The organism is Collinsella sp. LCP19S3_H3 (genome assembly GCF_052119145.1).
Lineage (GTDB): Bacteria > Actinomycetota > Coriobacteriia > Coriobacteriales > Coriobacteriaceae > Collinsella.
This window is the reverse complement of sequence record NZ_JBQKFW010000007.1, coordinates 55,804-111,315: the sequence shown is the minus strand read 5'-3', so window position 1 is coordinate 111,315 and position 55,512 is coordinate 55,804. Positions and strand designations below refer to the sequence as shown.

The 55,512-nt window shown below is 60.4% G+C and carries 47 protein-coding genes, 1 tRNA gene and 1 rRNA gene (1 of these 49 only partly in view); 38 read left to right on the top strand and 11 right to left on the bottom strand.

What is annotated here, in order from left to right; translation table 11 throughout:
• The 7 genes from rrf to tsaD all read left to right on the top strand — a co-directional run.
• Positions 1-91, top strand: a 5S ribosomal RNA gene (gene rrf, locus ACTQZF_RS05460); the annotation flags it as partial.
• 175 nt (positions 92-266) lie between these two features.
• Entirely contained in the window at positions 267-806 is a 540-nt protein-coding gene (gene acpS, locus ACTQZF_RS05455; RefSeq protein WP_427728961.1) for a holo-ACP synthase, read from the top strand.
• A complete protein-coding gene (locus tag ACTQZF_RS05450) occupies positions 807-2,423 on the top strand; it encodes an NAD(P)H-hydrate dehydratase (protein ID WP_441554737.1) in 1,617 nt (538 codons plus the stop codon). It begins immediately after the preceding gene.
• A gap of 2 nt (positions 2,424-2,425) precedes the next feature.
• Positions 2,426-3,571, top strand: a complete 1,146-nt coding sequence (alr, locus tag ACTQZF_RS05445) for an alanine racemase (RefSeq protein ID WP_154515162.1) — start codon at positions 2,426-2,428, stop codon at positions 3,569-3,571.
• An 8-nt stretch (positions 3,572-3,579) separates the two neighbouring features.
• A complete protein-coding gene (locus ACTQZF_RS05440) occupies positions 3,580-4,200 on the top strand; it encodes a uracil-DNA glycosylase (RefSeq protein WP_427794390.1) in 621 nt (206 codons plus the stop codon).
• 12 nt (positions 4,201-4,212) lie between these two features.
• On the top strand, positions 4,213-4,719 hold the full coding sequence (tsaE, locus tag ACTQZF_RS05435; RefSeq protein WP_154515158.1) for a tRNA (adenosine(37)-N6)-threonylcarbamoyltransferase complex ATPase subunit type 1 TsaE: 507 nt from the start codon (positions 4,213-4,215) through the stop codon (positions 4,717-4,719).
• A complete protein-coding gene (gene tsaD, locus ACTQZF_RS05430) occupies positions 4,706-7,090 on the top strand; it encodes a tRNA (adenosine(37)-N6)-threonylcarbamoyltransferase complex transferase subunit TsaD (protein WP_427728954.1) in 2,385 nt (794 codons plus the stop codon). Before tsaE ends, tsaD begins: the two co-directional genes overlap by 14 nt.
• Before the next feature lie 249 nt (positions 7,091-7,339).
• Here tsaD and ACTQZF_RS05425 read toward each other — a convergent pair whose 3' ends face one another.
• Positions 7,340-7,654: a type II toxin-antitoxin system RelE/ParE family toxin gene (locus ACTQZF_RS05425; RefSeq protein WP_441064486.1), complete on the bottom strand. Its 315-nt coding sequence runs from the start codon at positions 7,652-7,654 to the stop codon at positions 7,340-7,342.
• Complete coding sequence (locus ACTQZF_RS05420) at positions 7,638-7,913, bottom strand: type II toxin-antitoxin system prevent-host-death family antitoxin (protein WP_370450553.1); 276 nt, start codon at positions 7,911-7,913, stop codon at positions 7,638-7,640. Before ACTQZF_RS05420 ends, ACTQZF_RS05425 begins: the two co-directional genes overlap by 17 nt.
• Before the next feature lie 594 nt (positions 7,914-8,507).
• On the opposite strand from ACTQZF_RS05420, the gene ACTQZF_RS05415 reads away from it, so the two are divergent.
• Positions 8,508-10,397 (top strand): carbon starvation CstA family protein, encoded by a 1,890-nt coding sequence (locus ACTQZF_RS05415; RefSeq protein WP_441554736.1) that lies wholly within the window; start codon positions 8,508-8,510, stop codon positions 10,395-10,397.
• A 182-nt stretch (positions 10,398-10,579) separates the two neighbouring features.
• Positions 10,580-12,766, top strand: coding sequence for a hypothetical protein (locus ACTQZF_RS05410; protein WP_441554735.1), 2,187 nt, complete (start codon positions 10,580-10,582; stop codon positions 12,764-12,766).
• A gap of 707 nt (positions 12,767-13,473) precedes the next feature.
• Here the strand turns inward: ACTQZF_RS05410 and ACTQZF_RS05405 are convergent.
• The 4 genes from ACTQZF_RS05405 to ACTQZF_RS05390 all read right to left on the bottom strand — a co-directional run bounded on the left by ACTQZF_RS05405 (position 13,474) and on the right by ACTQZF_RS05390 (position 18,226).
• Positions 13,474-13,548 (bottom strand) — tRNA-Gln (locus tag ACTQZF_RS05405).
• A 38-nt stretch (positions 13,549-13,586) separates the two neighbouring features.
• Positions 13,587-14,492: a peptidoglycan-binding domain-containing protein gene (locus ACTQZF_RS05400; protein ID WP_441038911.1), complete on the bottom strand. Its 906-nt coding sequence runs from the start codon at positions 14,490-14,492 to the stop codon at positions 13,587-13,589.
• Between the two features lie 138 nt (positions 14,493-14,630).
• On the bottom strand, positions 14,631-15,644 hold the full coding sequence (locus ACTQZF_RS05395) for a polyprenyl synthetase family protein (RefSeq protein WP_441554734.1): 1,014 nt from the start codon (positions 15,642-15,644) through the stop codon (positions 14,631-14,633).
• Positions 15,645-15,772: 128 nt separating this feature from the next.
• Positions 15,773-18,226, bottom strand: coding sequence for a PTS transporter subunit EIIC (locus ACTQZF_RS05390; protein ID WP_441554733.1), 2,454 nt, complete (start codon positions 18,224-18,226; stop codon positions 15,773-15,775).
• Positions 18,227-18,454: 228 nt separating this feature from the next.
• On the opposite strand from ACTQZF_RS05390, the gene ACTQZF_RS05385 reads away from it, so the two are divergent.
• From ACTQZF_RS05385 to ACTQZF_RS05365, 5 genes are all read left to right on the top strand, one after another.
• Complete coding sequence (locus ACTQZF_RS05385) at positions 18,455-19,174, top strand: GntR family transcriptional regulator (RefSeq protein WP_441042438.1); 720 nt, start codon at positions 18,455-18,457, stop codon at positions 19,172-19,174.
• Positions 19,175-19,450: 276 nt separating this feature from the next.
• Entirely contained in the window at positions 19,451-20,767 is a 1,317-nt protein-coding gene (locus ACTQZF_RS05380) for an ABC transporter substrate-binding protein (RefSeq protein WP_154515142.1), read from the top strand.
• A gap of 87 nt (positions 20,768-20,854) precedes the next feature.
• Positions 20,855-21,709, top strand: coding sequence for a carbohydrate ABC transporter permease (locus tag ACTQZF_RS05375; protein ID WP_152073297.1), 855 nt, complete (start codon positions 20,855-20,857; stop codon positions 21,707-21,709).
• On the top strand, positions 21,709-22,548 hold the full coding sequence (locus ACTQZF_RS05370; protein WP_154515140.1) for a carbohydrate ABC transporter permease: 840 nt from the start codon (positions 21,709-21,711) through the stop codon (positions 22,546-22,548). Before ACTQZF_RS05375 ends, ACTQZF_RS05370 begins: the two co-directional genes overlap by 1 nt.
• A gap of 68 nt (positions 22,549-22,616) precedes the next feature.
• Positions 22,617-23,816, top strand: coding sequence for an ABC transporter ATP-binding protein (locus ACTQZF_RS05365; protein WP_154515138.1), 1,200 nt, complete (start codon positions 22,617-22,619; stop codon positions 23,814-23,816).
• 374 nt (positions 23,817-24,190) lie between these two features.
• On the opposite strand, the gene ACTQZF_RS05360 is transcribed toward ACTQZF_RS05365, so the two are convergent.
• The 3 genes from ACTQZF_RS05360 to galE form a co-directional block, all read right to left on the bottom strand.
• Complete coding sequence (locus ACTQZF_RS05360; RefSeq protein WP_441554732.1) at positions 24,191-26,458, bottom strand: glycogen/starch/alpha-glucan phosphorylase; 2,268 nt, start codon at positions 26,456-26,458, stop codon at positions 24,191-24,193.
• Between the two features lie 128 nt (positions 26,459-26,586).
• Positions 26,587-28,104, bottom strand: a complete 1,518-nt coding sequence (gene malQ / locus ACTQZF_RS05355; RefSeq protein ID WP_441554731.1) for a 4-alpha-glucanotransferase — start codon at positions 28,102-28,104, stop codon at positions 26,587-26,589.
• A gap of 208 nt (positions 28,105-28,312) precedes the next feature.
• Positions 28,313-29,374, bottom strand: coding sequence for a UDP-glucose 4-epimerase GalE (gene galE / locus ACTQZF_RS05350; protein WP_154515134.1), 1,062 nt, complete (start codon positions 29,372-29,374; stop codon positions 28,313-28,315).
• A gap of 266 nt (positions 29,375-29,640) precedes the next feature.
• On the opposite strand from galE, the gene ACTQZF_RS05345 reads away from it, so the two are divergent.
• Positions 29,641-30,846 (top strand): PcsB-like coiled-coil domain-containing protein, encoded by a 1,206-nt coding sequence (locus ACTQZF_RS05345; protein WP_441538629.1) that lies wholly within the window; start codon positions 29,641-29,643, stop codon positions 30,844-30,846.
• Positions 30,847-31,064: 218 nt separating this feature from the next.
• On the opposite strand, the gene murB is transcribed toward ACTQZF_RS05345, so the two are convergent.
• Positions 31,065-32,027, bottom strand: a complete 963-nt coding sequence (murB, locus tag ACTQZF_RS05340) for a UDP-N-acetylmuramate dehydrogenase (RefSeq protein ID WP_441554739.1) — start codon at positions 32,025-32,027, stop codon at positions 31,065-31,067.
• A 183-nt stretch (positions 32,028-32,210) separates the two neighbouring features.
• Between murB and ACTQZF_RS05335 the strand changes: the two genes are divergently transcribed.
• The 21 genes from ACTQZF_RS05335 to hisE all read left to right on the top strand — a co-directional run bounded on the left by ACTQZF_RS05335 (position 32,211) and on the right by hisE (position 53,309).
• Complete coding sequence (locus tag ACTQZF_RS05335; RefSeq protein WP_441554730.1) at positions 32,211-33,239, top strand: LacI family DNA-binding transcriptional regulator; 1,029 nt, start codon at positions 32,211-32,213, stop codon at positions 33,237-33,239.
• A gap of 204 nt (positions 33,240-33,443) precedes the next feature.
• Positions 33,444-35,972, top strand: a complete 2,529-nt coding sequence (locus tag ACTQZF_RS05330) for a phosphoketolase family protein (RefSeq protein ID WP_441554729.1) — start codon at positions 33,444-33,446, stop codon at positions 35,970-35,972.
• 432 nt (positions 35,973-36,404) lie between these two features.
• Positions 36,405-36,896: a hypothetical protein gene (locus tag ACTQZF_RS05325; protein WP_441015930.1), complete on the top strand. Its 492-nt coding sequence runs from the start codon at positions 36,405-36,407 to the stop codon at positions 36,894-36,896.
• A gap of 35 nt (positions 36,897-36,931) precedes the next feature.
• On the top strand, positions 36,932-37,699 hold the full coding sequence (locus tag ACTQZF_RS05320; RefSeq protein ID WP_154515124.1) for a GntR family transcriptional regulator: 768 nt from the start codon (positions 36,932-36,934) through the stop codon (positions 37,697-37,699).
• Complete coding sequence (locus ACTQZF_RS05315; RefSeq protein ID WP_154515122.1) at positions 37,684-38,397, top strand: GntR family transcriptional regulator; 714 nt, start codon at positions 37,684-37,686, stop codon at positions 38,395-38,397. Before ACTQZF_RS05320 ends, ACTQZF_RS05315 begins: the two co-directional genes overlap by 16 nt.
• A 276-nt stretch (positions 38,398-38,673) precedes the next feature.
• Positions 38,674-39,735: an SIS domain-containing protein gene (locus tag ACTQZF_RS05310; protein WP_441554727.1), complete on the top strand. Its 1,062-nt coding sequence runs from the start codon at positions 38,674-38,676 to the stop codon at positions 39,733-39,735.
• A 21-nt stretch (positions 39,736-39,756) separates the two neighbouring features.
• A complete protein-coding gene (locus ACTQZF_RS05305) occupies positions 39,757-40,176 on the top strand; it encodes a PTS sugar transporter subunit IIA (protein WP_154515120.1) in 420 nt (139 codons plus the stop codon).
• Between the two features lie 57 nt (positions 40,177-40,233).
• The gene (locus ACTQZF_RS05300) at positions 40,234-40,716 is read left to right on the top strand and encodes a PTS sugar transporter subunit IIB (protein WP_441554728.1); all 483 of its coding nucleotides are present in this window, start codon (positions 40,234-40,236) and stop codon (positions 40,714-40,716) included.
• A gap of 293 nt (positions 40,717-41,009) precedes the next feature.
• On the top strand, positions 41,010-41,783 hold the full coding sequence (locus tag ACTQZF_RS05295; RefSeq protein ID WP_154515115.1) for a PTS mannose/fructose/sorbose/N-acetylgalactosamine transporter subunit IIC: 774 nt from the start codon (positions 41,010-41,012) through the stop codon (positions 41,781-41,783).
• Positions 41,764-42,597 carry a PTS system mannose/fructose/sorbose family transporter subunit IID gene (locus ACTQZF_RS05290; protein ID WP_154515113.1) on the top strand — a complete coding sequence of 278 codons (834 nt, stop codon included), beginning with the start codon at positions 41,764-41,766 and terminating at the stop codon, positions 42,595-42,597. Before ACTQZF_RS05295 ends, ACTQZF_RS05290 begins: the two co-directional genes overlap by 20 nt.
• 111 nt (positions 42,598-42,708) lie before the next feature.
• Entirely contained in the window at positions 42,709-43,554 is an 846-nt protein-coding gene (locus ACTQZF_RS05285; protein WP_441049359.1) for a sugar phosphate isomerase/epimerase family protein, read from the top strand.
• Between the two features lie 267 nt (positions 43,555-43,821).
• Positions 43,822-44,883 (top strand): SIS domain-containing protein, encoded by a 1,062-nt coding sequence (locus tag ACTQZF_RS05280; protein WP_441554727.1) that lies wholly within the window; start codon positions 43,822-43,824, stop codon positions 44,881-44,883.
• A 262-nt stretch (positions 44,884-45,145) separates the two neighbouring features.
• Positions 45,146-46,861, top strand: coding sequence for an ATP phosphoribosyltransferase (gene hisG / locus ACTQZF_RS05275; RefSeq protein WP_441554726.1), 1,716 nt, complete (start codon positions 45,146-45,148; stop codon positions 46,859-46,861).
• 105 nt (positions 46,862-46,966) lie between these two features.
• Positions 46,967-48,403 carry a histidinol dehydrogenase gene (gene hisD / locus ACTQZF_RS05270; RefSeq protein WP_152067999.1) on the top strand — a complete coding sequence of 479 codons (1,437 nt, stop codon included), beginning with the start codon at positions 46,967-46,969 and terminating at the stop codon, positions 48,401-48,403.
• A gap of 1 nt (position 48,404) precedes the next feature.
• A complete protein-coding gene (hisC, locus tag ACTQZF_RS05265; RefSeq protein ID WP_441554725.1) occupies positions 48,405-49,520 on the top strand; it encodes a histidinol-phosphate transaminase in 1,116 nt (371 codons plus the stop codon).
• Positions 49,521-50,108 (top strand): imidazoleglycerol-phosphate dehydratase HisB, encoded by a 588-nt coding sequence (gene hisB, locus ACTQZF_RS05260; protein ID WP_441554724.1) that lies wholly within the window; start codon positions 49,521-49,523, stop codon positions 50,106-50,108. It begins immediately after the preceding gene.
• Positions 50,109-50,245: 137 nt separating this feature from the next.
• A complete protein-coding gene (locus ACTQZF_RS05255; RefSeq protein ID WP_441554723.1) occupies positions 50,246-50,947 on the top strand; it encodes an imidazole glycerol phosphate synthase subunit HisH in 702 nt (233 codons plus the stop codon).
• Positions 50,944-51,687: a HisA/HisF-related TIM barrel protein gene (locus ACTQZF_RS05250; RefSeq protein WP_441554722.1), complete on the top strand. Its 744-nt coding sequence runs from the start codon at positions 50,944-50,946 to the stop codon at positions 51,685-51,687. The genes ACTQZF_RS05255 and ACTQZF_RS05250 overlap by 4 nt, the downstream gene beginning before the upstream one ends.
• A 3-nt stretch (positions 51,688-51,690) precedes the next feature.
• Entirely contained in the window at positions 51,691-52,473 is a 783-nt protein-coding gene (hisF, locus tag ACTQZF_RS05245; RefSeq protein ID WP_441554721.1) for an imidazole glycerol phosphate synthase subunit HisF, read from the top strand.
• 142 nt (positions 52,474-52,615) lie between these two features.
• Positions 52,616-52,945 (top strand): phosphoribosyl-AMP cyclohydrolase, encoded by a 330-nt coding sequence (gene hisI / locus ACTQZF_RS05240; RefSeq protein WP_441062952.1) that lies wholly within the window; start codon positions 52,616-52,618, stop codon positions 52,943-52,945.
• A gap of 46 nt (positions 52,946-52,991) precedes the next feature.
• A complete protein-coding gene (hisE, locus tag ACTQZF_RS05235) occupies positions 52,992-53,309 on the top strand; it encodes a phosphoribosyl-ATP diphosphatase (protein WP_006235893.1) in 318 nt (105 codons plus the stop codon).
• Positions 53,310-53,419: 110 nt separating this feature from the next.
• Here hisE and ACTQZF_RS05230 read toward each other — a convergent pair whose 3' ends face one another.
• Positions 53,420-54,331, bottom strand: a complete 912-nt coding sequence (locus tag ACTQZF_RS05230) for a PHP domain-containing protein (protein WP_441554720.1) — start codon at positions 54,329-54,331, stop codon at positions 53,420-53,422.
• A gap of 337 nt (positions 54,332-54,668) precedes the next feature.
• Between ACTQZF_RS05230 and larC the strand changes: the two genes are divergently transcribed.
• Together larC and yfcE are read left to right on the top strand one after the other, a co-directional pair.
• Positions 54,669-55,154 (top strand): nickel insertion protein, encoded by a 486-nt coding sequence (gene larC / locus ACTQZF_RS05225; protein WP_441054196.1) that lies wholly within the window; start codon positions 54,669-54,671, stop codon positions 55,152-55,154.
• A 59-nt stretch (positions 55,155-55,213) separates the two neighbouring features.
• Positions 55,214-55,512: the 5' portion of a phosphodiesterase gene (gene yfcE, locus ACTQZF_RS05220; RefSeq protein ID WP_154515089.1), read on the top strand. 250 nt of this gene lie beyond the right edge of the window; only the first 299 of its 549 coding nucleotides appear in the window; it begins with the start codon at positions 55,214-55,216; its stop codon lies off the right edge, out of view.

The following is a 55,512-nucleotide window of genomic DNA, read 5'->3' as shown; positions in this document are numbered from 1 at the left end:
CGCCCGGTCCCGTTCCGAACCCGGAAGCTAAGCCCCATCGCGCCGAGAGTACTGCGGGGCCAGCCCGTGGGAGGCCAGGGCGCCGCTGACCGGTGGACGGCACCGAGCCGTGCGCTTGGACTGAGAAGGGGGAGGCCTCGCGGCCTCCCCCTTTTTCGTTTCTTAGGCAATTTGTCTCACATAGTAGCTGTGTTTTATAACCCTCGTTTGTCGCATCTTCTTTGAACGGGCTACAATATCGTAGTCTGTGTAGCATGGAGGTGAACATGGCTGAAGCTGGTATCGGCGTTGATATCGTCGAGATTTCCCGAATGAAATCAATCCTTGAGAAGACGCCCTCGTTTGCCCGGCGCGTGTTTACCGATGAAGAGCGTGCGTATTGCGATGCGTCGTCTCGCCCTGCCGCTCATTATGCCAGCCGCTTTGCCTCTCGCGAAGCGGTACTTAAGGCACTTGGAACGGGGTTTAGTCAGGGCGTTGGACGTAAGGACGTTTCCGTAACACGCGATAGGCTCGGCAAGCCAAAGGCTCTGCTTTCTGGTCGCGCTCTCGAAATCGCCCAGGATTTGGGTGTTGTCGAGGTTGCTCTTTCTATTACCCTTACGGGTGACTTGGCTGTCGCTAATGCCATCGCGATCACCGAGGATGCTCGACCTAAGCCTAAGGAAGAAAAAATGAGCACCAAGGAGCGCGTTGCCCAGACATTTAAAGAGGCTCGTTCTGTATTGGATGAGCTTGAACAGCTGCAACAATCTGCTTTGTCGGAGCATTTGATCGATGATCCGCAAGATACGCAAGGAGCATAGATGAAACCGGTTTTGAGTACCGAGGAAGTCGTTCGCCTCGAGGATATCATCGAGCGCGAGGGCACCTCGAAGGCCGAGCTCATGGAGTTGGCAGGTGAATTTGCCGCCAACGAGATTTTAAAGCTCAACCCTGATCGCGTTCTTGTGCTGGTCGGCTTTGGCAATAACGGCGGTGATGGTTGGGTCGCTGCGGATATCCTGACCCATAAGGGCGTTGATGTTGATATCGTTTCTCCAGTTGAGCCGGATGAGATTCCTGCTGCCCTTGCTCGTCACGTTGCCCGTCGCACCGCCGGTCGCGACGTTCATGTGTGCGTTGGGCCTTCGCGAGACGAGCTAGAGGTTCTCATTAACAAAGCGGATGTCGTGGTCGATGCTATTTTTGGTACCGGTTTTCACGGCAACCTTCGTGCGCCGTTTTCTATTTGGATTCCTACGGTTAACGAGTGCGCCGATCACGTTGTTTCTATCGATGTTCCCTCGGGCCTGAATGCCGAGACGGGCGTTGTGGATGATGACTGCATCCGTGCCGAGCGTACCGTGACGATGATTGCCCCTAAGATCGGCCTCTACAGCGCTGACGGTCCGGAGTATGCAGGCGACCTGGTGTGTGGCGGTCTGTACGACCGCCTCGACGAAGTCATCGATGATGTCGATCATGCTGCCGAGATCGTTGAGCCCGGTGATCTGGTGGACTACTTTGCCCCGCTGCCCACGAATATCGATAAGTATTCGCGCGGCTCTGCGCTCATCGTTGCCGGGTCGGCACAATATCCTGGTGCCGCCATCATGGCCGCAAAGTCTGCCGCTCGTGCTGGTGCCGGTTATGTGGCCGTTGCGACGCCCGATGCGTGCGCCAACCTTATTCGTATGGCGCTCCCGTCGATTCCCGTTTTCGCCATTCCGTCTGATTCCCGTGGATCTTTTGGTGCCGCTGCGCGTATGACAGTGTGCGAGATTGCTAAGAAGTACAGCTGCGTTGTGTGCGGGCCTGGCATGACGACGTCTGCCGGATCGATGCAAGTCGTTTCGGGCCTGCTTGAGCTCGATGTGCCGCTTATCCTAGATGCAGATGCGCTCAACTGCCTTGCCAAGATTGCAATCGACGGCATCGACAGTAATCCCGAGATGTACCGTCGCGAGCAGCCGCTCGTTATGACGCCGCATTATCGCGAGCTTTCGCGTCTCGTTGCCGGCGACGAGGTCAATGATCTTGGCACTGCGATTGCCGCTGCTCAAAAGATTGTCTGGGCTGCCGGTTCCGATAATCTCGTTGTTATCGCTAAGGGCCCGACGACGGCCATTTGCGGCGTCGAGCGCGTGCTGCTGCCGCTTTCGGGCCCAGCGTCGTTGGCGACCGCTGGCTCGGGTGATGTCCTCGCAGGTATCCTTGCAGGAACGCTTGCGACCATGCGTGACGATATGGACCGTTGGGAGCTGCTGTACTCGTATGCCGTCGCACTCCACAGCTATGCCGGCTTTGCTGCGGCGACGGAGTATGGCGAGAAGAGCGTTATCGCGACCGATCTTATCGACTTGATCGGTCCCGCCATGGAATTGGCGGCAAAGGATGCGCTCGATGATCTGGGAATCATGGACGAAGGGTCGGATGACTAATCATGAATAAAGCCGATTTGACGCGTTGGTCCTGGGTCGAGATCGACCGCGGGGCGCTCCGCCGCAATACGAGGGCCTATAAGAACTTGCTAGATCCGCGTCAGCGCCTGTGCTGCGTGGTTAAAGCCGATGCTTATGGTCATGGAGCCGTCGAGTGCGCCAAGATCATGTATTCGGCCGGTGCCGACATGTTTGCCGTGGCGACGGTCAGCGAGGGTATTGAGTTGCGCCAGGGCGGAATCACCAAACCCATCCTGATTCTAAGCGAGCCTCCCATCGAGGCTATTCCTTCATTGCTCGAGTTCGATATCATGCCCTCGGTCTATACGTCCGATTTTGCTCTTGCGTATGGCGAATGTGCCGTCGCGGCGGGCAAGGTGGGCAAGTATCATCTTGCCATCGAGACGGGTATGAACCGCATCGGCGTTCACTACACGCAGGTGCTCGACTTTGTCCGCGGTATTAATTTCCATCGCGGTATTCAGTGCGACGGCGTATTTACGCACTTTGCCACGGCCGACGAACCATCGGGTTGGGACTACAAGCTGCAGTGCCAGCGCTTTACCGAGGCCGTTCAGGCCATTAAGGATGCGGGTTTTGAGTGCGGTATCGTGCACTGTGCCAACACGCCGTCCTCGATGCTCGACCCCTCGATGCATTTTGATATGATTCGCGCTGGCGTTGGCTTGTATGGCATGCAGCCGTGCGAGCTGAGCGGCCGCGTGATGCAGCTTGATCCCGTTATGAGCGTTCATGCGCGCGTGACGCGCGTGGCGCATCCTGCGATGGGCGAGGGCGTAGGCTACGGTTTTACCTACCGCGTACCGCGCACACGCGTTCAGATCTGCACGCTGCCGATCGGATATGCCGACGGCCTTTCGCGCACGCTTTCCAATCGTATGGACGTGCTGTATCGCGGTGAGCGCGTGCGTCAGGTCGGAAATATCTGCATGGATCAGTTTATGGTTGCCATTCAGTCCAACCCGGCTCACGAGATTCCCGAGGCCGAACATGGCGACGAGATGATAATTATCGGTCGCGATGGCGATGCCGAGATTACCATGGATGAGATGGCGCGCCTGCGCGGCACGATTAACTACGAGGTCGCCTGCGGCTTTGGCATGCGTCTCGACAAGGTCTACGTGTAGGAGCCGCTATGGGCGTTATGCACATCCCCGGCCATAGCCATCAGGCGCCGCGCGAAGTTGCACTCGAGGAGATCGAGGCCGTCCTGGGTGATTGCCACCTTTGCCAGCTTTACCAGTCGCGCCACAATATCGTGTTTGGGGTGGGAAACCCCCGCGCTCGCGTGATGTTTATTGGTGAAGCGCCGGGCCGTAACGAGGATTTACAGGGCGAGCCCTTTGTGGGGGCGGCGGGTGAAGACCTCAACGGCATTCTGTCCCTGGCGGGCCTTAAGCGTGAAGATGTCTATATCGCCAATGTGCTTAAATGTCGCCCGCCGGGAAACCGCAATCCGCGTCCCGAGGAAGTGCTTGCTTGCTCACCGTTTTTGCGCGAGCAGATTCGAAGCATCTGGCCCGATATCATCGTGACGCTCGGCAATCCCGCAACGCACTTTGTGCTCAAGACCGAGATTGGCATTACCAAGCTGCGCGGCAGGTTCCATCAGATGGGGCACTTTGTGGTGATGCCGACGTTTCATCCCGCGGCGGCGCTGCGCAATCCGGCGTGGCAGGAGTTGCTGGAGGAAGACTTTAAGATGCTGGGCGACTATCTGGTGCGACACCCCGCGCCAGAGGGCGCCTCGGAATAATAAGGAGCGTATATGTCCCTGGAGCGCCTGGGGCTAGGTACCTACAAAACGGCTCGTACTGCCGATACGGAGCAATTTGGCGAGTTGGTTGCACCGTGTCTAGAAAATGGCGATGTGCTGATACTGACCGGCGGCTTGGGCGTGGGAAAGACCCACTTTACCAAGGGCGTCTCGCGCGGCTTGGGCGATGAGCATATGGTCACGAGTCCTACGTTCGCGCTCATGGCCGTTCACGACCAGGGGCGTATTCCGCTGTTCCATTTTGATCTGTACCGCTTGGAGCATGCCTACGAGCTCGAGGATACGGGCATTTTTGACGTGCTCGGCTATGAGGGCGCTTGCCTGTTGGAATGGGGCGAGCAGTTTCAGGACGAGCTGACGGATGAGTATCTCTCGGTGACGCTTAGGCGCGATGAGGACGATAGCGACGTGCGAACGATCGCGCTCGAGGCGCACGGCGAGCGCGCGACGGAGCTTTTCGATTTGATTGATAAGGCTGTACAAGATGAGCTTGCATAACGACAACGCGCTGGTAGTGGCGCTCGATACTTCGACCGACATGCTTGCCTGCGCGGCAAGCTGGATTGATGAGCAGACGGGCGAGGCGAAGCTGGTGAGCGGGGACCATCTGTGTCGTCGCCATGCCAACGTGGAACTTGTGAATACCGTCGATGACGTGTTGGCGCAGGCCGGGCTGAATCGCGGCGATGTCGGCTGTTATGTGGTTGGACGCGGCCCGGGTTCGTTTACGGGCGTTCGCATTGGCATCTCGACCGCTAAGGGTCTGGCGCGCGGTGCCAACGTGCCGTTGCTGGGCGTGTCGACACTTGACGCTTGCGCCTGGACGGCGTGGAAGGCTGGCGTGCGCGGCAAGCTTGGTGTTCTTGCCGACGCCATGCGTGGCGAGGTGTATCCGGCTCTGTACGTGCTGGGGGACGAAGGTCCCGAGCGTCTGTTTGAGCGCGAACACGTGGTCAAAGCCGCCGTGGCGCTTGATGAGTGGCGCCAGGCCGCGGACTGGAGCCAGGTTAAGCTGACTGGTGACGGTCTCGTACGTTATGGCAAGCTGCTGAGTGAGGACGAGACTGCGCGCTGCGTGGAGCGAGACCTGTGGTGGCCCTCGGGCGAGGGCCTTCTGATGGCGCACGCCGCGGGCGACGGTAATCCGGCTCGCGTTTTGCCGATCTACACGCGTCTTTCGGATGCCGAGGAAAATGAGCGTAAGCGCCTTGGGCTTGCCGAGAGCGCCCAGAGCGAGATTACGGGTGTTGCCGACGAGCTCGCCGGTCGCCATCTGCAGTTCCGTCCCATGGGCGCGGCGGATGCCGAGGGCGCGAGCGCATTGGAGGCCGCCTGCTTTGAAGGCGCCGGACACGAGGCATGGACGCCGGGCATGTTCCTGTCCGAGCTGGGCGAGGGCGTTGCCGCACCGCGTAGCTGGTGGGTGGCGCACGACGACGGTCAGCTGCTGGGGCTTGCCGGCGGCATGGTCGTCGACGGTGACGTTCAGATTATGGACGTCGCAGTTGATCCTGCTCATCGTCGCGAGGGCATTGCCCGCAAGCTGCTGTCGCACGTGAGCTATGACGCCCAGATGCTCGGCTGCACCACTGCTTCGCTTGAGGTTGAGGACGGCAACGAGGGTGCGATTGCGCTCTATAGCGCCTTGGGCTTTACCGAGGCGGGTCGTCGCCGTGGCTACTACGGCGTCGGCAAGGATGCCATCGTCATGACGGCGTCGCTGCCCCTGGTGCTTCCTCTCGACAATGCCTCGCCCGAGCCAACGGCTGCCGAGCAGCGCGTCTGGCCGCTGCCTGAGCCCGAGCGCACCGCCGAGGAGCGTGCCGAAATCGAGCGCCGTCGCCTAGTTCTTGCCATCGAGAGCTCTTGCGACGAGACGGCTGTTGCGATTATCGATGCGGACGGCAATATGCTGGCCAACCAGGTGTCGACGCAGATTGATTTTCATGCTCGCTTTGGCGGCGTGGTGCCCGAGATCGCCTCGCGCAAGCATGTCGAGGTGATTGTGAGTGTCGTAGATGCGGCGCTTGAAGATGCCGCGGTATCGCTTGGCCTTGAGGGTGGAGCGATTGCGCCAAGTGAGCTTGCCGCCGTGGGTGTGACGCAAGGCCCGGGCCTGGTGGGTGCCCTGGTGGTGGGCGTCGCCTTTGCCAAGGGCTTTGCGTATGCTGCCGGTAAACCGCTCGTGTGCGTCAATCATCTGGAGGGTCACCTGTTCGCCAACCTGCTGGCGCAGCCCGACCTTAAGCCGCCGTTTATCTTTACGCTTGTCTCGGGTGGGCACACCATGCTCGTGCACGTAAAGGCATGGGGCGACTACGAGGTACTTGGCGAGACGCTGGACGACGCCGTGGGCGAAGCCTTCGACAAGGTTGCCAAGGCGCTGGGCCTGGGCTATCCCGGCGGCCCCATCATCTCCAAGCTCGCCGAGACGGGCAATCCCCGCGCGATCGATTTTCCCCGTGCGCTTAACAGCAGGGGAGACTACCGCTTCTCGCTTTCGGGCCTCAAGACGGCGGTGACGTTATACATCGAGCAGGAGACCAAAGCCGGCCGAACGATCCACCTGCCCGACCTGGCGGCTTCGTTTGAGGCGGCGGTCTTTGACGTGCAGTACAAGAAGGCCAAGAACGCCCTGCACGCCACCGGGTGCAAGGAGTATTGCATCGGCGGCGGCGTCTCGGCCAACCCGCATCTGCGCGAGATGATGATTAAGAAACTCGGGCGTCAGGGGATTCGCGTAACGGTGCCGCCTCTCTCGGCCTGTACTGACAACGCCGCCATGATTGCGGAGGTCGCTCGCCGCAAATTCGACCGAGGTGAAATCTCGCCGTTCGACGTCGACGCCGATCCAAACATGACGCTGTAGTCGTATGGGCGCGGTTCCCGACCGGAGGGGCCGGATATAAGGTTTCCTGCTCTACAGTCCTGCGCAAGACGAAGGCCACATTAAGTGGCCTTCTTTGCGTGCGGAACTCGCGATAAACCTTATATCCGGCCCCTCCGGTCGGGAACCTTTCTGTATCGATGCAGCTACTGAGCTGGTTCGGCGTCGACAACGTCCGGCAAGGTTAGCCAGCCTGCGTCGAATTTACGGCGTGCTTTAGCTGAGAGAAACCTACCTGATAATCGACTCAATATCTCGGCTTTTATATAGCAGTCGGCGGACTTCCATGACGTCGTCGATGACGACATAAAAAACCATGTAGTTGCCAACGTAGAAACGGTAATACGGGTGCGACCGTCTTCTTGTCGAAGGGTATGTTGGTGACATGGTTGGATTCTTGAGATGCTCGAGTATGCCTGCTTCAACATTGTCGACAAGCCTATTTGCTGCAGCGGGGTTATTGAGATCAAAGGCGATATATGACGCTGCTTGGCTGAGGTCCTCCCAAAATAGGGGAAGATAGCGGAGCTTATAGTGCCTGTTCATCGAGACCGCCGTCGAGCATTTTTCTGACAGAGCCAAAGACATCGTCGTGTGTATAGCGAAGTTGCATGCTGGCGGCCTGACGATCAGCGGCATCAAGTGCGCTCTCGATTGTATTGCACAGTGACTTGTACTGCTCAAAGCTCATGACGACCATAGAGCCCCGCCCGTTTTTAGTTAGAAAAACCGGACCCTCCTGTTCGACTTCGCGTTCAACATCCGGGTAGTGATTTCTAAGATCTGAGACTGGCCTAATATTCACAGCTACCTCCTGAGCTATCAGAATATTATCGTAATTATGATAACAGAGTTGAGATTTGGGATGGGAACTCCTCGGGGGCGGGGCGGGCGCCTGCCGCCATATATGAACTTTATCGCGAGTTCCGCACGAACAGGAGGCCACTTAATGTGGCCTCCGTCGTGAGCAGGACTGCCCGAGCAGGAAAGTTCATATATGGCGGCAGGCGCCCGCCCCGCCCCCGAGGAGCATCTCTCAAGCAAAAACTGTCGTGGGGTAAAGTCCGAGGTCAGTGACGTTTTATACCGAGAAATTCAAATAAAGTTGAAAATCCATTACATATTTGCGTTGACTTTAGGCAACTAAAGTTTCATACTCCTTTTCATCCACTGGGGGATGTGAACACGCACGGATTGTTCGCATCATGATTGAAGAGGATTTCTTAGACATGTTCACGCATCAGCTAAACATTATCAGCGTAGTAATTATCTGATGCGGGTTAGCACATACAGCTAGCCCGTACGATAACGGGCGGCTGATGAAGATGAGGGCCGTCGAGCGCAACCGACGGCCCTCATTTTTTATGTCTAGGAAGTTCTTTTTAGAGGAGGAAATGTAATGAACGGAGTTTTGCTCATGGTTGTGGCCGCGGCGGTGCTCGCCTGCGGCTATCTGGGCTACGGCCGCTGGCTGGCTAACAAGTGGGGCGTTGATAAAGAGGCCCTCACGCCTGCCAAGCGCATGAAGGACGGCAAGAGCTTCTCGCCCGTCTCAGCCTTCACCGCGTTCTCGCATCAGTTCAGCTCGATCTGCGGTGCTGGCCCTGTTACGGGTACGATCGTCGCCATGGCCTTCGGCTGGCTGCCCGTCGTGCTCTGGGTCCTCGTCGGCGGCATCTTCTTTGGCGCCGTTCACGACTTTGGCGCCCTGTACGCTTCGATGAAGAACAACGGCAAGTCCTTGGCTCAGCTCATCGAGAAGTACATCGGCAAGACCGGCCGTCGCCTGTTCCTGCTGTTCTGCTGGCTGTTCTGCATCATCGTCATCGCCGCTTTTACCGACATGGTCTGCAAGACGTTCATGTTCACCCCGGTCGTTGACGCCTCTGGCGCTGCCACCGGTGCCATCGACTTCACCAAGTCCTATGCCGCTGGCTGCGCTGGCACCATCTCCATCCTGTTCACCTTCGTCGCCATGGCCTTTGGTTGGGCTCAGAAGAAGTTCAACCTCACCGGCGCTGCCGAGTTCGTCACCGGCGTGGTGCTCATGGTCCTCATGTTCGCCGTCGGTATGCAGTTCCCGGTTTACCTGGACAAGTTCCAGTGGTTCGCCGTCGTCATGGTCTACCTGGTCTTTGCCGGTGCCATGCCCATCCAGATGCTCAAGACCCCTCGCGACTACCTCACTTCCATCATGATGATCGTCATGATTGTCTGTGCTGTCCTCGGCATCGTCGTCCTGGGCGTTAACGGCCAGGCCACCATCACCGCTCCGGTTTTCACCGGCTTTAGCAATACCTCGGGCATGATGTTCCCGGTCCTGTTTGTCTCCGTTGCCTGCGGCGCTCTCTCCGGTTTCCACAGCCTCGTTTCTTCGGGCACCTCTTCCAAGCAGGTCGAGAAGGAGCAGGACGCCGTCACGGTCGGTTATGGCGCCATGATCGTCGAGTCCTTCGTCGGCATCCTCGCCATCATCGTCGCCGGCATCATGTTCTCCGACATGAACACTGCCGGTACCGGCGCCCTCAACGCCGGCGTCGCTTCCACCCCGTTCCAGATCTTCGCTGCTGGCATTTCTCGCGGTATGCAGGCCTTCGGCGTTGACGGCACGCTCGCTACCGTCTTTATGACCATGAACGTCTCCGCTCTGGCCCTGACCTCGCTCGACGCCGTCGCCCGCATCGCCCGCACCTCGTTCTCCGAGTTCTTTGCCCAGACCAACGACGCCCTGGCCATCGAGTCCAAGGCCGGTTACATGAAGGTCCTCGGCAACCCCTGGTTCGCCACGGTTGTCACCCTCCTCCCCGGCCTCGCCCTCGCCTTTGGCGGCTATGCCAACATCTGGCCGCTTTTTGGTGCTTCCAACCAGCTGCTCGGCGGCATGACCATGATCACCCTTGCCGTGTTCTGCAAGTGCACCGGTCGCAAGGGCTGGATGCTCTACGTGCCCGTCGCCTTCCTGCTCTGCTGCACCTTTACCTCGCTGGTCCAGAGCGCCATGGGCTGCATGACCGCCGTCCAGGCCTACGGCTTCTTCGGTACCATCCCGGCTACCGCCACCACGGCCGCCGTCTCCGTCGCCGCCACCAAGGGCCTGCAGCTCGTCTTTGCCGTCCTGCTGATGGTCCTGGGCCTCATCGTTGCCGTCAACTGCCTCAAGGAGTTCTTCGGCAAGGAGGCCGGTTCCATGCCCGACGAGGAGCCCGAGTGGTCCGAGATGGGCAAGGCCGAGTATGGTCGCGCTGCTGCTGCCGAGGCTCCCGCAGGCGCCGAGGCCGCCAAGGCCTAATCGACCTAAGGGATTGAACGTCACATCTATAAGACTCGGAAAGGCCGGGTCCGCAACTGCGCGGACTCGGCCTTTTTCCATGCAAAAGCTAGTGTGCCCGGGTGTTCTCGCAGATGTTTTGCGTGGATAGGGGCGTGCGTTGTACCATATAGACGTATATGTGTACATATGAAAGGGGCCCCGTGGCCAAGACGGTATATTCCGATAACCAAAACAACGTCGATGCCCTGGCTGAGCGTCTGAGCAGCCAGACGTCGCTTTCTGCCGAGCGTGCCAAGCTGGTTGCCTACGACCTGCTCTGCCGCAAGGCGCTCAAGATCAAGTCGAGCGCGCTGGCACAGATTTTCCGTTCCGTCGATAAGGAATGTGACACCAAGGCGATGCGCGATGAACTTATCGCGGCAAAGATCGTTACCAAGATCGAGGGCAGCGGCATTAACGGGCGCCCAGCGTTCTATACCATTAATGCCGAGATTCGCGATGTCCAGGAGCAGCCTGCCGAGGCTGCCGAAGAGGCCGTCGAGGACGTTGTCGAGGCGCCTGCTGCGGTGGAAACGGCTCCGCGCGAGAACGTCGACACCGATGAGCTGCTTGACGAGAGCGTCGTTCGCGCCTTTACGGCCAAGGCGGGCCGCGGCGGTTTTGGCGGGGGCGGTAAACGCGATGCGCAGCGCCGTGCCCAGCAGGAGCGCTTCCGTCGCGCTGTGGCTCAAAAGGATGCGACGGATGTCGAGCCCGTCGAGGATGAGGCTGTTACCGAGTCGCAGTGCGCCGCTGAGGTCCAGGAGCCTAAGCGTCGCCGCGGTGCTCACTTTAAGGCCGAGCAGGGAGGCGTTGTGTGCGACGTTCAGGAGTCCGTCGAGGCTGCTGGTGCACCCGAGGAGCCCGTCAAGAAGGCTCCGGGTTCATGCCGTCCCGGACGCGGCTTTATGGGTCGTGCGTATCCCGCAAGGCGTCAAGAAAAGACCGACCAGGCTCCCGCTGCACCAGCGGAGAAGGCTGAGAAGGCTGCCGAGCCGATGGTCCGTGAGCAGAAGCCTGTTGAGCCGCGGCCTGCGGGCGATGTCGAGCCCCGAGGCCAGCAGTCTGCGGGCGAGAAAGCGGGCGAGAAAGCGGGCGAGAAAGCGGAGGAGAGCGCTTCGAGCAAGCCTCGCCGTCGTCGTCACCGTGGCGGCCGTGGCTCAAATACCGAATCCGTGGCCGAGCAGGCAGCGGGGCAAAACAAGGATGCGAAGGCTGAGATCCCGGCGGAGCAGCCCAAGCGCCAGCCAGTAAAGGGGGGCAAGCCTGAGCGTTCGCAAAAGGGCTCGTCCGCGCCAAAGCAAGAGCGCAATACTCGGACAGATTCCAAGTGCAAATCCCAGACGCAGCCCAAACCGACTGCAAACGATGCGACCGCCCAGCAGCCTGAGTCGACCGCTCATGGCGAGGTTTCGGCGTTTGCTCTGGCCCGTGTCCTGGGCAGGCAGCTGCTCAAGGTCGTTCCCACACCTGCTGCACTCTCCAATATTAAGGAGCAACAGACTCAAATCGTTAAGGTTGAGGGCAAGGACGGCAAAAAGGTTTCGCAGCGCACTCAGCACAACGAGATGTCCAACCGCAAGATTGCCGAGGAGATTGCGATCATCCAGGCTTGGATTGAGCAGAATCGCGGTGCCGACACGCCGGTCGCTTCGCGTCGCCAGCGCGCCTACCAGATTTTTAACGATGAGAAGGCCTTTGACGGCAAACACGGCGAGCGCCTGATTCGGCGTATGACCGAAAAGGGCATCAGCATGCAGGCGATTAAGGTCGCCCCCAACCGCCCCGTGCACTTTACGGGCTTCTTTACGCTGGGCGCCGACAAGCCGTTCATTATGGTCGAGAACCTGGACACCTATGACGAGATCGTCAAGCTCCTGCGCGGCCGCAAGCACGCTAAGCTTTTTGGCACCAAGGTGGGTGGCGTGATCTTTGGCGGTGGCTGCAAGGCGAGCGTCTCGCACGCACTGGATGATTATCTGGCCGAGATCGGCTATCGCTATAACTATGTCTACTACGTGGGCGACATCGATCGAGAGGGTGCGCGCATCGTCGAGCAGGCCCGCAATGCCAATGTGGTTGAGATTCGCTTGCATGCCGGCATGTATCGTGCCATGCTCGCCGAGCACAAGCGTCGCGTGAAAGCTGGCGGCGAGTGCGAGCCTGCGGCTGCCAATCAGGGTGTGCCGCAGAATTTGGCGGCGACGATCAAGGATCTGCCTATGGTCACGCGCGTGCAGTTCCGCAATGTGCTGCGCGAGGGAGGTCGCATTCCGCAGGAGATTCTGATGACCGCCGACTATCGGGATGGCGACTCGGGAAGCTTCGACCGCATGCTGAACAATTAGGGACGCGTGGCCCCGGCGGGCCGGGCATTAAGTTTGCTGCTCTACAGTCCTGCGCAAGAAGAAGGCCACATTAAGTGGCCTTCTTTGCGTGCGGAACTCGCGACAAACTTAATGCCCGGCCCGCCGGGGCCACGCGCCATTTTGTAGATGGCGGCTCGTTTTTCGGAACGGGGCTGATATTTCTTGATGTAAGGCGCTCTTGGTCCTTTCGGGCTTGGGGCGTCTGTCTTTTGAGGGTGGATGAGCCGGCACTTGGGGACGTTCCTTTAGTGCCGGCACTTTGGGAACGTCCCCAAGTGCCGGTTGAGATACGGAGAGCCCGTTGTTGATATGGGACGGAGGGATTCCGCGTCCGCCTTCCGGCGGCCGCGCCCCGCTGCGTCGCTCCGCTCCTTGCGTGCTGCGCTGGAAAACGCTTCGCGTTTCCTCAGCTCCGCACCCTTGCGGGTTCGAATCCCTCCGCATGCCCACAAGAAAGCGCCTCGGGCTGATGAAAGCCCGGGGCGCTCAGTTGCCTTGGCTGGGACGGAGGGATTCCGCATCCGCCTTCCGGCGGCCGCGCCCCGCTGCGTCGCTCCGCTCCTTGCGTGCTGCGCTGGAAAACGCTTCGCGTTTCCTCAGCTCCGCACCCTTGCGGGTTCGGATCCCTCCGCATGCCCACAAGAAAGCGCCCCGGGCTGATGAAAGCCCGGGGCGCTCAGTTACCTTGGCTGGGACGGAGGGATTCGAACCCCCAACAGCCGGCACCAAAAACCGGAGTTCTACCGTTGAACTACGTCCCAATGTGTGGTGCTGCCCAAAAGCAGCTCGTCTAGTTTACCTAATCTGCGAGGGCATCGCAAACGCCATCGAGCAGGCGTACGGCGAGTGTCTGGGCGTCGCTTGCGGTGAAGGTTCCGTTGTAGCGCGTCATGCCCGTGAGCTCAATGCGGATACGTGCAGGCTTTTGTTGCGCGGCGATATTGGCAGTGCGGATGCGCTGCGCCAGGTTGTGACATTCGGCAAGGGCAATCGTGGCGCGCGGCGCTGCATCTGCGGGCAGCCCATCGCTTGCGATCTCGAGTACCAGGTCCACATCGGTCGGAACCTCGGAATCGCAAAGCATCATGCCGCTGTTGTCGGTCGTCGCCGTGGCGATGTTCCACATGCGCGATGCAACGCTGCGTGCGATGGGGTCCTCACCGATGACGGCAATCTGGAAGCGCTCGAGCACGTTGGCGGCGCGGGCAAAGCCGATGCGCGACTCGGCCTCGGTAACCGAGGGTTTGCCCTCCCACACGTGATGCAGACGGTTGATATAGGCGTAGGTATCCTGGAATGCCATGCCGTCGGCAAACAGGCCGACATTTTCTTGGAATTGCTGCAAGGCCGCCTCGGTGTGCGGGCCAAAGTAGCCGTCGTCCTCACCGCAGGCAAAACCCAAAACGTTGAGTGCCCTCTGCAGGGCACGAACGTCGGCACCATGGAAATTGGGCATGCGCAGATAAAGCGTGCGGTCGCCCAGCTTATACGAGGCGTCTACCAGGGCGCTCCAACAGGGGATATCGACGGCGTAGCCAGCGGCAAGGCCGCTGTCGAGCCTAAAGGTGCCAACAGCCTGCTCGGTGGTGGTGCCAAAGCGCTTGTCGGCGACCTCGGCGTCATCGATTGTATAGCCGAGCTGCAGAAGGCGGGACTGGACGTCCTCGACGGCTGCTCCCTGCATGCCCGTTGTGATAGGTTCCATGAACGAACCCCTTTCGGCGTACCATTCGTACTATTTGAGCGTGTGTCGGATAGACAACGCAAAGGGTTGCATAAACATGCACTCAACAGTGTAGCAAGTTGTACCCAAATGCGCTGCTGACAGGTTTTATAACCCCCGCTAGTTAAGGCGCTCCACAAAGAAATCTGCCATGGAGTCGAACAGCTCGCGTGCATGCGGATCGAGCTCGACACCTTCGATAGCGGCCTTGGCCTTGGCAGTCAGGTTGAGTGCGTAAGTGTGGGCGAAATCGACAGAGCCGGTCTGCTGGAAGATCTCCACGGCGCGTGCGAGTTGCGCGGGGTCCTCGGTGCCCGAGGAAAGGATCGCCTCGACTTCGTCGTGATAACGCTCGTCTGACAGGGCATGCACGGCGACGAGCGTGCGCTTGCCCTCTGTGATATCGGTGCGGAAGTCCTTGTTGGCGGCCTCCTTGGTGCCAATAAGGTTGAGCAGATCATCTTGGATCTGAAAGGCAAGGCCCGTGTGCAGGCCAAAGGCACGCAGCGCCTCAATCTGGTCTTCGCTGCCGCCACCGATAATGGCTCCGGCGGCAAGTGGCGTGGCTCCGCTGTAGTACGCGGTCTTGTGCGTCGCCATGTCCAGATAATCGTCGACCGAGATGTCAAAGCGCCCATCGCGGACCCAGCCCAGGTCGAGCGCCTGACCCTCGATGGTGCGAACGATCATTTCGGTGAGCTCGTGGAGCACGCGGAGCTTCACGTCTGCCTCGAGCGTGGGGTCGTCGAGAACCGTCTTGGTAACCATGGTGAGCGCTAGGTCGCCGCAGTTGATGGCAAGTCCCGTACCCTCGGTAAGGTGCATACAGGGATTGCCGCGGCGCAGCTGGCCGTTGTCGGCGATGTCGTCATGGATAAGTGCTCCCGACTGAAAGTGCTCGATGGCCGCCGCCGCGCTTCGGGCGCTCTCAAAGCTGCCGCCTACTGCGGTGGCGGCGAGCATGCAGATGAGCGGGCGGTGGCGCTTGCCGGCATTGGCCGTAAATGCCGAGAGCGGGCCATACAGGTAGCGCTCGATATCGGCAGAGGTCGCCTGTCCGTCAAAGAACGTGGCCAGATAGTCGTTAATCTGGTCAAAATGCTGGGCTAAAAAGCTGGTAAACGGACTGGACACGGGTTCTCGCATTCTTTCTTAGGTTGCATCGTTGCGTTATGCAGACAACATATTGCCACATTAGGGCATCGAGCGCGGCGGTTGAAGACGATTGAGCCATGTTGTCGCAAATGCGGCAAGAGGCGCGGCTAGATAAGTCCAAAGTGCTCGAGCGCGGTGACGACGCCGTCGTGGTCGAAGCTGTCGGTGACGTAGTCGGCCTTTTCCTTGAGGAAGTCCGGCGCGTTGCCCATGGCGACGCCAACATCGACCGCCTCCATGAGGGCGATGTCGTTGCTTGCGTCGCCGATGCCGTACACAGTGCCGTGATCTGGCCCCAGGGCGTCAAGCACGGCCTTGATTCCGGCCCGTTTGGTGCACTCGCGAGGCGAGATTTCCGTGACCTCGAGTTCGAGCTCGTTGAGGCAGAGCAGAGGCCCAAGCTCTTCATCTTGGGCGATGCGGTTGGCGAGCGGTGTGGACATAAGAATTTTATAAGCGTTGTAGTGCTTGAGTTGCGTGACGGCGTCGCCCACGGTGCGCGCGTATCCGTACGTCTCGGGGGCATCTGCGCTCATGCGCACGACGCGATCGATGCCCTCAAAGCGAATGACCTCACCCGATTGTTCGAGATAGGGGGCGAGGCGCTGTAGCAGACCGGGGTTTATGGCCGCATTTCGTACGATGCGCCCCTCGAGTTCGGCGTAGCCGCCCGCGAGACATACGATGCCCGCCCACGGCAGCTCGAGCAGCTTGGGATGGATGCAGCTGAGGGTGCGCCCCGTGCAGATAAAGGCTTTGTTGCCGTTGGCGACAAACGTGCGAATTGCCTGTGCAACCGTTTCGTTGGGATAGGGGGAAAGGTCTCGCTCGCCCTCGGGGAGCTCTTGGGCAAGTTTGGGATCTTGCCAGGCAAGCGTACCGTCGATGTCGAAGAAGCAGATATTGCCATGCTTTTTGGCGTCATCGGCGGCATGAGAAAGCGGGGTGGCAAATGCAAAATCCGGTTCGAGTCCCATAATCTGATCAAAGTGCTCTTTGACGCGGGGGACCGAGACGCCGATGATTACCTGGGCGGTCTTGCCGGTGACGATGAGGCCTTTGGCGCCCGCTGCGACAAAGGTTGCGTTGTCCGCGACGATAGAAGGGTCCGCGACTTCGACGCGCAGCCGCGTGGCGCAGTTGGTTGCGCCCACAATGTTGGAGACGCCGCCCAGAAGCGTCACAACCTGCTCGGCGAGCAGACGATCTTGTGATGCCTGGCAGTCGGAAGCGCCGGCTTCGGATAAGCGCTTTTCGTCAACGTCGTTTCCCGTCAAGCGCGAGAGCGCCGTGTTGCTGGCAATGTAGTCCTCGCGTCCCGGGGTTTTAAGGTCAAAGGTCAGGATAAGACCTCGAAAGCTCAGAAAGAAGATGACGCTAAAGACGAGTCCGATTCCGAGTGCCAAAAGGTAGGAGCCGGCATGCGTCCGCATGAGCGGGATAAAGTTGAAGGCAGCCATCTCCATAAGGCCACCCGAGAAGATGCCGACGACGCCAAAGAAGTTCATGGCCATGGCAAGGCAGGAGGATAGGACGGCGTAGAGCAAAAAGAGTCCGGGATAGGTGAACATAAAGAGAAACTCGAGCGGCTCGGTGACGCCGCAGACCATCGAGGCGACGATGGCGGGCAGAAGGATGGTCTTGAGGCTGGCACGGCGTTCGGGCTTGGCCGTGGTGTAGAACGCTACGGCGATGGCGGGAAGACCAAAGAGCTTGACCCAACCGGTGGCGGTGAAACCAGCCCAGGGCGCTAGCTCGTTGAGGGGGCGCGTGCTGTGCGAGAGGATGGGAAGCAAGTTGGTCCACGTGGCGTAGATGCCATCGGTAATAACCAAATTGTCGTAGTAGATTGGCATGTAGAGCAGGTGATGCAGCCCCACGGGCTCGAGTGCTCGCTCTAAAAACACGAAGGCGCCCACGCCGAAGGGACCGACGCCCGTAAGTGCATGGCGCAGTGTTTCGGTCATTGCGTATACGATGGGCACGATGGCGGCCGAGATAGCGGCAAGGGCGAATACGGCAAAAAAGCTAATGAGGTAGACCAACGAGGAGCCCGAGAAAGTACCGAGCCAATCGGGAACCTTGGCATCGTAGAAGCGGTCATGGATGGCGACGACGGTGGCCGATACCGCCAGCGGGCCGATAATGCCGGTGTCGAGCGTCTTGATGCCGTCGATGACGGTGATGCCGCTGGCGGAGGTCAAAGACGACGGGTACTTAAGTCCAAGGTTGTCACCGCTCAGCTTAATGATCTCGCTCAAAAAGAAGCAATAGGCAAAATAGGCCACGAGTGCCTCGAAGCAGCAGCGCGCCGGTTGCTTTTGGGCAAGGCCGATGGGCAGCGCTACGGCAAAAAGCAGTGGGAGGCGTTTAAAGACCGTCCACGAGCCGCGCTGGATGATAGCCCAAAAAATATACCAAGGGGTTCCGTATACGGCGAGGTCGCCGACGATGTCCGCAGACGTTGCGAGGGCGGAGACGCCGACCATAAGGCCCGATATGGAAAACAGCATGGCGGGCGCGAACATTGCCCCGCCAAAGCGTTGGATTTTCTGCAGCATGTTCTGCCTCCCGAACATCGAGGTGCGTTGCAGGTGGTGAAACGTTTAAACAATGGATTCATTGTAGAGGACCAGACGATTGTCGTGTCGGCAGTTTTGAACGAGACCGATTTGGGCACGACAGAAGCCGCCAACGGTTACAATACTGTCGCTTTACCGATAATCGGTTTAAACAACCCCAAGAAATGCTATCGTGCCTAGCCAGCAAGAAGATGTAGAGGTGAAGCCATGCCAAAAGCGATTTACGAAGGAATCTACCGCGAGATCCGTTCGCGCATCATTAACGGGACCTATGCGTTTCAGGAGATGCTGCCAACCGAAGCCGAGCTGACCGCAGAGTTCGACTGCACGCGCAATACCGTCCGCCGCGCTTTGAGCATGCTGGCCGACGAGATGTTTGTTCAGCCCATACACGGCAAGGGCGTACGCGTTATTTGGCTCAAGGGCGAAACCGACATGCTGGGCGCGCTCGAGGAAGTCGAGTCGTTTGGCGAATTTGCAAAGCGCAACAATGCCGTTGCATCGACGGACGTTAAGTCCTTTGAACATCTGGTCTGCACCGAGCAGCTCTCTCGTCGCCTGGGCTTTAAGGTGGGCGAGGAGCTGATTCGCGTAGTGCGTGTCCGAAGCCTCAACGGCAGCGCGCGCCAAGTGGACCATGGCTACTTTTTGGAGTCGATCGCCAAGGGTCTGACCCCCGAGATCGCGGCAGAATCTATCTACGACTATCTGGAGCACAAGCGCGGCATCAAAGTGATGGCGAGTCGCCGTACGGTGAGTGTCGAGCTCGCCAACGATGAAGACTGCAGCTATCTTGACCTCGGCAAATACAACTGCGTTGCCGTCATGGAGAGTCAGTCGTACACATCGGATGGCATCTTGTTTGAGGTGACGCATGCTCGCACACACCCCGAGATCTTCCATTACCGCGTCAATTCCAAGCGATAGGTAACAGACGCATAAGCTTGCGTTTCGATATGAAGTGCCCCGCGCGGTCGATGGGATATCGGCCGTACGGGGCGCTTTAATTGTTTAGACAATATTTGTCAAGTACGAATGTATCAAGAACCGTTCACCGAAGTTTTTCTACCGCTCTAGTAATACTTGTTCAAACAACTGGCCAAATAGCGTATTGTACAAATCAGAAAAAGGGGCAAAGTCCCCGAACCAATCTCCGAAGGCGGCGGCAAAGGGTGCCGCCACGGTGTGAAAGGGTGGATTGTAATGAAGAACGAAATGAGCAGAAGGCAGTTCCTGGGCTTCGCTGGCTCCGCGGCCACGGTCTTTGGCCTGGGTCTCGTGGGCTGCGGTGGCTCCGCCGGCTCCGGCTCCTCTGCTTCTGGTGACGCTGCCGAGGTCTACTTCCTCCAATTCAAGCCCGAGGTCGACAAGGAGTGGAAGGAGATCGCCAAGGCATACAAGGAGGAGAAGGGCGTCGAGGTCAAGATCGTGACCGCCGCCTCTAACACCTACGAGGAGAAGCTCAAGTCCGAGATGTCCAAGAGCTCCGCTCCTACCCTGTTCCAGGTCAACGGCCCCACCGGTCTTAAGAACTGGAAGGACTACTGCGCCGACCTGTCCGATACCAAGGTCCGCGGTGAGCTCGTCGACGACTCCCTGGCTCTGCAGTCCGACGGCAAGGATCTAGGTATCGACTGGGTCCAGGAGAGCTACGGCATCATTTACAACAAGGAGCTCCTCGAGAAGGCTGGCTACAAGGCCGAGGACATCAACTCCTTTGACAAGCTGAAGGCTTGCGCCGATGACATTCAGGCCCGCAAGGACGAGCTTGGCGTTGACGGTGCCTTCACTTCCGCCGGCATGGATGACTCCTCCAGCTGGCGCTACACCACCCACCTCGCCAACCTCCCGCTCTACTACGAGTTCGAGAAGGAGCACAACCAGGAGGATGACGAGATTAAGGGCGAGTATCTCGACAACTTTAAGCAGATCTTCGACCTGTACATCACCGACTCCACCTGCGATCCTTCGCAGCTTGCCTCCAAGACCGGCGACGACGCCTCCAACGAGTTCGCAACCGGCAAGGCCGTCTTCTATCAGAACGGCTCTTGGGCCTACGCCGACCTCATCAAGGCCGGTATGACCGACGATCAGATTGGCATGATGCCCATCTACATCGGTGTCGACGGCGAGGAGAACCAGGGCCTGTGCTCCGGCGGCGAGAACTACTGGTGCGTGAGCTCCCAGGCTTCCGAGGATGCCCAGAAGGCTACCGAGGACTTCATGTATTGGTGCGTCACTTCTGAGACTGCCACCAGCATCATCGCTGACAAGATGGGTCTGACTGCCCCGTTCAAGAGCGCCAAGGACACCACCAACGTCTTCTCGCAGCAGGCTGTTGCCATGGCTAAGGACGGCAAGAAGACCGTCGCTTGGGACTTCGTTTACATCCCCTCTGAGGAGTGGAAGAAGAACCTCAAGCAGGCTCTGATTGCCTATGCTGCCGATAACACCAAGTGGGACGGCGTCAAGAACGCCTTCGTCGATGGCTGGAAGACCGAGAAGGCTGCTTCCGAGTAAGCAGTTGCTGCCCAAGCTATCTGATTAGCGACAGGGGGCGGGCAGACGTCGGTTTGCCCGCTCCCTGCATATTGAAAGGACCCTTCTATGGGCAAAGCACTCAAGCGCTGGTGGCCGCTCTTTATGCTGCCCACGTGCCTGGCGTTTATGATCGGGTTCGTGATCCCCTTTATCCAGGGTTTCTATCTCTCGTTCTGCCAGTTTATTACCATTAACAACACGCACTTCGTCGGTATCGAGAACTACGTGCGTGCACTGTCCGATCCGCAGTTTGCCACGTCGTTCTTCTTTACGGTGGCGTTTGCTTTCCTGTCGACGGTGCTCATCAACGTGATCGCCCTCGCCATCGCGCAGGCGCTCACCCGCAAGGCGCTCAAGGGCACCAACATCTTCCGTACGATCTTCTTCATGCCTAACCTGATCGGCGGCATCGTGCTGGGCTACATTTGGCAGATTCTGATCAACTGCCTGCTCTCCAACATCGGTGCCGACCTTATCGCCCTTAACTCTGCTGCTGGCTTCTGGGGCCTTATCATCCTGACCCTGTGGCAGCAGGTCGGCTACATGATGATCATCTACATCGCCGGTCTGCAGTCCATTCCGTCCGACTACATCGAGGCCGCCAAGGTCGACGGCGCTACGGCATGGCAGACGTTTTGGAAGGTTAAGATCCCCAACCTGATGCCGACGATCACCATCTGCCTGTTCCTGTCCATCACCAACGGCTTTAAACTGTTCGACCAGAACCTCGCCCTTACCGGTGGCGCCCCGGCGCACTCCACCGAGATGCTCGCCCTGAACATCTACAACACGTTCTATTCGCGTGCTGGCATCGCATGGCAGGGCATCGGTCAGGCCAAGGCGGTTATCTTCTGCATCCTGGTCGTCGCTATTTCCATGATCCAGCTTAAGGCCACGAGGTCCAAGGAGGTGCAGCAGTAATGAAACGCGATAAGGCTATCAACCGTGCGCTCTCGATTTTCTTTACGATCCTGTCGCTCGCATGGATTTACCCCGTGTTCATGATTGCGCTCAATTCCTTTAAGAAAGGGACCGCAATCAGCACCACCACGGCATTCGATCTGCTCACGCCCGAGACGTTCAACGGCCTTGCAAACTACGTGCACGCCCTTAACGAGCAGGGCTTTGCCTCGGCGTTTATGTACTCGCTCATCATCACGGTCACGTCGGTCGTGCTGATCTTGGTGTGCTGCTCCATGTGCGCTTGGTATGTGGTGCGCGTCAACAGCAAGATCTCGAACTTCTTCTATTACCTGTTCGTGTTCTCGATGGTCGTACCGTTCCAGATGCTCATGTTCACGCTGTCCAATTTGGCGGACCGCATCGGCTTCAACACGCCGTTCAACATCTGCTTTATTTACCTTGGATTTGGCGCGGGCCTAGCGGTCTTTATGTTCGCCGGCTTTGTAAAGAACATCCCGCTCGAGATCGAGGAGGCGGCCATGATCGACGGCTGCAACCCGGTCCAGGTGTTCTTTAAGATCGTCCTTCCCATCATGAAGCCCACCTATCTTTCGGTCGGCATTCTCGAGACCATGTGGGTCTGGAACGACTATCTGCTGCCCTACCTCACCCTCGACTCCACCAAGTACAAGACCATTCCTATCTTGATCCAGTACTTCCGCGGCGGCTACGGTCACGTCGAGCTCGGCCCCATGATGGCCTGTATCATGATGGTCGTTGTCCCCATCGTCCTCATGTACATCCTCTGCCAGAAGTACATCATCGACGGCGTGGTGGCAGGTGCCGTCAAGGGCTGATGCCGTAACTGTTTTGCAAGTTTCTGCGGCGCCCCTCAGCGTGGCGCCGCGTATCGAAAGGTAGAGACATGGCCGAGATCGTTCTCAAACATGTTCAGAAGGTGTATCCCAACAACGAGTCCAAAAAGAAGGGCTTCTTTGGCAAAAAGAAGAAGACCGAGGAGAAGAAGCACAACCTCAAGGTTACCGAGGATGGCGTGCTCGCTGTAGAGGACTTCAACCTCACTGTCCACGACCAGGAGTTTATCGTCCTCGTTGGTCCCTCTGGCTGCGGTAAGTCCACGACGATGCGCATGGTTGCCGGCCTGGAGGACATTACCTCGGGCGACGTGCTCATCGACGGCAAGCGCGTCAACGACGTGGCACCCAAGGACCGTGACATTGCCATGGTGTTCCAGAGCTACGCTCTGTACCCCAACATGACGGTGTACGAGAACATGGCGTTTACGCTTGAGCTCAAGAAGGTCCCCAAAGACGAGATTGACCGCAAGGTTCGCTCCGCTGCCGAGATTTTGGGTATCACCGAGTACCTCGACCGTAAGCCTAAGGCGCTTTCGGGCGGCCAGCGTCAGCGCGTTGCCATCGGCCGCGCCATCGTGCGTGACCCCAAGGTATTCCTGATGGACGAGCCGCTGTCCAACCTGGACGCCAAGCTTCGTAACCAGATGCGTGCCGAGCTCATTAAGCTTCGCCACGAGATCAAAGGTACATTCATCTATGTTACCCACGACCAGACCGAGGCTATGACCCTCGGCGACCGCATCGTGGTCATGAAGGACGGCGTTGTTCAGCAGATCGCCACGCCGCAGGAGGTCTTCAACCATCCCGCGAACATCTTTGTCGCCGGCTTCATCGGCGTGCCGCAGATGAACTTCTTCGATGCCCAGCTGGTGCGCTCGGGCGAGGGCTTTACCGTCAAGACCGACGACATGAATGTCGCGCTGGCCCCCGAGACCTGCGCTCAGCTTGCGCTTAACTGGGACGGCGAGGACATGAAGGAGATCACGGCCGGCGTTCGTCCCGAGCAGATTCTGCTTGCCGACAAGGGCGAGGAGGGTGCGCTTCAGGGCACCATCGAGGTCACCGAGCTCATGGGTTCGACCGAGCACGTTCATGTGACGTCTCCCGACGGCCAGTTTGTCCTGATCATCCCTGTCGTCGACCTCGAGGCCAGGGGTTCGCTCAAGGCCGGCGACCCCATCTGGTTCAAGTTCGAGAAGAATGCGACCCACCTTTTCGATAAGGTCTCTGGCAAGAACCTTATCTAGGCCCGATTCAATCAGACCCTCCTTTTGGGCGACTGCGGTTTTGCCATCCTTTTGCCGTAGTCACATATAAGGCTCCCCTCTCGTCCGCTGAGCGAGAGGGGAGCCTTTCTTTGTGCTGGGGCTGTCTGGCCGGTCGTTTGTCTCGATCTGTAACAGGAGGAGGGCCAAATTGGGCCTAGATGTTACAGATTGAGACGGTTTCCCGGAACAATTCTGTTTGTCTCATTCTGTAACAGGTTGACCCAATTATGCCGGCTAGTTGTTACAGGCCGAGATTTTTTGGTCGAGGCAGGTCGCGGGTAACACGAGGGCACAAAAAGCGGAGCCGCGTTGCCGCGACTCCGCTTTCAAAAGGATGGGTAATGGAAGCGAAATTAGCTCAGGTGCCAGATCTCGTCGTTGTACTGGGATATTGTACGGTCGGACGAGAAAGTGCCGGCGTTGGCGATGTTGATCAGCGCCTTGCGCATCCAAGCGTCCCGGTCCTCGTAGTCTGCCAGCACGCGCTCCTTAGTCTGGATGTACTCCTCAATGTCGAGCAGGGTCATAAACCAGTCCTTGCCCTTGATGTCGTCGTGCAGACGCTGCAGGCGCTCGGCGTTGCCGGTCGCCATAAAAGCGGGGTTGGTAATAAAGTCCACCAGTAGCTTAATACCGGGCTTGAGGTAGAGCGCGCCGACGTTATAGCTGCCGTCGGCGTAGAGCTGCTCGACCTGTTTGGACGAGGCGCCAAAGGTGTAGATGTTCTCGTCGCCCACGAGCTCGGCGATCTCGACATTGGCGCCGTCGAGCGTGCACAGGGTCAAAGCACCGTTGAGCATGAACTTCATGTTGGAGGTGCCGCTCGCCTCCTTGGAGGCCAGGCTGATCTGCTCGGAGATGTCGGCGGCGGGAATCACGCGCTCGGCAGCGGTGACGTTATAGTTCTCGATCATGACGACTTGCAGGTAGGGAGCCACGTCGGGATCGTTTGCGATCCACTGCGACAACGTCAGGATCAGATGGATGATATCCTGGGCGATAGTGTAGGCAGGTGCCGCCTTGCCGCCAAAGATGATGGTGACGGGGTGCTTAGGTCTATTGCCGTTCTTGATGTCGAGGTACTTCCAGATGATGTAGAGCGCGAGCATCTGCTGGCGCTTGTACTCGTGGATACGCTTGACCTGAACATCGATGATCGCGTTGGAGGGAATGGTCACGCCCTGCTCGAGCGCCATGAACTGGCGCATGATGGCCTTGGCCTCGGCCTTGGTGGCGGCCAGGCGCTCAAGAACGTCCTTGTCGTCGGCGAATTCGGCGAGCTTGCTCAGGTCGCCGGTGCTGCGCCAATCGGTACCGATTGCATCGTCGAGCAGGCTGGCAAGTGCGGGGTTGGCTCCCTGGATCCAGCGGCGGAAGGTGATGCCGTTGGTCTTGTTGGAGAACTTTTCGGGATAGATCTCGTAGAACGGGTGAAGCTCGGTGTTCTCCAGGATCTTGGTGTGGAGTGCGGCGACGCCATTGATGGAGAAGCCAAAGTGAATGTCCATGTGGGCCATGTGGACGGTGCCGTACTCGTCGATGATGGCGACACGCGGGTCGCCATGCTCGGCCTTGGCAATCTCATCGAGCTTGACGATGATGTCGGCGATGGCGGGGGAGACCTTCTGCAAGCTGGTGAGCGGCCATTTCTCGAGCGCCTCGGCAAGGATCGTGTGGTTGGTGTAGGCGACCATGGATCGCACGATGGTAACGGCTTCGTCAAACTCGATGTCGTGCTCGGTGGTGAGCAGCCGGATGAGCTCGGGAATGACCATGGTGGGGTGCGTATCGTTAATCTGGACCACGGCGTAGTCGGCCAGATCGTGCAGGTTGCTGCCGCGCTCTACGGCCTCGTCGATCAGGAGCTGGGCGGCATTGCTCACCATGAAGTACTCCTGGTAGATGCGAAGCAGGCGGCCCTGCTCATCGGAATCATCCGGATAGAGGAACAGGGTGAGGTTCTTGGCGATCTTGGTCTTGTCGAAGTCGATGGAGCTGCCAGGGACCAGGCCCTCGTCGACACTTGCCAGGTCAAACAGGCGCAGGCGGTTCTTGGTGGGCTGGCCATAACCGGGCACATCGATGTTGACGAGCTTGGAGGTGACGGCAAAATCACCAAACTCGACGGTGTAGGAGCGGTCGTCATCGATCAGGATGTCCTGCTCGCCGAGCCACTCGTCAGGGACGGCCTTCTGCTGGTTGTCGGCAAAGCGCTGGCGGAACAGGCCGTAATGGTAGTTGAGGCCCACGCCGTCGCCGGTGAGGCCCAGCGTGGCAATGGAATCCAGGAAGCATGCGGCCAGGCGACCCAAGCCGCCGTTGCCGAGCGAAGGCTCGACCTCGAACTCCTCGATCTTGTTGAGGTCGTGGCCGGCAGCGACGAGCTGGTCCTTAACCTCGTCATAGATGCCGAGGTCGATCATATTGTTGATGAGCAGCTTGCCGATCAAAAACTCGGCAGAGATGTAGTAGAGCTTTTTCTTGCCGTTGTTGAGCGGACAGGCGGCAGAGCGCTCCTGCACGAGCTTGACCAGCAGCTTATAAATACGACGGTCATCGAGCTGCTCGAGCGAGGTGCCAAAGGACTGCTCGGCGAGTTCTGCGAGGCTTATACGGGGCATGTTTCCTCCTGTGGTGAGTCGACTACATGTCAGAAATTCAAAAGAAGCCCGCGCGAGGGATTGGGATGGCCTCGCGCGGGAAAAGCGGTCGCGTCCACACGGTGGGGTGGGGTCGGGCGCGGTGGCTCCTATTGGGGAAGCTCGATTTCGGCTTCCGACGGGATGCGGAAGTAGGTCTCGGTCCAGTCGGTGAGCTTGCGCTCGAGTTCGCGGGTGATGGCGCCATCAAGCATGCGCCACGTCCAGTTACCGCCCAGGGTGGCGGGGGTGTTAATGCGCGCCTCGTTGCCCAGATTGAGCAGGTCCTGCATGGTGTAGATACAGGTGTCACTCACGCTGGCGGCGATGGTGCGGTTGAGCGCGTCGGCCATGGACTCGCCTGCCTGCTGGTGGGTATACAGGGCCGCCTGCTCGCGCTGACGCGGGGTGGCCGTTCCCTCATACCAGCCGCGTGCCGTTTCGTTGTCATGCGTTCCGACGTAGGCAACGGTGTTGGCAATGTAGTTGTGCGGCAGGTAGTACGAGTTGCTGCCTTCAAAAGCGAACTGCAGAATCTTCATGCCGGGGAAGCCCGTGGTGTCGCGCATGTCGATGACGCCGGGGGTAAGAAAGCCCAGGTCTTCGGCAATGATGGGAAGCGTGCCGAGCTTTTCCTCGAGCACCTTGAAGAGCTTGAGGCCGGGTCCCTGCGTCCATGAACCATATGACGAATCGGGAGAGGAGAACGGCACCTCCCAAAAGGCTTCAAAGCCGCGGAAGTGGTCCAGACGGATGATGTCGTACATGTCGAGGGCGGCTCGGACGCGGTCCTCCCACCAGGAGAAGCCGTCTGCTTCCATGGCATCCCAGTCATAGATGGGGTTGCCCCAGTACTGGCCGGTGGCCGAGAACTGATCAGGCGGCGTTCCCGCGACGCTGACGGGATTGCCGGCGGCGTCGATCTTAAAGAGCTCGGGCGTGGCCCACATCTCGACGGAGTCGCGCGAGACGTAGATGGGCAGGTCGCCGATGATCAGGATGTCGTGCTCGTTGGCATAGGCCTTGAGGCGGCTCCACTGGCGATCGAAGAAATACTGCGTCATCTGGTGGTAGAGCATGCGCTCGGGATGGGTGGCGCAGACCTTGCTGGATGCCTCGCCGCGGCGGCGGAGCTCCTCGGGCCACTCCCAAAAGGCTTTGAGTCCGCACTCCTCCTTCACGGTCATAAACTCGCAGTAGGGAAGGAGCCAGTCCTCGTTTGCCTGGATAAAGTCGTCGAAATCGGCCGGCTTATCGGCAGCAAAGCGCTCAGCGGCTCGATCGAGAATCTGACGGCGGCCAACAAAGATGGCGCCGTAGTCGACGTTGCTGGGGTCGGAACCAAGGAAGACGCCGTCGATGTCACGCTGCTCCAGATAGCCGGCTTCGATAAGCTCGGCAAAGTCGATCAAGTTGGGGTTGCCTGCGCGGGCCGAGAACGACTGATAGGGCGAATCGCCATAGCTGGTCGTCGTAAGGGGCAGGATTTGCCAGTAATGTTGTTTGCACGAGGCGAGAAAATCGACGAAGTCGTAGGCATTCCAGCCAAAGCCGCCGATTCCGTATGGTCCGGGCAGAGATGAGACGGGCATGAGGACGCCGCTTGCACGCTCCATGAATGCGCTCACCAACCTTCTTGTTGTGGGGTCGGCCTGCCGATGGGTGTGCAGTCCGCCTCCGATGTTCTGATTCGATACACCTATTGTATACATGTTGTTTAAACATGTATAGGCAAGATAAAAAAGTTGGTCGATTTTCGGCGAATGGTTACATGCCATGAAAAAAGCCCCGGTCTCACATCGTGAGATCGGGGCAAGAACGGTGTGTAGGTTTTTGCTACTCGGCGTCGGCGAAGCCGTTGGGGTTGTGGCTCTGCCAGTTCCAGCTGTCGCGGCACATGTCCGCGATGTCGTACTGGGCCTTCCAGCCCATCATGCGCTCGGCCTTGGAGGCATCACACCAGTTGGCGGCGATATCGCCGGCGCGGCGCTCGCGAATCACATAGGGCAGCTCTTTGCCACAGGCCTTGGAGAAGGCTGCGACAACCTCGAGCACCGAGGTGCCGGTGCCGGTGCCCAGGTTGAAGATCTCAACGCCGGTCTTGCCGTTCATCCAGTTGAGGGCGGCCACATGGCCCGATGCCAGGTCACACACGTGGATGTAGTCGCGCACACCGGTGCCGTCGGGGGTGGGGTAGTCGTTGCCAAAGACCTGAACGGCTTCGAGCTTGCCCACGGCAACCTGCGCGACATAAGGCACCAGGTTGTTGGGGATGCCCTTGGGGTCCTCACCGATCAGGCCCGACGGATGTGCGCCGATGGGGTTGAAGTAGCGGAGCAGCACAACGTTCCACTCGGGGTCGGCGGTGTGAACGTCCATAAGGATCTGCTCAATCATCCACTTGGTCCAGCCATAGGGGTTGGTCGCGGGCTTCTTGGGGTCTTCCTCGGTGACGGGCGGGTTATCCGGATCGCCGTAGACGGTCGAGGAGCTCGAGAAGATGATGGACTTGCAGCCATGGTTGCGCATAACGTCGACGAGCACCAGGGTGTTCTCGATGTTGTTGTGATAGTATTCGACGGGCTTGCTCACCGACTCGCCGACGGCCTTAAAGCCGGCGAAGTGGATGACGCGGTCGATCTGATGGGTATCGAAGATCTTGTTCATGGCATCGCGGTCGAGCACGTTGGCCTCGTAGAAGGTGAGGTTCTTGGCGGCCTTGTCGCCCACGATGGTCTTGACACGGTCGACGGCGACGGCGCTGGAGTTGGAGAGGTCGTCGACGATGACGACCTGGTAGCCACCCTCGAGCAGCTGAACGACGGTGTGCGAGCCGATAAAGCCGGCGCCACCGGTTACGAGGACGCAGGTGTCTTTGGGGTCGAGTGCTTTGGACATGTAGTCTCCTATCGAATCAGGAACACTTCCTGAGGGAGTATAGCGCAGGCAGGGGCACCCAAAACGTGCAGGGCAGGAAAAGCAGACGAACATGCTAACGTACTCATGGAAATGTTTGGCGTGGGCATAACCTTGACTTTGACGTTTGCATACGAGCCGCCGACCATGGGGTTTGCTGCCGTTCGTGGAAATCGTTGGGACGAGCGCGATGTACGCTAATATGTATGAGTTGAGCGACATATAAATAAACATGTAACGGAGTAGATATGTCACCAAACAGCGATTCCATCCTTTCCCAGGAGCTTTCGCGTCGCACTGCCCTCAAGGCCTTGTTCGGCGCCGCTTCTGCAGCCGTTCTTTTTGGTCTGCCCGCTCGCGCCCATGCTGCGGAGGCCACCAAGGAAACCACCGACAAGCTCAATGCGGCCCAGGCTCAGCTTGACGAGGTCCAGGCCCAGCTCGACAGCATCGCAAATGAATACGCGGCGCTGGCCAACAAGAACGCCCAGACCCTCAACGATATCGAGAGCGTACAGGGCCAGATTGACAGCACGCAGGCGCAGATTGACGAAAAGAAGGCCGAGCTCAAAAAGAAGCGCGGCGATCTTTCCGATCGCGTTTCCGCCAGCTATAAGTCGGGCGGCACCAACATCCTGTCGCTGCTGCTCGCCTCGGGCTCGTTTGAGGAGCTCGTCGCCAATGCGCACTATGTTGAGAAGATCAACAAGAGCGACCGCGACGCCATCGAGGATATCCAGACCATCCAGAAAGAGCTCGATACACAGAAGTCCGAGCTCGAGTCGCAAAAAGCCGACTTGGAGAAGCTCAAGGACCAGCAGACTGCCCAGATGCAGGACATGCAGGCCAAGCAGCAAGAGGTCCAGACGGTTCTGAACGGCCTCTCCGACGACGTCAAGGAGCTCATGGCCCAGCGCGATTCCGAGATTCTCGCTGCCGCCCAGGCTGAGGAGGCTGCCAAGAAGGCCGCCGCTGCTGCAGCTGCCGCAAACAAGAACAATTCCTACTCGGGTGGTTCAAACTCGGGTGGCGGATCGTATGCGCCCGGAAATCCGCAACAGAATGCCGGCTCGGGCAAGCAGCAGGCTGTCGTCAACGCATGCTACTCCACGCCTTCGCCTGGCCTAAACTGGTGCGCCGCCTGGGTCACCAACGTCTTCCGCAACGCCGGCGTGGGCTACTTTGGCGGCAACGCGTGCGACATGTTTAACGCCTGGTGCTACAGCTCCGATCGTTCGGCGCTGCAGGTGGGCATGATCGTGGCCGACTCGTCGCACAGTGGCACCGGTATGCCGGGTCTGCTGTACGGACACGTGGGCATCTATGTTGGCGGCGGCATCGTTATGAGTAACGAGGGCGCCATCACGTCGAGGTCGCTTGACTCGTTCATTAGCTTTTACGGTACTGGCTCTGGTGTGCGCTGGGGCTGGCTCGGCGGTATCGCGCTGTCGTAGCTGCGGCTTGGTCCGGGACTGCGGGCGAGGCATAAGGTTGCCTGCTCGGGCAGTCCTGCGCAAGACGAAGGCCACATTAAGTGGCCTTCTTTGCGTGCGGAACTCGCGATCAACCTTATGCCTCTCGGACTGTCCCGGTCCTCACGGGTCCTGAGCACGACACACCGGACTGGGTTATCTGAATAAATATGGTGAAGGCCCCTTTTGGGGCCTTCTTTTTATAAAAATTCGCCTACTCGGTGGACTTCGGGTTCTAGGTCTACGCCGAATTGGTCTTTGACGGTTGCTTGGATGTGGCGGATGAGTTCGTCGACGTCGGCGGCGGTGGCGTGGTCGGCGTTGACGATGAAGCCGCAGTGCTTTTCGCTCACCTGGGCGCCGCCGACGGCGTGGCCGCGCAGCCCGGCGTCCATGATGAGCTTGCCGGCAAAGTGGCCCTCGGGGCGCTTGAAAGTGGAGCCGGCGCTCGGCATGTCGAGCGGCTGCTTGTCCTCGCGGCGTTGGCGGTAGTCGTCCATGTCGGCCTTGATCATCGCGGCGTTGCCCGGGGCGAGATTGAAGGTGGCCGAAAGCACGATGAAGCCGTCGTCGGCGATGCGGCTCTTGCGATAGCCCAGATTGAGCTCGTCGACATCGAACTCGATGATGCTGCCGCTACCGCGGGTGCCGTCGTCGAGCGCGCGGGCGGGCTTATAGACGCGCACGGACTCCAAAACATCGGCCATGCAGGCACCGTAGGCGCCGGCGTTCATGTAGCAGGCGCCGCCGACCGATCCGGGGATGCCCGAGATGGGCTCCATGCCGGTGAGACCGGCCTCGGCTGCCGTGGCCGCAACATCCGAAAGCAGCGCACCGGCTGCTGCCGTAACGTGCGTGCCGTCGACGGTAATGGCGGAGAGGCCCTCCCCTAGCGCTACGACGACGCCGCGTATGCCCTTGTCGCCGACGAGTAGGTCGGAGCCGTTGCCCACGATGGTGAGTGGCAGATCGCAGCGATAGCAGGTATCGAGCGTGGCGACGAGGCCCTGCTCGGTGTCGGGCGTGACAAAGACGTCGGCCGGGCCGCCAATCTTAAACGTGGTGTGCTCGCGCATGGGCTCGCTCATCAACACGTTGTCCTCGCCGGCAACGCCAGCGAGCGCGCACAGCAGGTCCTCGTTAAAAAAGTCGTTCTCGTGCATCCGAATATCCGCCTTTTGGTGGTCGTTGTCATCAATCGATTGCAATATACCCCACCTGGACGTATTTGGTGCGCTGGCGGCGATAAAACAGCCGTCTACCGGATTGGTAAAGTGTTTATCATCGAGGTAGAGGGGCAGTCGCTATACTTTCAAGAGATTGCGCGTAAACCTGGAAGGAGCGAGATGGCCAACAAAGTCACCCTCAAGCAGATCGCCCAGGAGGTGGGGCTTTCCCCCTCGTCGGTCTCGCTTGTTCTCAACAATCGGCCTTGTCGCATCTCGGAAGAAAACCGCAAGCTCATCAAGGAGGTCGCGGCGCGCAACCACTATGTTCCCAACCAGATTGCGCGCAGCCTGGTCATGCGCGAGTCACGCACCCTGGGTCTTATCGTCCCCAACATCGAGAGCCGATTTTTTGCCTCACTTGCCGGTAGCTTGGAAAAGCGCTGCCGCGAGGACGGCTATGCGCTCTTTATTACCAGCTCGGGCGGAAGCGCCGACGATGACTTGGAACTGCTGCGCCAGCTGGTGACGCGCGGCGTCGATGGTGTCTTCCTGGTGGTAGGCGACGAGTTCTCGGACGACCGTGCCCTGCGCGAAGAGGTCAGCCATCTACCCATCCCTGCCGTGATGGTCGACCGCGCCATTGAGGGGCTCGAGTGCGACAAGGTGATGTTCGACCACGAGATGGGTGGCTATATGGCTACCCGCTATCTGATCGAGCAGGGCCACCGTCGCATTGCCTGCTTGGTTAATGCGCGTCGTTCCAATACGGGTCGCAAGCGACTTGCCGGCTATGAGCGCGCGCTGCGCGAGGTTGGTCTGCCTATCGACGCGCGTTTGGAGTTTGAGAGCGAGTACTACATTCCGAGCGCCTACGAGGCCTCGGAGGCGGTGCTCGCAACCGACGCCACTGCCGTGTTCGCAAGCTCGGACAACATTGCCCTCGGTCTGCTCAAGCGTTTGCACGAGATGGGGAAGAGCATCCCGGGCGATATTTCGGTGGTGAGCTATGACAACTCGGCGGCCGACGTTCTCTTTGAGCCGGCGCTGACCGCCATTGAGCAGGATCCTGGTGTCCTCGCGGAACATGCTTTTGTCTGCATGTCCAAGCGTCTTGCCGGTAGGGGCGGTAGGCGTGCCGAAGAGGTCGTCCTGGAGCCGGCGCTTATCGTTAAGGGCAGCGTGCTCGAGCTTACTAAACATAACTAAACACGTTTATCAATTTGCAGAGACCGAATGTGGAGCACTTGTGGCAGACAATGCCGCAGGTGAATGTCGTCTTTTGTTGATCGATGTGATTGATAAAGGTGATAAAACGTTTTTTCACCATGATAAAACGTTTTAGCAAATATACTAGTCCCAACGAATGGTTGCCGTATTGGAGGGCGACCGCACAGCGGAGGGACATAAACAATGGCTAAAACACTGGGGACGCCGTGGCAAAAGCTGGGCCACGAGGTGCCGGCTTCCGAGCTCGAGGGCGTCGACCTGTATTGGCGTGCATCGAATTATCTGTCCGTCGGTCAGATCTACCTTCGCTCTAACCCGCTCATGCGCCCCGACTTTGTCGATGAGAAAACCGGCGAGGTGCGCGACTTTGGTCGCCCGGACGTTAAGCACCGCCTGGTCGGTCACTGGGGCACCACGCCCGGCATCAACTTCCTGTTCGGTCATGTCAACCGCCTCATCGCCGATCACAACCAGAACGCGATCTTCTTGATGGGCCCGGGTCACGGTGGTCCCGCTGGCACCGCCCAGTCGTTGCTCGATGGTACCTACCGCGAGATTCGCCCCGACATTACCAATGACGAGGCCGGCCTGCAGAAGTTCTTCCGCCAGTTTTCCTACCCCGGCGGTATTCCGAGCCATTTTGCGCCCGAGACGCCTGGCTCCATCCATGAGGGCGGCGAGCTCGGCTACACGCTCAGCCACGCCTACGGTGCCGTCATGGATAACCCGAGCCTGCTGGCCGTGGCTGTGGTGGGCGACGGCGAGTCCGAGACCGGTCCGCTCGCGACCTCTTGGCAGTCTAACAAGCTCGTGAACCCGGCAACCGATGGTATCGTCCTGCCGATCCTGCACCTCAACGGCTACAAGATCGCCAACCCCACCATTCTTGCCCGCGTGTCCGACGAGGAGCTCACCAAGTTCTTTGAGGGCATGGGCTATAAGCCGCATTTCTTTGTCGCCGGCTTTGACGACGAGAGCCATGCGAGCATTCATGCGCGTTTCGCCGCCCTGTTCGAGCAGGTCTTCGATGAGATCTGCGACATCAAGGCCACCGCTATGGCTCAGGCCACTGCGGGCGAGACCGTGGTCCGTCCGGCCTATCCCATGATCGTGTTCCGTACGCCCAAGGGTTGGACCTGCCCCAAGCAGATTGATGGCAAGAAGACCGAGGACTCCTGGCGCGCCCATCAGGTGCCGCTGGCGAGTGCCAAGGACACCCACGAGCACTTCCGCGTGCTGCGCGAGTGGCTTCGCTCCTACAAGCCCGAGGAGCTCTTTACGCCCGAGGGCCAGGTGCGCCCCGAGGTGACGGCCTTTATGCCGACCGGCGAGCTGCGTATCGGCGCCAATCCCAACGCGAACGGCGGCAAGGTACGCCGCGAGCTCGAGCTTCCCGATATTCACGCTCACGAGATCCCCATCGCAAGTAAGGGCCACGGCTGGGGCTCCACCGAGGCCGCCCGCGTCTTTGGTGAGTACACTGCCGATGTTCTGGCCAAGAACATGGATGATTTCCGCATCTTCGGTCCCGACGAGACCGCGTCCAACCGCCTGCAGGCTGCCTATAAGGTGACCAAGAAGCAGTGGGATGCCGGTTTCTACGAGGACGATGCCAACGACGAGCTGCTGGCCGGTTCCGGTAAGGTTGTCGAGCAGCTGTCCGAGCACCAGTGCGAGGGCTTCCTCGAGGCCTACGTGCTCACCGGCCGCTCCGGTGTGTGGAGCTCCTACGAGAGCTTTGTCCACGTGGTCGATTCCATGGTCAACCAGCACTGCAAATGGCTCGAAGCAACCAAGCGCGAGATTCCGTGGCGTGCTCCTATCAGCGGCCTCAACATTTTGCTGTCGAGCCATGTCTGGCGACAGGACCACAACGGCTTTTCGCACCAGGACCCCGGCTTTATCGACCTGCTGCTCAACAAGGCCAACGACACGCATGTCGTGAATGCTTATTATCCGGCCGATGCCAATATGGCCCTTGCTGTGGCCGAGCGCGTCTACCAGTCCACCGACTGCGTCAATGCCATCTTCTGTGGCAAGCAGCCCGCCCCCACCTTCCAGACGGTCGACGAGGCCAAGTCTGAGCTCGCCGAGGGCGTAGCGACCTGGGAGTGGGCATCGACTGCCGACTCGCTCGCCGATGCCGACGTCGTGGTCGCTACTTGCGGTGACGTGCCGACGCTCGAGGCACTGGCCGCAACCGATATGCTGCGCGGGCTGGGCATCAAGGTCTGGTTTGTCAACGTAGTCGATCTGCTCAAGATCCAGAACGTCTGCGAGAACGACCAAGCCATCAGCGATGATCGCTGGGCTGAGCTGTTTGGCCGCGGCGAGAAGCCCGTGCTCTTCGCATTCCACGCTTATGCCGGCACGATTCGCCGCCTGATCTGGAACCGCCCCGGCCACGATGTCTTCCGCGTTCACGGCTACGAGGAGAAGGGCTCCACGACCACGCCGTTTGACATGCTGCGCCTGAACAACATGGACCGCTGGGCCCTGGCCGCCGACGTGCTGCGCATGGTCGACGCCGATAAGTTTGCCGAGCAGATTGATGAGTGGGAGGCCTTCCGCACCGAGGCCTTTGAGTTCGCGTGCGACGAGGGCTTCGATCACCCGGCCTTTACCGACTGGGTCTGGCCCGACGCCGCAGCCGCAACCGCTGCCGACGGCGTACTCTCCGCAACGCAGTTAACTGCCGGCGACAACGAATAGCATCCGGGACGGTCTCGCGCTGGGGCCTGCTCCCGGGGGGGGCGGGGGGGGGGGGGCGCCCCCCCCCCCCCCCCCCCCCCCCCCCCCCGCCCGGAGCAGGCCCTCTCGACCGTTTCGATATGTGGGGGCTGATTCTTTTTTATGTAATGGGGACCTTGCTTACGCTGCCTTAGAAGCCGTGCATCTAACTATGGTCAGCCAAGATTGCATTGCCGGGGGGGGGGGGGGGGGGGGGGGGGGGGGGGGGGGGGGGGGGGGGGGGGGGCGGCCGCGCCCCCCCCCCCCCACCCCCCCCCCCCCCGCCCCCGCCCTCGTCCGTGAACTTTTCCGCTGGGCGAGCCATGGACACCACGCACCGATGCGGTAAAGCGGCGGCTTGAAATTGGTGCTATATTCAACTTGAGTTGTTTAATACTAGTACGGGAGGCTGATATGGGGCTGTTCAAGAAGAAAAACCCGCAGGATGCCTTTGATCCCGATGTGTTTACCATCACGGATACGATTTTGGACCCACCGCGGTTTACACTTTTGCCGGCTATCTACCAGGACGCCACGCGCCGCAAGTGGGCCGTGCATCAGCGCGGCGGCGAGCCGAAGATTTTTGACTATGCGGACGTGCTGCAGTGCGAGATTGTCGAGACCGGAAATCCCGAGGATGTGCCGGAGCTTAGCAATCGCGAACTAGCTCAGCAGATTTTGATTAATCCAGCTCAGGCTACCAAAAACAACGCTGCCAAGCGTAATATGTGCCTTGGTATGGGTGTCATCGTTGCCGTGCAAACCGGCGAGGATGAGATTTCGAAGCTTGAGATTCCGGTGACCGCGGGCGAAGTCAAGCGAGACTCCGGCCTATATCGGTCGTATCGGAACGTTGCGGAGCAGATCAAAGAAGCCTTCGACGCCATGGGGCGTCCGGAGCAATGATGCCCGCAGCATCAAGCGGTTGAGGAGCCTTGCCCATGTCGAGTGAACCATATGCGATTCCGCCCAAAGATCGCGCCTTTGAGGGCATTCTTTGGTATATCAAACATTATGACCTGCAGGGTGGTGACCGGCTGCCCGCCGAGCGTGTGCTCTGTGAAGAGCTGGGCGTGTCACGCACGGCGTTGCGCGCTGCGATCACGCGTCTGATTTCGTGCGGAACTTTGGAAAGCCGCCGCGGTTCGGGCACCTATGTGTGTCCTCCCAAACCGCTGAACATCTTTCAGGAAACATGGAACTATACGCAGGCGGTGGAGAGGGTTGGCTCAAAGTCGACCGCGCGCCTGGTTTGGTCCAAGGTCGTGTACGCCGATATCGATTTGGCCCAAAAAGCCCAGATCGACCTGGGCACGCCGCTCTTCTGCATTCGACGTGTGCGCGTGGTTAATGGTTCCCCGGCGTCGATTGAGACGGCTCACGTCAACCTGTCTTTGTGCCCCTCGCTTCCCGATCACGATTTTGAGCAGGAAAGCCTCTACGACGTTTTGCTCAAAGAGGGGAATGTCCATGTGGCGCACGGCAAGGAGTATATTTCCATCAGCCGTCTGAACGCCGACGAGGCCAAGTTGCTGGGTGCCCAGGAGGGCACGCCGGTGTTTTACAAAGCTTCGCACGAGCGTGACGAGAACGATGGCTTTGTCGAGTATTGCAAATCCGTGATTCTGCCGACCAAGTATCGTTTTGCCGATAACGGCGAGGCGGACGGCGTTGCGACGAAGGTGGGTGTCGAATGGCTGATGCAGTAGAAGACTTGCCGGTTTACAAGCAAATTCGCCGCTGCATTGCGGAGCGAATTGAGCGCGGCGACTACCCGACAGGCTCGATGATTCCGTCCGAAAACGAGCTGGCCGAGGAGTTTGGCACGACGCGCCTGACAATCCGAAGCGCCATGGACGAGCTGGTCAAAAGTGGCCAGATTCGTCGGGTACAGGGCAAGGGCGCCTTTGTGGGACACAAGTGGTTTGACGAGCACGAACGCAAGGGCGGCTTCCGCCAGTCGGTTCTGGCGTCGGGTGCGACGCCGTCGGTGCGCATCCTGGCGCGCTCCAAACGCTACGCCGGCCCGTATTACGCCGACCTGTTTGACATCGCCGAGGACGATCTGCTTTACTCGGTGCGCCGTCTCAACTGCATTGATGGTGAGCCCGTATCGATCGAGATGACGCTGATTCCGTGTCTGCTGTTTCCGGGCATCGAAGACGTGGACATTTCGGTCTTCAGCCTGTTCGAGACCTATGACATGTTGGGGCGCAAGCCGGACAAGTCGATTGAGAAACTCGATATTGAAGCGCTGGGCGCACGCGATGCGAGTTTGCTCAATCTTGAGCCGGGCGATCTGGCGCTCGTACTGGAATGCCTGACCTATGACTCGAGTGGGCAGCCGATTGAGCATGCCAAGTCTTTTAACCGCGGCGATGCCGGCGGATATACCTACAACTATTAGCGTTTAGAGCATTCTCGTGCACGGCGGGGTGCTCATTTTTTTACGGACATGTGTCGTATGACCGATGAGCGGCAAAAACTGACCGTCTACCGAGACGGGAGGACGAAATCAAAAAATCGGTATTAAAAACGGCTAACCTGTAATCGTTCACTGGTATTAAGAACCTTTGAATTGTTGAGCTTGGGGCCAAGATGTCCACAAGGTTAAGCGGCGCGACGGGGCGGCAAGCCCGGCCAGTCCGTGCGACAATTCGAACTGCTCGTGAAAGGAACGGGAATGAAGGAGACCGAGAAGATCGAGATCATGCACTTCGACCAGGAGGGCTACCTCGAGGACGGCAGGAACGTCTACGAGGCCGGCAAGCGGATGACCGCCCTGGCCGACCGCGTGCACGAGGAGGGCTACGACGCCGTCTTCCTGATGGGCGTCGGCGGCACCTGGGACGAGTTCATGCAGCTCGAGTACCTCATGAACAAGTTCGGCGACCGCGACCTCGAGGTCTACCTGATCCACGCCGCCGAGTGGAACGTCATGGGCCACAAGCGCATGACCGACAAGTCCGTCGTGCTGACCGCCTCCGAGTCCGGCACCACCCCCGAGGTGCTCGAGGCCATCGGCAAGATGAAGGATATGGGCGTGCGCGTCTTCGCCATGACCAACCCCGAGGGCAAGATCGGGCAGGCCGTGGGCGCCGAGAACTGCGTCATGATGGCCTCCGACCACGGCGCCGGCGGCTGCGAGAAGGGCTACTACCTCGCCGACTGCTTCGGCCTGCGCCTGCTCAACCGCCGCGGCTGCTTCCCCAAGTTCGACCTGTTCATCGAGCAGACGAAGGACGTCTGGAAGGACTTGCTCGACATCCGCAAGCGCTTCGAGCCGCGCGCCGAGGAGATCGCCAGGAAGTACGCGCTGGCCGACTACACCATGTTCATCGGCTCGGGGGCCCTCTGGGGCGAGACCATCCTGTACTCCATGTGCCTGCTCGAGGAGATGCAGTGGAAGCGCATCCGCCACATCACCTCGCACGACTTCTTCCACGGCACGCTCGAGCTGCTCGAGCCCGGCGTCCCGGTGTTCCTGTTCATGGGCGAGGACGAGTGCCGCGCCCTCGACGAGCGCGTCCGCGCCTTCCTCACCAGCGGCGTGACCGGCGACGAGGACTACGTCATCATCGACACCGCCGAGTACGCGATCCCGGGCCTGGACGACGACTTCCGCGTCATCGTGTCGCCGTGGATCCTGTCCGTGCTGACCACCGACCGCCTCTCGCGCAACTACGAGCTGGTCACCAAGCACAACCTCAAGTACCGCCGCTACTACCACCAGTTCGACTACTAATTCTATTTGGGGGAAACCGCAATGAGGCAATACATCTTTGCCAGCCACGCGCATTTTGCGACCGGCATCAAGGAGAGCACCGAGCTACTCTCGGGCGCGCGCGATAACGTCCACGATCTGTCGATGTTTGTCGACGGCCGCACCGACGTCGCCGAGGAGGCCGCCAAGCTCCTGGCGACTATCGATCCCGCCGACGATGTGATCGTGTGCACCGACCTGTTTGGCGGCAGCGTCAACAACGAGTTCACCAAGATCGTCCAGACGCGCCCCAACACCTACCTGATTGCCAACATGAATCTGCCGCTGCTGATCCAGCTGCTCTTCTCGGACCAGGAGGCTCCCGCCGACCAGGTTATCCGCGAGATCCTCGCGGCTGACGACACGCGCGTCAAGTTTGTCAACGACCTGCTGACCGATGCGGATGACGAGGAAGAGTTCTAGTCACCGCCTGCTAATAATGGGGCCGGGTTTCCGGCATGAGACCTTTGGGGGTCAATCATGATTCAATTGGTTCGCGTCGACCATCGTCTGCTTCATGGCCAGGTGGCCGTCTCTTGGGTCCAGGGCCTGGGCTCCGACTGCATCTTCTGCGTTGGCGACAAGGTTGCCAACGATCCCGTCTGGAAGACCACGCTCAAGATGGGAAAGCCGGCCAACGCCAAGCTCGTCATCAAGGACATGGAGCACGCCATCGAGGCTATCAACTCCGGTGTCACCGATAAGTACAAGATGATCATTTGCGTCGCCAGCATCGCCGAGGCCAAGCAGCTTGCCGAAGGCTGCCCGCAGATTACCTCCATCAACCTGGGCAACACCAAGTCCAAGGATGAGCAGCGTCCCGATGCCCGTAAGATCTCCCGTCAGATCTTTGTGACCGCTGCCGAGGAAGAGGACATTCGCGAGCTCGTCGGCCGCGGAATCGAGGTCGAGATTCGCGCTCTGGCCGACGACCCCAAGGTCGATGCTCTAAGCGCCCTCTAATTGGGAACCACGGGGCGGCGCGTACGGCGCCGCCCTGCTCGTGGGCGTACCGGATAAACGCTTTACCCGTTACCCCATCTACCGTTCACCGGGAGTACCTGCCCGTTGAGCGATTGGTATTAAATAGTTATCGCATGACTATATAATTGGTATCAAATCATTTGCACCGGTTTAGGTGTTAACAGCACACCGGTACAAGCTGGATCTGTCTGGGCGATTGTCGGCATGGAAAAGGGCGCGCTGACAAGTCGGGAATCGCCACGCGGATCCAAGAGGGATCAAAGGGAGGAACAATGCTTGTTCAAGCGATCCTCATCGGACTTATCGCTGCCTTCGGTAAGCTCGATTATCAGCTCGGTACGCTCTATGCGTTCCGCCCGATCGTTCTGTGCCCGCTCGTCGGCATAGTCCTCGGGGACCTACAGTCCGGCCTCGCCATCGGTGCGAGCCTCGAGCTGCTCTTCATGGGTTCTATCGCCATCGGCGCTTATGTGCCGCCCGATGAGACGATTGGCGGCGTGCTTGCCTGCGCCTTCGCTATTCAGCTGGGTCAGAGCACCGAGGCCGCTATCGCGCTCGCGATGCCCATCGCCACTCTGACCCTGGCTATTAAGAACGTCGTCAATGCCGGTATGCCCCTTCTGGTCGACCGTGCCGACGTCTTTGCCAGCAAGGGTAACCTCAAGGGTATCTACGCTATGCACTGGATTATCGGTCTCGTGATTGTCGTTCTGGCCTTTGTCCTGTGCTCCGTCTCCTTCTATCTGGGTGCCGACGCTGTTCAGGGCCTGCTCGACTTCATCCCGACGTTCGTCCTCGATGGCTTTGGCGTCGCAGCCAACATCCTGCCTGCCATGGGCTTCGCCATGCTCGGTCGTCTGGTGCTTACCAAGCAGCTCGTGCCGTTCTACTTCCTGGGCTTCCTGCTGTGCTCCTATGCCAACGTGCCCGTCCTCGGCGTCGCTCTGATCGCAATCATCATCGGCATCGACAAGTACGACCTGCTGGGCCTTGGTGGCGCCCAGCCCCAGCTTTCTGTGGAAGGGGATGAGGACGATGACTTCTAATTCCGAGAACCAGATTACTCGCTCCGACCTCATTAAGAGCGCCGTGAACACCGGCGCCCTGGGCATGGAATTCTCCTGGACCTACTACAAGCAGATGAACATTGCCTTCTGCCTGATGGTCGCCAACATGCTCAAGAAGATCTATGCCGGCCGTCCCGACGATTACGCCGAGGCCCTGCACCGTCACAGCGCGTTCTTCAACATCACCCCGCAGCTCGCTCCCTTCGTGGGCGGCATCGCGATGGCCATGGAGGAGAAAGTCGCTCGTGGCGAGGTTGAGCCCGAGAGCGTCAACGACATCAAGGCCGCCCTTATGGGCCCGCTTTCCGGCCTGGGTGACTCCTTCTTCCTGTCCACCCTGCGCGTCGTCGCCGCTGCCGTGGGCATCAGCCTGTGCCAGGCCGGAAACGTCTTTGGCCCCATCGCTTTCCTGCTCATCTACAACATCCCGGCGTTCCTGATTCGTATTTTTGGCGCTATCAAGGGTTATGAGCTGGGCATTGGCTTCCTCGACGAGGCTCAGAAGACCGGCCTGATGCAAAAGATCATGGCCTGCGTCGGCATCGTCGGCGTCATGGTCGTCGGCGCCATGAGCAAGGACATGTTCTGGGCTTCGCTGCCCGTCGCTATCGGTCAGGGCGACTCCGCCCAGACTCTCCAGGACATCCTGGACGGCATCATGCCCGGTATGCTCGGCATGGCCGCCTTCTGGCTCTATTACTGGCTGCTCTCCAAGAAGATCAACCCGATGGTCTTGATCCTCTGCACCATGGTCGTGGGCATCATCGGTGCTTACTTTGGAGTGCTTGCCTAATATGTTCGAATCGCGCTTCCATCGCGTCTAACGGTTGCGTCGATCTTTGGGGGCTTGTCGCATCTGCGGCGGCCCCCTGTTTTTTAAAACTCCGTACGAAAGGGGAGGGCTATGGTCGTACCCGAGCTTTCGCTCATGAACATCAACCATCGTTACTACAGCATCGAGACGTTTTTTAAGGCTGCAGGTGAGGCCGGCTATCGCAATATCGAGCTGTGGACCGGCTCGATGCACCTGTATGTGGATTGCCATGAGCACGAATCGGTGGATAAGATTCGCGATCTTGCCGCCCAGTACGGCATCAAGATCGTGTGCGTGTGCCCCGAGCAGAACAACCCCAAGCCGTGGAACGTCGCGGTGCGCGGCGAGGCGGGCCAAAAACGCATCCTCTCGTACTTTAAGAATGTGATCGACGTAGCCGTTGAATTGGGCGCGCCGCAGATTCTGGTGACGAGTGGTTGGGCCTATCTGGACGAGCCGGCTGAGGACGCCTGGGCCCGTAGCGTTGCCATGCTGCGCTCGGTGTGCGACTACGCCGACACGCGCGGTATTCGCGTCGCGCTCGAGGCGCTGCAGCCGTCGGAGTCCGTGCTGGTCAACACTGCACAGGATGTGGCGCGCATCCTCGAGGCGGTCGATCGCCCCAACCTGAAGGCTTGTATCGACTTTGGCGCCATGGAAGTTGCCGGCGACACGATAGACGGCTACTTTGAGGTTTTGGGCAACAAGATCGTTCACACCCACTTTGTAGATGTGGGCGGCGGCACGACGCATCTTGCCTGGGGCGACGGCGAGCGTGATATGCGTGCCGACCTCGAGGCACTCATGCGCCACGGCTATACGGGCTATGTCTCGGCCGAGACGTGTGATGGCCGCTACTATCAGGATCCGTCCAAGGCGACGACTCAGGTTATCGAGATGTATCGCCGTGTGACAGCGGAGATGGAGGCCGAATAACTAAACTGCGCGGTTGCGCCGGAAACGCTTGGGCGGGTCTGGCGCAACGCTTTTATAGCTGGCGAGTTGTGGGGAGCCCGTTGGCAGTAGCGCTCGAAATAGACAACTATTGGCGTTGTAATACCACTCGGGTGAGGAAACCGACCGTTTGCCGCAAATCTCCGTGAGTTTAGATTGGTATTAAATAACAAGCAATCGTATGGCTATAATTGGTATCAGTAAGAAGCGCGATGTATAGAATTGCGCACATGTGATGGGAGGACACACATGAAGGAGACCGAGAAGATCGAGATCATGCACTTCGACCAGGAGGGCTACCTCGAGGACGGCAGGAACGTCTACGAGGCCGGCAAGCGGATGACCGCCCTGGCCGACCGCGTGCACGAGGAGGGCTACGACGCCGTCTTCCTGATGGGCGTCGGCGGCACCTGGGACGAGTTCATGCAGCTCGAGTACCTCATGAACAAGTTCGGCGACCGCGACCTCGAGGTCTACCTGATCCACGCCGCCGAGTGGAACGTCATGGGCCACAAGCGCATGACCGACAAGTCCGTCGTGCTGACCGCCTCCGAGTCCGGCACCACCCCCGAGGTGCTCGAGGCCATCGGCAAGATGAAGGATATGGGCGTGCGCGTCTTCGCCATGACCAACCCCGAGGGCAAGATCGGGCAGGCCGTGGGCGCCGAGAACTGCGTCATGATGGCCTCCGACCACGGCGCCGGCGGCTGCGAGAAGGGCTACTACCTCGCCGACTGCTTCGGCCTGCGCCTGCTCAACCGCCGCGGCTGCTTCCCCAAGTTCGACCTGTTCATCGAGCAGACGAAGGACGTCTGGAAGGACTTGCTCGACATCCGCAAGCGCTTCGAGCCGCGCGCCGAGGAGATCGCCAGGAAGTACGCGCTGGCCGACTACACCATGTTCATCGGCTCGGGGGCCCTCTGGGGCGAGACCATCCTGTACTCCATGTGCCTGCTCGAGGAGATGCAGTGGAAGCGCATCCGCCACATCACCTCGCACGACTTCTTCCACGGCACGCTCGAGCTGCTCGAGCCCGGCGTCCCGGTGTTCCTGTTCATGGGCGAGGACGAGTGCCGCGCCCTCGACGAGCGCGTCCGCGCCTTCCTCACCAGCGGCGTGACCGGCGACGAGGACTACGTCATCATCGACACCGCCGAGTACGCGATCCCGGGCCTGGACGACGACTTCCGCGTCATCGTGTCGCCGTGGATCCTGTCCGTGCTGACCACCGACCGCCTCTCGCGCAACTACGAGCTGGTCACCAAGCACAACCTCAAGTACCGCCGCTACTACCACCAGTTCGACTACTAAGAGCTGGTCACGGGTCCGATATCTTGGCTGGTTGATATCTCAACCCTGCACAAGGGCGTCCGCAATTGCACGGGCGCCCTTTTTGCGTTGTAACAAGAGACCGCTGCTAATCGCTTGCCCTATGTTTCCAAATGAATACGCTGTGAGCCGAGGGGGACGGTTCTCCCCGCAAGCACTCTAGTATGCTAAAGTACCCAGAAGACCGGCGGAGCTATGCCGGTCTTTCGTTCTATATGAAACGCAGTATGAGGAGGCTCACCAGATGACGGCCACACCGTGGGGATTCCGGGACATATTGCCCGAGGAGGCTCAGGCACGCGAGGAGATCGCGTATACGGTGAAGGGCTGCTTAAGGGAGCATCATTACCTTCCGGTCGAGACGCCGCTGCTCGAGGACAAGGGTTCGCTCGAGGAGGGCGGCCGCATTGCGGACACGCCGTTTAAGCTCTTTGATGACGACGGCCGCCTGCTGGTGGTCCGTCCCGACAACACGCTGCCGATCGTGCGCCTGGTTTCGACCCGCATGCGTGCGGCCGATCTGCCCCTGCGCCTTCGCTACGAGGCGCCGGTGGTTCGCGAGTGCCAGCGCAATGCCGGTGGCTCGCGTCAGTTTACGCAGCTGGGCTTTGAGCTTATCGGTGCGGGCGATACCGCGGGCGATGTAGAGATTGTTTCGCTGGTGGCCGAGGCCGTGCGTAAGCTGGCGCTTCCCGATGCTCGTATTATCGCAGGTAGCGTGCGTCCTTTTAAGGAGCTGCTCGCGGCGTGCGAGGATCGCGAGCTGGCAGCCGAGGCCCTGCGCTGCGTGCATGCCAACGACTTTGTGGGCCTCGATGCCCGCGTGGCTGCCAGCACCGAGTCTGATGCCGTCAAGGCCGCCATTAGCGAGCTGCCGCGCCTGCACGGTGGTGCCGAGGTGCTCGACCGCGTGGACGCGCTGCTGGAGGCCGCCGGTATCGCCGCGCCGCCGACGCGCGAGCTGCGTGCCCTGCTCGAGGGCCTGGCTCCCGAGGACGCCCAGGTGCTGTCGTTCGATTTCTCCATCATGAACTCTTTCGATTACTACACGGGCCTGGTCTTTAAGGCCTATGCCGGTGGCTTGCCCGATCCGGTGGGTTCGGGCGGACGCTACGACTCCATCTTTACCGGCGCATTTGGCGACGGCATCGAGGTGCCGGCGGCGGGCTTCGCCTTTTCGCTTGAGCGCCTGGAGGCCGCGCGTACCTCGGCAGAGGACACCGCTTCCGACGGCGATCACGCCGCGGGCCGTGGCGCCGAGGGTCCGCTGCGCATTGCCGTGCCCAAGGGCTCGCTTAAGGCAGACACGCTCGACGTGCTCGAGGCCGCGGGCCTGGACGTCTCTGAGTTGCGTGACCCCGGCCGTCACCTGATTGTGCGCGGTCGCGACACGCGTGCCGGCGAGGGCACGGTCGGCGATATCGAGTTTGTTATCGTGCGTCCCAGCGATGCGCCCGCCTTTGTGGGCTGCGGTGGCGCCGATTGCGGCATCTGCGGCTGGGATTCGCTCATCGAGGCCGACCTCAACCTACTGCAGCTGGTCGATCTGGGCTATGGCCTGTGCACCTTTATCGAGGCAGAGCCCGCGTGGCGCGCCGGTCAGGCCGAGCGCAACTATGCTCGCCGCGGGTCGCTTCGCGTGGCAACCAAGTATCCGCGCATCGCGAGTGCCTGGTATGCCGAGCGCGGTGTGAACGCCGATATCGTTTCGCTGCACGGCAACATCGAGCTGGGCCCAATCGTCGGCATGACCGACCGTATCGTGGATATTACCGCCACGGGTGCCACGCTGCGCGACAACGATTTGGTCATCACCGGCCGCATAATGGACTGCACGGCGCGCTTCTTCGTCAACCCGGGTGCCGCTCGCTTAGATCCGCGCGTACGCAATCTGGCAGATCGCTTGGCGGCGGCCGTTAAGGACAAGCATTTTGAGCCCGTTGCGGGCTCGGCACAATAGCGCGAGCACGCACGGGCGCCCCAACGTCTGGGCTGCGGGCCGATGGGCGCCGCCGCCCGGCCTCTCGTTTTTCGAACACAACCTCGACCGATAGGGGATACCGATATGAAGACTATCAAGCTTGCTCCCGGTGAGCGTCTCGTTACCAACCAGCTCAACCGTAAGGGCGTGCTGCCGCAAAACATCGTCGACGCCGCCCGCGATATCGTGGCCAACGTGCGCGCCAACGGCGATGCCGCGGTGCGCGATTACTGTCAGCGTTTTGACGGTGTAGAGCTGCAGAGCTTCCGTCTGCCGCAAGAGCAGATCGATGCCGCGCTCGAAGGCCTCGACCCCGCTTTTGTCGCGGCGCTCGAGAAGGCTGCGCGCCAGATTCGCGAGTTCCACCAGCGCGAGGTCGAGCAGAGCTGGTTTACCACGCGTGCAGACGGCACCATGCTCGGCGTTAAGGTGACCCCGCTTGCGGCGGCCGGCATCTACGTGCCGGGCGGTCGCGCGCAGTATCCCTCCACGGTGCTCATGAATGCCATTCCCGCCAAGGTCGCCGGCGTCGAGCGCGTGGTCATGGTGACCCCGCCGCAAAAAGATGGCCTGATCAGCCCCTACACGCTCGCCGCGGCAAAGCTCGGCGGCGTGGACGAAATCTATATGGTGGGCGGCGCTCAGGCCGTGGCCGCGCTGGCATACGGTACCGAGACCATTCCGCGCGTCGACAAAATCACCGGTCCGGGCAACGCCTTTGTTGCCGCGGCCAAGCAGATTGTCTCGGGCGACGTGGGCATCGACATGGTCGCCGGTCCCTCCGAGGTCTGCGTGCTGGCAGATGCCACGGCCAAGCCCATGGTGGTCGCGGCCGACCTGATGGCCCAGGCCGAGCACGATCCGCTAGCAGCCTGCTATCTGGTGACCTGCGACGAGCAGTTTGCGCGCGAGGTCGAGGCGGGTATCGACATTCTGGTGGCACAGTCCCCGCGTGCCGAGATCACGCGCGCCTCGCTCGACAACGAGGGCACCATCGTGGTGGCCGCCGATATGGCTGCTGCCGTCGAGGCGGTGAACACCGTGGCGCCCGAGCACCTGGAGCTGCACTGCAAGGATGCGATGGGCCTGCTCGGCGGCATTCGCAACGCCGGCGCCATCTTTGTGGGCGCTTGGAGCTCCGAGCCGCTTGGCGATTATGTTGCCGGCCCCAACCACACGCTGCCGACCGGCGGCACGGCCATGTTCTCCAACCCGCTTTCGGTCGAAGAATTCGTCAAGCGCTCGAGCGTCATTTGCTATACGCCCGAGGGCCTGCTCTCGGACGCTCCCGCGACGCAGCGCCTGGCCGAGGCCGAGGGCCTGTGGGCGCACGCGCTTTCCGCCGCGCTGCGTCGCCGTGTGCTGGAGCAGGGCGAGGGTGCCGTGAGTGCTGAGTCTCTGGCCGCGGCCGACCTGACCAAGGTCGCCTGGCCGGGCGACGCCGTGGCGACGGTCGCCGAGGGTGTGGACCTAGCGGCTGCAAGCGCGGATGGCGCTGGCGCGACCGGCGAGGAGGCCTAATATGGCCGAGCTGACGTCTCGCATGAAGGGGCTCGTCCAGCCCTACTTGGCTGGCATTGAGCCCTACGATCCCAACTTTACGCCCACGCGCATCAACCTTTCGGCCAACGAGAATACCTATCCCGTGCCGGCTGGCGTGCGCGAGGCGGTCGACGCCGCCCTGGCTGCCACGCCGCTCAACCGCTACCCCGACCCCATGTCCAACGATCTGCGCGACGAGCTTGCCGCTTGGCATGGTGTGGCGCGCGAGAATGTCTGCGTGGGCAACGGCGGCGACGAGCTGCTCTATAACTACCTGCTGGCGTTTGGCGGAGCGGGTCGGACCCTGCTCAACTGCCCGCCGTGTTTTAGCGAGTATGCGTTCTTTGCGTCGCTCTGTCAGACCGAGGTGCGCGACGTGTGGCGCGACCCGGCGACCTTTGAGCTCGACCAGGCTGCCGTGCTCGCGGCGGCGCCCGAGTGCAACCTGGCCATAGTGACCTCGCCCAATAACCCCACGGGTGACGTGGCACCGCTCGACTTTGTCGCGGCCCTGTGCGATGCGTGCCCCGGCATGGTGATGGTCGACGAGGCCTACGTGGAGTTTGCCGACGATTCGTTTGGCGCGGCCACCACAGTGCAGGGACTTATCGCCGAGCATCCCAACCTGGTGATCCTGCATACGCTGTCCAAGGCGTTTGGCGCCGCCGGCACGCGTCTGGGCTATGTGATTGCGGCGCCCGAGGTCATCGACGTGTTCGCGGCGATTCGCCAGATCTATTCAGTCAACGTGCTGAGCCAGGCGGCGGCGCTTGCCTGCGTGCGCGCCCGCGATGCGTATGCGCCCGTGGTGGCACAGGTCGCATCCGAGCGCGAGCGCGAACTGTGTGCCCTGCGCGCAATGGCTGCCGGGGGTCTGCCCGTGGAGGCATGGCCGAGTGCGGCGAACTTTGTGCTCGTGCGCACGCCGCATGCCACGCGCGTGCGTGAGCGCCTGCGCGACGAGTATTCGATTTTGGTGCGCGACTTTAGTTACGCGCCGGGGCTTGCGGACTGTCTGCGCATTACCGTGGGCACCCCGCAGGAAAACGACGAGGTGCTGGCTGCGTTTGCCGCGCTGGTGAAGGAGGAGATGTAGATGGGCCGTTATGCCGAGGTGGTCCGCAAGACGGGGGAGACCGACATTGTCGTCAAGCTCGACCTGGACGGATGCGGCGTGTGCGATATCTCGACCGGAGTGCCGTTTTTCGACCACATGCTCAACGCCTTTGGCCGCCATGGCCTGTTTGATTTAACGGTGCATGCAGTAGGCGACGTGGAGGTCGACGCGCACCATACCGTCGAGGACACGGGCATTGTGCTGGGTGAGGCGTTTTGCCAAGCGCTGGGCGACAAGGCGGGTATTACGCGCTTTGCAGACGCGGCGATTGCCATGGACGAGACGCTCGTGATGGCCGCCGTGGACATTTCGGGTCGCGGCCAGGCCTACTGCGAGCTGCCCGTGCCGACTGAACGTGTGGGCAGCTTCGATACCGAGCTGGCCGTCGAGTTCTTCTATGCCTTTGCGCGCGATGCCAAGCTCACGCTGCACGTGCGCGAGCTCGCAGGCGGCAACTCGCATCACATTATCGAGGCCGCCTTTAAGGCCGTGGGCCGCACGATGCGCCACGCCTGCGAGCTCGATCCCCGCGTGCAGGGCATCCCCAGCACCAAGGGCTCGCTGTAGCCTGCCAAAAAGGGACAGGTTTATTTTGGCAGGTTTTATCTGCGGAAATGCTGTCTCATACGGTGGGTGAACGTTTAACCGACCAAAATAAACCTGTCCCTTTTTGGCAGGTTTTGAATGGGAAAAAGGAGGGTCGCGTGGGCGAACCGAAGATCGTGGTGGTCGACTACCACAAGGGCAACTTGTCGAGCGTCGTGCGCGGGCTTGTGCGCGCCGGTGCCGCCGCCTGCACGTCGGACGATCCGAAGCAGATCCGCCGCGCCGACGGCCTGGTCATCCCGGGCGTGGGTGCGTTCTATGACGCGATCGCCTTTATGCGCCAGAGCGGCGAGGCGGACGCGGTGCTCGACGCCGTTGCCGCCGGAACTCCGCTGCTCGGCATCTGCCTGGGCCTTCAGCTATTTTTTGAGCGCGGCAACGAGGGCGTGCCTGCGGACGAGGGCGCCCTCGCCGACGGCAGCGCCCCCGAGCAGGCTGGCGGTCCCTGGGTCGATGGCCTGGGCATTATGCGCGGTTCGTGCACGCGCTTGGAGTCGAGCCGCCTGAAGGTGCCGCACGTGGGCTGGGACCAGGTGCACATGACGCCCGCCGGTGCGGCCGATCCGCTGCTTGCCGGTTTTGCCGAGGGTGCCAACATGTACTTCACCCACAGCTACGCGGTGGCTGACGACGCCGATGCCGCCGATGTGCTGGCACGCACACACTATACGCGGAGCTTCCCGTGCATCGTGCGCCATGGCAACGTGTGGGGCTGCCAGTTCCATCCCGAGAAATCCTCCGCGCTGGGTCAGCGCATCCTTAAGAACTTTGTGAGCATCGTCGAGGAGGTTGGCCGATGATCCTGTTTCCCGCAATCGATCTGATTGGCGGCAAGGTCGTGCGCCTGGAGCGCGGTGACCGCAGTCGCTGCAAGGTATATTCCGACGATCCCGTGGCCGTTGCCCGCACGTTTGCCGAACAGGGCGCGAGCTGGGTGCACGTCGTCGACCTGTCCGCTGCCTTTGGCGAGGACGAGGGCGCACGTGCTGCCAACTCGGCGGCGATTAAGGCCATCTGCGGCGTCGACGGTCTGTCCGTGGACGTGGGCGGCGGCGTCCGCTCGCTTGCGCGCATCGACGAGTTGGCAGGCTACGGCGCATGCCGTATCGCGCTGGGCACCGTGCTGGTGACCGAGCCGGGTTTTGCCGAAGTGGCAGCCCAAGGCTTTGGCGAGTTACTGGTGGCAGACATCGCCGCGCGCGACGGTCAGGTCAAGGTGAACGGCTGGCGCGACGGCGCAGGTGTGGCGCTCAACGATGCCGTGGCGCAGCTTTCCGAGCTGGGCTTTAAGCATCTGGTGTATACCGACATCGCGCGCGATGGCATGCAGACGGGTATCGATGTGGCGGCGTATCGCCATGTGGCCGAGGTCGCGGGCTTTCCCGTCGTGGCTTCGGGCGGCATCTCGACGCTCGACGACATCCGCGCACTGGCCGCGGTGGGTGAGGGCGCGATTGAAGGCGCCATTACCGGCCGTGCGCTCTACGAGGGCAACTTTACGCTGGCCCAGGCGTTGGCCGCCGCCCGAGGGGAGGAGTAGCCCATGCTTACCAAGCGCGTAATTCCCTGTCTGGACGTCAAGGACGGCCGCGTGGTCAAGGGAGTTAACTTTGTGAGCTTGCGCGATGCGGGTGATCCGGTGGAACTGGCCCGCGCCTACGACCGCGAGGGTGCGGACGAGGTCGTCTTCCTGGACATTACCGCCACGAGCGACAACCGTGCGACGACCATCGAGATGGCGGCGCATGCGGCTGAGGAGCTCGCCATGCCCTATACCGTGGGCGGCGGCTTTCGCGACCTGGCGGGCATGCGCACCATGGTTGCCGCCGGTGCCGACAAGGTGTCGCTCAACTCGGCGGCCGTGCGCGATCCGTCGCTGATTAGCCAGGCTGCCGCGGCGTTTGGCAGCCAGGCTGTGGTCGTGGCGATCGATGCCAAGCGCGTCGGCTTGCCCGGCGCATCCGGTGCCGACAAGTGGGAGGTCTTTACCGCAGGAGGTCGCAACGCCACGGGCATCGACGCGGTGGCGTGGGCCGAGGAGGCGGCTCGTCGCGGCGCCGGCGAGATCTTGCTTACCAGCATGGACCGCGACGGCACCAAGGCCGGCTTTGATTTAGCGCTCACCCGCGCCGTGGCCCGCGCGGTGCCAATCCCCGTCATCGCGAGCGGCGGCGTGGGCACGCTCGAGCATTTTGCCGAGGGCGTGATCGAGGGCGAGGCCGACGCCGTGCTGGCGGCGAGCGTCTTTCACTTTGGAACCTTCAGCATTCGCCAGGTGAAGGAGTATATGGCCTCTCAAGGCATCCCTGTCAGGTTGGACTTCTAGCGCTGCGGCTTGCCCAGGCACCCGACCTTCCGGCTCCAACCCTCCTCGCGTACTTAAGTACGCGTCGTCGGGCTTGTCGCTCGGAATCTCGGGCACCCGGACAACCCTCGCCGACCTGCGAAGTTTGAATTGGGGAATTGAAATGAGAGAAATTACTACTCCAGCGGATCTTAAATACGACGCCCGCGGGCTGATTCCTTGTGTGGTTCAGCAGTATGACACCGGCGAGGTGCTCATGGTTGCCTGGATGAACGAGGAGTCGGTGGGGCTGACGCTCAAGACCGGCACCACGTGGTTTTGGAGCCGCAGTCGCCAGGAGCTCTGGAACAAGGGCGCGACGAGCGGCAACATGCAGGAGGTTCGCGAACTCTGGGCCGACTGCGATAGCGATACACTGCTGGTCAAGGTTGACTCGCCGGGTCCGGCCTGCCATACCGGCAACCGTACCTGCTTCTTTAAGAAACTCGCGTAGGGCGGGCGCTCGACCAGGCGCTTGGCCGACCAGAAAGGATTGAACCATGGGTGTGCGTACCGCAAATGTTCAGGATGGAAATATCGGCGAGACGCTAACGGGGCTGGCCGAGGTGATTCACGGTCGTCGCGATGCGTCGCCGCAGGAAAGCTATACCGCTCGACTGCTGACCGATGTGGAGGATGAGCTGCTCAAGAAGCTTGCCGAGGAGGCGAGCGAGGTGATCATGGCCTGCAAGGATAACGACCATGATCACATTCGCTACGAGGCTGGCGACCTGGTCTACCACCTGCTCGTGACGCTTGAGCGCTACGGCATTACCCTCGACGAGCTGGCCGGCGAACTCAACGCCCGCCGCCACTAGTCGTTAAAGAACGTCCCCGATGACCATAGAAGTTGCGGTGGAATAGTTCTTGTTTGACGGTCTTAGGGCTATAAATAGGAGCTATTTCACCGCAACTTATGAAGGGATGGCTAGGCGAGGGGTGTGGACTCCCATTCGCCGGTGGGGTGGGGGATGTCGAAGGTTCGGTAGCCGCAGTCGTAGGCATGGGCTTGGGCCTCGCGGATATTCCAGCAAATATCACAGGCGCGGTGCGCATCCGAGCCAAAGGTAATGGGCGCCTCAGCATGGGCAAAGCAGCGCAAAAGGCCGGTCGCGGGATAGTAGTCGTCGAGCCCCTTGCGCGGTGCGGCGGTCGAGACCTCAACGCGGCGGCCCGTATCGTGCGCACACTCGGCCATCTGCCGCCAAAACGGTGCGGGGTCAAAATCGGGCGCAAAGCCTTCCTTCGAAAATCGCATGACCAGGTCGGGGTGAGCCATCACATCAAAGTTGAGCGAGCTTTCGCAGGCGCGGCACCAGTCATCGACATAGCGCTCCCACACGCCGCGCACGCCCAGGTTTTCCCAAACGTGCAGGTTGGTGTCGTCGTCGATCCAGCCGCAGCGTGAGTCGGGCGTATCGGGGCGTGCGACGCCCTCTGTCCCCGTCGTGCCCGCAGCGCCTGCCATGATATTGCCCGGGTTACCAATCCAATGCACGCTGCCCAGGCGTACGACGGCGCCCCGGGACCAGCGCTCAACCAAAGGCTCGCAGCCTTCGTACCAATCGCACTCAAAGCCATAGACAAGCTCGAGCTCCGGCGCAATCTGCGCGGCAAGCTTGCGGGCATCCTCAAAAGCCAGACGATGCGCCGGCAGGTCGCCCTCGACAACCTGTACCTCGCAGGTGGCATCCATGCTGGCAGGCAGGGTAAGGTGATCGGTCGAGACTATGGTGCGGCAACCGGCCGCAGCAGCGGCGCGGACGTTGTCTTCAAACGAGGCGTGTCCGTCCGAGAACGAGGTGTGAGTATGGCAATCGACCAGCGGGCAAGCAGGCATGGCGGCTCCTTTACGTCAAGCGAATCTGCTCCATTGTAACGGCGCGGCCCCAGTGCGATGTACGCGCCGGGGGCCGAAATCGACTGGAAAGGACGGGCGGCGCATAAGGGCGAGCTCGCGACATCGGCCTTGCTTCGAATCATGTACCTCAGCCTCCAAAACTGACAAAAAATGACATGTTTGGAGGCTGATGTACATGTTTGGCCGAGGCGGTGGAGTGTCGGTTCTTGCAGACAAGGAAAATCGCGCTCATCGCGCGCCGCCACACTTGCGCCGCTCGCGATGTGCTAGCGTTTGGGTGAATAAAACGAGCCCGTGCGGAAAGGAGCCGGACCGTATGCAACGTGGAACTACATCTCCGCTGTCCCGCGAGACCGATGCGCCCGAAACCATCGTCAAGCTGGAGTGCGACATCGACGACGCGTCGCCCGAGGTGCTCGCCTACGCCGCCGACCGCCTGCGCGAGGCCGGCGCGCGCGAGGTGCACTGGCTGCCCCTCTATTGCAAGAAAGGCCGTCCTGGCTGGCAGTTGCAGGTAATCTGCACCCACGAGGATATCGAGCGCCTGCAGACGATCATCTTTTTGGAAACCACGACCAATGGCATTCGCCGCCAGGTTATGGAGCGCGTTTGCCTGCCGCGCTACTTTGAGCGCGTAACGACGCCGTGGGGCGAGGTGTCCGTCAAGGTGGCCACCTTGCCCGACGGCAGTGAGCGTGCGGCGCCCGAGTACGAAGACTGCGCCCGCCTTGCCCGTGAGCACAATGTGCCGCTCCAACGCGTGATGCAGGCGGCCCAGAGCGCGGCACTGCGATTTGAATAACGCGGCTGGTGGCGACATTCCGCGCCCGGCCACGTCAACCCCACCCCGGAAGGACCTCCATGAAATACCTCATCGCTTCTGACATCCACGGCTCGGCATATTGGACCGAGCGCCTCTGCGCCGCCATCGAAGCCGAGCAGCCCGACCGCATCGTCTTGCTGGGCGACCTGCTTTATCACGGTCCGCGCAACGACCTGCCGCGCGACTACGCTCCCAAGCGCGTGATCCCGCTGCTCAACGCCCTGGCCGACCGCATTATCGCGGTGCGCGGCAACTGCGACGCCGAGGTCGACCAGATGGTTCTCGACTTTCCCGTCATGGCCGACTACGCCACACTGTTCGACGAGGTCGGCCGCGA

Excerpts from the sequence above, each read along its gene's own strand:
- ACTQZF_RS05360 (WP_441554732.1), bottom strand. The coding sequence starts at position 26,458 with ATGCCCCGTATAAGCCTCGCAGAACTCGCCGAGCAGTCCTTTGGCACC.
- ACTQZF_RS05295 (WP_154515115.1), top strand. The coding sequence starts at position 41,010 with ATGCTTGTTCAAGCGATCCTCATCGGACTTATCGCTGCCTTCGGTAAG.
- hisG (WP_441554726.1), top strand. The coding sequence starts at position 45,146 with ATGACGGCCACACCGTGGGGATTCCGGGACATATTGCCCGAGGAGGCT.
- ACTQZF_RS05230 (WP_441554720.1), bottom strand. The coding sequence starts at position 54,331 with ATGCCTGCTTGCCCGCTGGTCGATTGCCATACTCACACCTCGTTCTCG.
- ACTQZF_RS05380 (WP_154515142.1), top strand. The coding sequence starts at position 19,451 with ATGAAGAACGAAATGAGCAGAAGGCAGTTCCTGGGCTTCGCTGGCTCC.
- ACTQZF_RS05280 (WP_441554727.1), top strand. The coding sequence starts at position 43,822 with ATGAAGGAGACCGAGAAGATCGAGATCATGCACTTCGACCAGGAGGGC.
- hisD (WP_152067999.1), top strand. The coding sequence starts at position 46,967 with ATGAAGACTATCAAGCTTGCTCCCGGTGAGCGTCTCGTTACCAACCAG.
- ACTQZF_RS05370 (WP_154515140.1), top strand. The coding sequence starts at position 21,709 with ATGAAACGCGATAAGGCTATCAACCGTGCGCTCTCGATTTTCTTTACG.
- ACTQZF_RS05450 (WP_441554737.1), top strand. The coding sequence starts at position 807 with ATGAAACCGGTTTTGAGTACCGAGGAAGTCGTTCGCCTCGAGGATATC.
- hisI (WP_441062952.1), top strand. The coding sequence starts at position 52,616 with ATGAGAGAAATTACTACTCCAGCGGATCTTAAATACGACGCCCGCGGG.
- ACTQZF_RS05385 (WP_441042438.1), top strand. The coding sequence starts at position 18,455 with ATGCCAAAAGCGATTTACGAAGGAATCTACCGCGAGATCCGTTCGCGC.
- ACTQZF_RS05335 (WP_441554730.1), top strand. The coding sequence starts at position 32,211 with ATGGCCAACAAAGTCACCCTCAAGCAGATCGCCCAGGAGGTGGGGCTT.
- ACTQZF_RS05400 (WP_441038911.1), bottom strand. The coding sequence starts at position 14,492 with ATGGAACCTATCACAACGGGCATGCAGGGAGCAGCCGTCGAGGACGTC.
- hisF (WP_441554721.1), top strand. The coding sequence starts at position 51,691 with ATGCTTACCAAGCGCGTAATTCCCTGTCTGGACGTCAAGGACGGCCGC.
- ACTQZF_RS05425 (WP_441064486.1), bottom strand. The coding sequence starts at position 7,654 with ATGAACAGGCACTATAAGCTCCGCTATCTTCCCCTATTTTGGGAGGAC.
- tsaE (WP_154515158.1), top strand. The coding sequence starts at position 4,213 with ATGTCCCTGGAGCGCCTGGGGCTAGGTACCTACAAAACGGCTCGTACT.
- ACTQZF_RS05315 (WP_154515122.1), top strand. The coding sequence starts at position 37,684 with ATGGCTGATGCAGTAGAAGACTTGCCGGTTTACAAGCAAATTCGCCGC.
- tsaD (WP_427728954.1), top strand. The coding sequence starts at position 4,706 with ATGAGCTTGCATAACGACAACGCGCTGGTAGTGGCGCTCGATACTTCG.
- murB (WP_441554739.1), bottom strand. The coding sequence starts at position 32,027 with ATGCACGAGAACGACTTTTTTAACGAGGACCTGCTGTGCGCGCTCGCT.
- ACTQZF_RS05345 (WP_441538629.1), top strand. The coding sequence starts at position 29,641 with ATGTCACCAAACAGCGATTCCATCCTTTCCCAGGAGCTTTCGCGTCGC.
- ACTQZF_RS05415 (WP_441554736.1), top strand. The coding sequence starts at position 8,508 with ATGAACGGAGTTTTGCTCATGGTTGTGGCCGCGGCGGTGCTCGCCTGC.
- ACTQZF_RS05300 (WP_441554728.1), top strand. The coding sequence starts at position 40,234 with ATGATTCAATTGGTTCGCGTCGACCATCGTCTGCTTCATGGCCAGGTG.
- acpS (WP_427728961.1), top strand. The coding sequence starts at position 267 with ATGGCTGAAGCTGGTATCGGCGTTGATATCGTCGAGATTTCCCGAATG.
- hisB (WP_441554724.1), top strand. The coding sequence starts at position 49,521 with ATGGGCCGTTATGCCGAGGTGGTCCGCAAGACGGGGGAGACCGACATT.
- hisE (WP_006235893.1), top strand. The coding sequence starts at position 52,992 with ATGGGTGTGCGTACCGCAAATGTTCAGGATGGAAATATCGGCGAGACG.
- ACTQZF_RS05375 (WP_152073297.1), top strand. The coding sequence starts at position 20,855 with ATGGGCAAAGCACTCAAGCGCTGGTGGCCGCTCTTTATGCTGCCCACG.
- ACTQZF_RS05290 (WP_154515113.1), top strand. The coding sequence starts at position 41,764 with ATGAGGACGATGACTTCTAATTCCGAGAACCAGATTACTCGCTCCGAC.
- larC (WP_441054196.1), top strand. The coding sequence starts at position 54,669 with ATGCAACGTGGAACTACATCTCCGCTGTCCCGCGAGACCGATGCGCCC.
- ACTQZF_RS05285 (WP_441049359.1), top strand. The coding sequence starts at position 42,709 with ATGGTCGTACCCGAGCTTTCGCTCATGAACATCAACCATCGTTACTAC.
- ACTQZF_RS05320 (WP_154515124.1), top strand. The coding sequence starts at position 36,932 with ATGTCGAGTGAACCATATGCGATTCCGCCCAAAGATCGCGCCTTTGAG.
- ACTQZF_RS05305 (WP_154515120.1), top strand. The coding sequence starts at position 39,757 with ATGAGGCAATACATCTTTGCCAGCCACGCGCATTTTGCGACCGGCATC.
- ACTQZF_RS05365 (WP_154515138.1), top strand. The coding sequence starts at position 22,617 with ATGGCCGAGATCGTTCTCAAACATGTTCAGAAGGTGTATCCCAACAAC.
- ACTQZF_RS05250 (WP_441554722.1), top strand. The coding sequence starts at position 50,944 with ATGATCCTGTTTCCCGCAATCGATCTGATTGGCGGCAAGGTCGTGCGC.
- ACTQZF_RS05325 (WP_441015930.1), top strand. The coding sequence starts at position 36,405 with ATGGGGCTGTTCAAGAAGAAAAACCCGCAGGATGCCTTTGATCCCGAT.
- ACTQZF_RS05440 (WP_427794390.1), top strand. The coding sequence starts at position 3,580 with ATGGGCGTTATGCACATCCCCGGCCATAGCCATCAGGCGCCGCGCGAA.
- ACTQZF_RS05330 (WP_441554729.1), top strand. The coding sequence starts at position 33,444 with ATGGCTAAAACACTGGGGACGCCGTGGCAAAAGCTGGGCCACGAGGTG.
- ACTQZF_RS05390 (WP_441554733.1), bottom strand. The coding sequence starts at position 18,226 with ATGCTGCAGAAAATCCAACGCTTTGGCGGGGCAATGTTCGCGCCCGCC.
- ACTQZF_RS05310 (WP_441554727.1), top strand. The coding sequence starts at position 38,674 with ATGAAGGAGACCGAGAAGATCGAGATCATGCACTTCGACCAGGAGGGC.
- alr (WP_154515162.1), top strand. The coding sequence starts at position 2,426 with ATGAATAAAGCCGATTTGACGCGTTGGTCCTGGGTCGAGATCGACCGC.
- hisC (WP_441554725.1), top strand. The coding sequence starts at position 48,405 with ATGGCCGAGCTGACGTCTCGCATGAAGGGGCTCGTCCAGCCCTACTTG.
- galE (WP_154515134.1), bottom strand. The coding sequence starts at position 29,374 with ATGTCCAAAGCACTCGACCCCAAAGACACCTGCGTCCTCGTAACCGGT.